Source organism: Kitasatospora sp. NPDC101183 (assembly GCF_044767945.1).
Classification (GTDB): Bacteria; Actinomycetota; Actinomycetes; order Streptomycetales; family Streptomycetaceae; genus Kitasatospora.
Map to the genome: position 1 here is coordinate 1 of NZ_JBIWOW010000043.1, position 43,449 is coordinate 43,449.

The 43,449-nt window shown below is 72.4% G+C and carries 31 protein-coding genes; 13 read left to right on the forward strand and 18 right to left on the reverse strand.

Features of this window, described 5'->3' with window-relative positions; all coding sequences use genetic code 11:
* Nucleotides 1-531: 531 nt before the first annotated feature.
* From ACIRRS_RS36160 to ACIRRS_RS36180, 5 genes are all read right to left on the reverse strand, one after another.
* Nucleotides 532-1,047 carry a MarR family winged helix-turn-helix transcriptional regulator gene (locus ACIRRS_RS36160; protein WP_402980515.1) on the reverse strand — a complete coding sequence of 172 codons (516 nt, stop codon included), beginning with the start codon at nt 1,045-1,047 and terminating at the stop codon, nt 532-534.
* Nucleotides 1,048-1,087: 40 nt separating this feature from the next.
* A complete protein-coding gene (locus tag ACIRRS_RS36165; RefSeq protein ID WP_402980598.1) occupies nt 1,088-1,876 on the reverse strand; it encodes an AIM24 family protein in 789 nt (262 codons plus the stop codon).
* A gap of 62 nt (nt 1,877-1,938) precedes the next feature.
* Nucleotides 1,939-2,589 carry an AIM24 family protein gene (locus ACIRRS_RS36170; protein ID WP_402980518.1) on the reverse strand — a complete coding sequence of 217 codons (651 nt, stop codon included), beginning with the start codon at nt 2,587-2,589 and terminating at the stop codon, nt 1,939-1,941.
* On the reverse strand, nt 2,589-3,227 hold the full coding sequence (locus ACIRRS_RS36175; RefSeq protein ID WP_402980521.1) for an AIM24 family protein: 639 nt from the start codon (nt 3,225-3,227) through the stop codon (nt 2,589-2,591). Before ACIRRS_RS36175 ends, ACIRRS_RS36170 begins: the two co-directional genes overlap by 1 nt.
* A 72-nt stretch (nt 3,228-3,299) precedes the next feature.
* On the reverse strand, nt 3,300-4,097 hold the full coding sequence (locus ACIRRS_RS36180; RefSeq protein WP_402980524.1) for a DUF2127 domain-containing protein: 798 nt from the start codon (nt 4,095-4,097) through the stop codon (nt 3,300-3,302).
* 238 nt (nt 4,098-4,335) lie between these two features.
* Here ACIRRS_RS36180 and ACIRRS_RS36185 point away from each other — a divergent pair, with 238 nt between their 5' ends.
* Nucleotides 4,336-4,647 carry a DUF3817 domain-containing protein gene (locus tag ACIRRS_RS36185; RefSeq protein ID WP_402980527.1) on the forward strand — a complete coding sequence of 104 codons (312 nt, stop codon included), beginning with the start codon at nt 4,336-4,338 and terminating at the stop codon, nt 4,645-4,647.
* 106 nt (nt 4,648-4,753) lie between these two features.
* Here ACIRRS_RS36185 and ACIRRS_RS36190 read toward each other — a convergent pair whose 3' ends face one another.
* Together ACIRRS_RS36190 and ACIRRS_RS36195 are read right to left on the reverse strand one after the other, a co-directional pair.
* Nucleotides 4,754-6,376, reverse strand: a complete 1,623-nt coding sequence (locus tag ACIRRS_RS36190) for a M4 family metallopeptidase (RefSeq protein ID WP_402980530.1) — start codon at nt 6,374-6,376, stop codon at nt 4,754-4,756.
* A 314-nt stretch (nt 6,377-6,690) separates the two neighbouring features.
* Nucleotides 6,691-8,283, reverse strand: coding sequence for a M4 family metallopeptidase (locus tag ACIRRS_RS36195; RefSeq protein WP_402980532.1), 1,593 nt, complete (start codon nt 8,281-8,283; stop codon nt 6,691-6,693).
* 499 nt (nt 8,284-8,782) lie between these two features.
* On the opposite strand from ACIRRS_RS36195, the gene ACIRRS_RS36200 reads away from it, so the two are divergent.
* The 3 genes from ACIRRS_RS36200 (at nt 8,783) to ACIRRS_RS36210 (ending at nt 11,648) form a co-directional block, all read left to right on the forward strand.
* Nucleotides 8,783-9,319 carry a MarR family winged helix-turn-helix transcriptional regulator gene (locus tag ACIRRS_RS36200; protein WP_402980535.1) on the forward strand — a complete coding sequence of 179 codons (537 nt, stop codon included), beginning with the start codon at nt 8,783-8,785 and terminating at the stop codon, nt 9,317-9,319.
* A gap of 76 nt (nt 9,320-9,395) precedes the next feature.
* The gene (locus tag ACIRRS_RS36205; RefSeq protein WP_402980538.1) at nt 9,396-9,731 is read left to right on the forward strand and encodes a DUF3817 domain-containing protein; all 336 of its coding nucleotides are present in this window, start codon (nt 9,396-9,398) and stop codon (nt 9,729-9,731) included.
* A gap of 216 nt (nt 9,732-9,947) precedes the next feature.
* Nucleotides 9,948-11,648: a methylmalonyl-CoA mutase gene (locus ACIRRS_RS36210; protein ID WP_402980541.1), complete on the forward strand. Its 1,701-nt coding sequence runs from the start codon at nt 9,948-9,950 to the stop codon at nt 11,646-11,648.
* An 80-nt stretch (nt 11,649-11,728) separates the two neighbouring features.
* Here the strand turns inward: ACIRRS_RS36210 and ACIRRS_RS36215 are convergent, their stop codons facing one another.
* Entirely contained in the window at nt 11,729-12,379 is a 651-nt protein-coding gene (locus ACIRRS_RS36215; RefSeq protein ID WP_402980543.1) for a TetR/AcrR family transcriptional regulator, read from the reverse strand.
* Nucleotides 12,380-12,746: 367 nt separating this feature from the next.
* Here ACIRRS_RS36215 and ACIRRS_RS36220 point away from each other — a divergent pair, with 367 nt between their 5' ends.
* From ACIRRS_RS36220 to ACIRRS_RS36235, 4 genes are all read left to right on the forward strand, one after another.
* Nucleotides 12,747-13,757: a tetratricopeptide repeat protein gene (locus ACIRRS_RS36220; protein ID WP_402980546.1), complete on the forward strand. Its 1,011-nt coding sequence runs from the start codon at nt 12,747-12,749 to the stop codon at nt 13,755-13,757.
* A 716-nt stretch (nt 13,758-14,473) separates the two neighbouring features.
* The gene (locus ACIRRS_RS36225; protein ID WP_402980549.1) at nt 14,474-15,145 is read left to right on the forward strand and encodes a DUF6230 family protein; all 672 of its coding nucleotides are present in this window, start codon (nt 14,474-14,476) and stop codon (nt 15,143-15,145) included.
* A 135-nt stretch (nt 15,146-15,280) separates the two neighbouring features.
* The gene (locus ACIRRS_RS36230) at nt 15,281-15,976 is read left to right on the forward strand and encodes a DUF6114 domain-containing protein (protein ID WP_402980552.1); all 696 of its coding nucleotides are present in this window, start codon (nt 15,281-15,283) and stop codon (nt 15,974-15,976) included.
* A complete protein-coding gene (locus tag ACIRRS_RS36235; RefSeq protein ID WP_402980555.1) occupies nt 15,973-17,346 on the forward strand; it encodes a hypothetical protein in 1,374 nt (457 codons plus the stop codon). Before ACIRRS_RS36230 ends, ACIRRS_RS36235 begins: the two co-directional genes overlap by 4 nt.
* 85 nt (nt 17,347-17,431) lie before the next feature.
* Here ACIRRS_RS36235 and pyk read toward each other — a convergent pair whose 3' ends face one another.
* The 3 genes from pyk to pta all read right to left on the reverse strand — a co-directional run bounded on the left by pyk (nt 17,432) and on the right by pta (nt 22,303).
* On the reverse strand, nt 17,432-18,859 hold the full coding sequence (gene pyk / locus ACIRRS_RS36240) for a pyruvate kinase (RefSeq protein WP_402980558.1): 1,428 nt from the start codon (nt 18,857-18,859) through the stop codon (nt 17,432-17,434).
* 94 nt (nt 18,860-18,953) lie between these two features.
* Nucleotides 18,954-20,177, reverse strand: coding sequence for an acetate kinase (locus ACIRRS_RS36245; RefSeq protein WP_402980561.1), 1,224 nt, complete (start codon nt 20,175-20,177; stop codon nt 18,954-18,956).
* Nucleotides 20,174-22,303, reverse strand: a complete 2,130-nt coding sequence (gene pta / locus ACIRRS_RS36250; protein WP_402980563.1) for a phosphate acetyltransferase — start codon at nt 22,301-22,303, stop codon at nt 20,174-20,176. Before pta ends, ACIRRS_RS36245 begins: the two co-directional genes overlap by 4 nt.
* 177 nt (nt 22,304-22,480) lie before the next feature.
* Here pta and ACIRRS_RS36255 point away from each other — a divergent pair, with 177 nt between their 5' ends.
* On the forward strand, nt 22,481-22,762 hold the full coding sequence (locus ACIRRS_RS36255; protein WP_402980566.1) for a type II toxin-antitoxin system Phd/YefM family antitoxin: 282 nt from the start codon (nt 22,481-22,483) through the stop codon (nt 22,760-22,762).
* A complete protein-coding gene (locus ACIRRS_RS36260) occupies nt 22,759-23,163 on the forward strand; it encodes a type II toxin-antitoxin system VapC family toxin (protein WP_402980569.1) in 405 nt (134 codons plus the stop codon). The genes ACIRRS_RS36255 and ACIRRS_RS36260 overlap by 4 nt, the downstream gene beginning before the upstream one ends.
* 55 nt (nt 23,164-23,218) lie before the next feature.
* Here the strand turns inward: ACIRRS_RS36260 and glgB are convergent, their stop codons facing one another.
* The 4 genes from glgB to ACIRRS_RS36280 form a co-directional block, all read right to left on the reverse strand.
* On the reverse strand, nt 23,219-25,555 hold the full coding sequence (gene glgB, locus ACIRRS_RS36265) for a 1,4-alpha-glucan branching enzyme (RefSeq protein ID WP_402980572.1): 2,337 nt from the start codon (nt 25,553-25,555) through the stop codon (nt 23,219-23,221).
* Nucleotides 25,556-25,633: 78 nt separating this feature from the next.
* Nucleotides 25,634-27,106 (reverse strand): phosphotransferase, encoded by a 1,473-nt coding sequence (locus ACIRRS_RS36270; protein WP_402980574.1) that lies wholly within the window; start codon nt 27,104-27,106, stop codon nt 25,634-25,636.
* Between the two features lie 243 nt (nt 27,107-27,349).
* Nucleotides 27,350-29,074 carry a maltose alpha-D-glucosyltransferase gene (gene treS / locus ACIRRS_RS36275; protein WP_402980577.1) on the reverse strand — a complete coding sequence of 575 codons (1,725 nt, stop codon included), beginning with the start codon at nt 29,072-29,074 and terminating at the stop codon, nt 27,350-27,352.
* Nucleotides 29,071-31,026, reverse strand: coding sequence for an alpha-1,4-glucan--maltose-1-phosphate maltosyltransferase (locus tag ACIRRS_RS36280; protein ID WP_402980601.1), 1,956 nt, complete (start codon nt 31,024-31,026; stop codon nt 29,071-29,073). Before ACIRRS_RS36280 ends, treS begins: the two co-directional genes overlap by 4 nt.
* Nucleotides 31,027-32,011: 985 nt before the next feature.
* Between ACIRRS_RS36280 and glgP the strand changes: the two genes are divergently transcribed.
* Entirely contained in the window at nt 32,012-34,675 is a 2,664-nt protein-coding gene (gene glgP / locus ACIRRS_RS36285; RefSeq protein WP_402980580.1) for an alpha-glucan family phosphorylase, read from the forward strand.
* 72 nt (nt 34,676-34,747) lie between these two features.
* Nucleotides 34,748-35,650 carry a hypothetical protein gene (locus ACIRRS_RS36290; protein WP_402980583.1) on the forward strand — a complete coding sequence of 301 codons (903 nt, stop codon included), beginning with the start codon at nt 34,748-34,750 and terminating at the stop codon, nt 35,648-35,650.
* An 84-nt stretch (nt 35,651-35,734) separates the two neighbouring features.
* Here ACIRRS_RS36290 and ACIRRS_RS36295 read toward each other — a convergent pair whose 3' ends face one another.
* Entirely contained in the window at nt 35,735-37,606 is a 1,872-nt protein-coding gene (locus ACIRRS_RS36295) for an ABC transporter ATP-binding protein (RefSeq protein WP_402980586.1), read from the reverse strand.
* Entirely contained in the window at nt 37,603-39,399 is a 1,797-nt protein-coding gene (locus ACIRRS_RS36300) for an ABC transporter ATP-binding protein (RefSeq protein WP_402980589.1), read from the reverse strand. Before ACIRRS_RS36300 ends, ACIRRS_RS36295 begins: the two co-directional genes overlap by 4 nt.
* Before the next feature lie 237 nt (nt 39,400-39,636).
* Here ACIRRS_RS36300 and ACIRRS_RS36305 point away from each other — a divergent pair, with 237 nt between their 5' ends.
* Nucleotides 39,637-41,067, forward strand: a complete 1,431-nt coding sequence (locus ACIRRS_RS36305; RefSeq protein WP_402980592.1) for a family 2B encapsulin nanocompartment shell protein — start codon at nt 39,637-39,639, stop codon at nt 41,065-41,067.
* A 30-nt stretch (nt 41,068-41,097) separates the two neighbouring features.
* Here ACIRRS_RS36305 and glgX read toward each other — a convergent pair whose 3' ends face one another.
* Entirely contained in the window at nt 41,098-43,281 is a 2,184-nt protein-coding gene (gene glgX, locus ACIRRS_RS36310) for a glycogen debranching protein GlgX (RefSeq protein ID WP_402980595.1), read from the reverse strand.
* Between the last annotated feature and the right edge of the window lie 168 nt (nt 43,282-43,449).

Here is a 43,449-nt window from a genome sequence, read left to right on the forward strand (position 1 = left end):
GGGGGGGGGGGGGGGGGGGGGCCGCGCGGGGGGGGGGGGGGGGGGGGGGGGGGGGGGGGGGGGGGGGGGGGGGGGGCGGCGCGCCCCCCCCCCCCCCCACCCGTTTGTTCGAGTGGGCCCGGGTGCTCGCGCTCGGGCCCACTCGGATCGGTTTTAGGGGTGTTGGCGTTGTTTCGGGCGGCCCGGCCGGGCACGCCGGGCCGCCCGAAGGCTGTTGTATTTCGGGGAGGGGTGGGTGGGCGGGGAGATCCTGGGTTTGGGGCGGCCCCGCGTTCTGGACGCGGGGCCGCCTATCTCTCGGCTCGCTTGAAGCGGCTCTGAATGTGTCCCGCCCTGCCGCGATCGCATCGCGGCAGGGCGGGATGAAGAGCATGGAAGGGGCATCTCGGGGCCAAGATTGGCCCTAGGTGTCGAGCCGGGAAGATCCTCGTCCCTGTACAGGAAGTCGGTTCGGCCGACTTCCTGTACAGGGACTGAGGGGTGCCGCCGCCGCGACGGGGGCGCGGGGGTGGGGGTGTTCCGGGGGTGCGGTCAGGAGCGGCCGCGGAGGGTGCGGAGGTGGGTGGCGATGGGGGCGAGGGCTTCGTACATGGCTTCGAGTTGGGCGGGGGTGAAGCGGTCGATGAAGTGGGCGCGGACGCTGCGGACGTGGTCGGGGGCGACGCGCTGCATGGTCTCCCAGCCCTGCTCGGTGAGGTGGGCGTAGAGGCCGCGGCGGTCGCCGGGGCACTCCTGGCGCAGGACGAGGCCGGCCGTCTCCATGCGGGTGATCTGGTGGGAGAGGCGGCTCTTGGACTGCAGGGTCGCCGTCGCGAGGTCCGTCATCCGCATGCGGTGGTCGGGGGCCTCGGAGAGGACGACGAGGATCTCGTAGTCGTTGATCGCCAGGCCGTGGGGCTGGAGCTCGCGGCTGAGCTGGTAGTCCAGCAGCTTGGCGACCTCCAGATGGGCGCGCCACATCCGCTGCTCCCCGGCGGTCAGCCAGGGGGTCTCCTCCTGGGGCCGGGCCTCAGGAGTGTCGGCGGCGTCGGTCGTGTGCGTATCCATGGGGTCCACCATACCCGATTTAGTTAAATGTTGTACGAGTTTACAGGCCGAAACGGCGCCCGAGTTCGCCAAGGCTACCGGGCCCCGGCTGGACGGGGACGCCGCCTCCCGGCACGCCGGCCTCCGCTTCGACCACGCCGACGGAGCGCTCGGCCAGCAGCTGCTCGCTGGACTGCACCAGCACCTGGCCCGCGCCGATGAACTCGAACTGGTGCTCCTCGCCGGAGGCCCCGCCGATGCCGGTGAGCCGCCGCAGGCCGCCGACCACCCCGTGGAGGTACCCGTGGTCGTAGTGGTGGCAGGGTGCGGGGCAGTCCGCCCAGCCGACCAGCGCCTGGGGGTCCACCCGGACCGGCGGGTCGACGAAGTGCACCGGCCCGTTGGAGGCGGCGACGAAGCGGCCGGTGCCGAGGAGGGTCAGGAAGCCGGGGATGATCGACTGCTTCAGCCGCAGGGTCGGGTCGAAGGCGAGCAGGTTGCCGGAGCGGACGGTGAGGTTGCCGTCGTCCAGGTCGTAGGAGTTGAGGTCGAAGGCGCGGTCCGCCAGCAACAGCTTGCCCCGGCCCTGGGCGACCACCCAGTCCGCCGCGTGCATCGGGGAGTTGAAGTGCTGCCCGAGCATCCGGTCGACCATCCCGGCGCCGACGCCCCGGAAGGTGATGTCGCCGTAGTAGGCGACCATCTTGCCCTTCTGGAGGAAGTACGAGCCGTCGAGCTCCACCGAGAAGGCGTACGGGTTGACGTTGTCGTTGGCCGGGAGCGAGTACGCGTCGTGGACGAGCGGCACGGCGGGCGACGCGTCGATCGGCACGTCTAGCCGGGTGGCCATGGGCGGGACGGCGAAGCCGGGCTGGGTCGGCTGGTCGTGGTACGGGGAGGGCGGGTGGGTCATCAGAGCTTCTCCTCGCTCGCCTGCACGAACACCGTGCCCTGGCCGGACAGTTCGAGCTGGAACGCCTCGCCCGAGCCCCGGCCGATCATCTCGCGCCAGCCGATCGCGGTGGACAGCTTGTTGCGCAGGTCGCCGCGGTGGCCCACGTACGCCTGGGGGTCGACGTGCACCGACTGCCCCGGGACGACGGGCAGTTCGAAGACGCCGCCGTGGGCGAGCAGCGCCGCCGAGCCGTGGCCCTCCAGCCGGGTGGTGAACAGGCCCTGCCCGCTCACCTGGCCGCGGACCATGCCCATCACCCCGCCCTGGGAGCCCAGGAAGACGGTGGACTGGCGCAGCGTGCCCTCGAAGGCGAGCAGCCGGTCGGACTCGACGAACAGGGTGTCGCCCGCCAGGTCGACCACGTGCACGTGGTGGCCGCCGTGGCCGAACATCACCCGGCCGTGGCCCTCGACGGTCATCAGCGGGGTGTCCTCGTTGGCGACCCGGCGGCCGATCATGGACATCACCCCGCCCTGCCCGCCGGTGATGTTCGGCGTGAAGTGGACCTCGCCGGTGTAGCCGATCATCGCGCCGCGCTGGCTGAACAGCCGCTGCCCGGGCACCACGTCGGCCTCGACCAGCTTGCCGTTGATCCGGGTGAAGGCCATCAGACGTCGCCCCCGATCGTGGTCTTCTCGGAGGGCTGGACGTACACCAGGCCCTCGCCGGTGAACTCGACCTGGACGGCCTCGCCGCCGCCCTCGCCGATCACCGTCGTCCAGCCCGCGCCGGACTTCAGGCTGCGGTGGAGGTTCCCGGTGTGGGCGACGTACGCGCCCGGGTCGACCCGCAGCGGCATGTCCTTGCCGACGCGCAGGATGACCGCGGGGCCGTTGGAGGTGAGGGCGGCCCAGCCGTGGCCCTCGATCTTGGTGGTGAACAGGCCGTTGCCCGAGGACATGCCGTTCAGCCCGGTGAAGGTGGTGCCGGTGTGCAGGGAGGCCTCGGTGCAGAGCAGGTTGTCCGCCTCGACGTACAGCGCCTCGCCGTTGAGCCGCACGAGGTTGATCTCGGTGGCCTTGTCGGCGAAGTAGCAGACGCCCTGTCCCTTCACCTCCATGACCGTCATCCTCTCGCCGGTCAGCCGGCGGGTGACGACCCCGCGCAGCCCGTCCCCGCCGCCGGTCATCTTCTTGAAGGTCATCTGCCCGGTGTACGCGACCATCGAGCCGTGCCGGGCCTTGACCGCGTCGCCCGCCAACTCGACCGCGAGCACCCGCGATCCCTGGAGTCTGAACTGTGCCACGGCCGCAATCTAGTCGCAGCGGCCGTGGCACGGGGAGGGGGCGAACCCCCGGGCGGGCGTACTTCAGTGACTTCAGGTGCGGGCGTGCGCCCCGTGGCCCGGGCGGGGGACGGTGCCGGCGGCCTCCTCGACCTCCAGCAGCGAGGCCGAGTGGCGCTCCGCCTCGAAGGCGACCACGCCGCCGCGCAGGCCGAACAGGCGCTTGGAGAGCATGATCCACAGGACGGCGGCGATGTTCAGCAGCAGCGTGCAGATCTTGAGCGCGCTGACGTGGTGGCTCAGCTCGTAGCCCTCCAGCGGCAGGAAGGCGGCGGTGGCGACGACCGTCAGGTACTCGGCCCAGCGCTTGTTCATCCAGAGGCCGACGGCCTCGACGATCTCGATCAGCGCGTACGCGAGCAGCGCGCCGGCGACGATCAGCAGGGTGCTCTTCTTGTAGTCGAAGGTCTTGCGGACCGTCTCGACGATCGGCGCGTGGTCGAGGTCCCAGTGGAAGTGCTCGGTGACGGGCTTGAAGACCGTCAGGTTCTCGTCGAAGACCCGGTGCACCGCGTCCTGGCTGTTGGAGAACTTCCAGACGCCCCAGGCGATCAGGATGATCACGATGCCGCGCAGCACCCGCTCGACGGCCAGGAAGCGCAGGATGAACAGGTCGCGCAGGGCCTTGCCACGGGGCACCAGCGGGGCGTCCTCGGCCGGGCCGGAGCCGTGCGGGGCACCGAGGGCGAAGTCGCCGCAGCGCAGGCAGCGCCAGGCGTCGCCGAGGGCGGTGGCGGCGTGCAGCCGGGCGGCGAGGTCGGGCTCGGCCGGGCGGTACGTGATGTGGCCGCGCTTGGCGCAGGTCCTGCGGTCCCAGTCCCTCTTGAGCATGTGGTGACTACCCCCGTGTGCGTGCGTCGGACGCCCGGATCGGTGGGCGCGCGGGCAAGAGGATAGGGGCTCCGGGTGTCGGGACGCCGCCCGTCGCGCGGTTCTGGGGCGGGGCTGTGACATCGCGCACGTGGACCCACCCCGCCCGGGGGTTCGGACATGTGCTCGGTGATAATGGCCCGGAGCTTGTGAGTCGGTTCACAAGTGATCACCGACCCCCCGCAGTGAGGTATCCATCGTGAACAGCAGCGCCGTCCACCGCCTGCGCCTGGTCTCCGTCCCCGAGGGGATCTCGTTCATCCTGCTGCTGATCTGCTCGGTGCTGAAGCGGACGACCTCCTTCGACGCCGTCCCGGTGATGGGCATGGTCCACGGAATCCTGTTCATCCTGTACGTGGTGTTCTGGATCCAGGCCTGGCAGACGCAGAAGTGGGAGCCCAAGCGCGGCATCCTGCTGTTCGTCCTCTCGGTGCTGCCCCTCGGCGGCTTCTTCGCCGAGAAGACGCTCGGCCAGGAGGAGCGGGGCGAGCTCAAGCCCGCCACCGCCTGACGGAACTCCCGACGAACGCACGGTCGACAGGCTGTCGCGGCCTCCTCTCCCAAAGGGCCGCGACAGCCTGTCGCCGTTTTTCACCGGAAGTGGCTCACGGGGGCGGTCAGTTGACGTTGACGCCGCTCCAGGCGGCGGCGACCGCCTTGTACTGGGTGCTGGTCGCGCCGTACAGGTCGGAGGCGGCCTTGAGGGTCGCGACGCGGGCGGCCTTGTAGTTGGTGGTCGAGGTGAAGTAGACGGTCAGCGCGCGGTACCAGATCGCGGCGGCCTTGTCCCGGCCGATGCCGGTCACCTTCGAGCCGTTGGAGGTGGGGCTGTCGTAGTTGTACCCGTTGATGCTCTTCGCCCCGCTGCCCTCGGAGAGCAGGTAGAAGAAGTGGTTGGCGACGCCCGAGGAGTAGTGGACGTCGAGGTTGCCGACGCCCGAGTACCAGGAGTCGGCGGACTTGCCGTCCTTGCTGGGCTTGTCCTGGTAGCGCAGCGGCTTGCCGTTGCCGAACAGGTTCAGCTTCTCGCCGATCCAGTAGTTCGGCGGGTTGGCCGGCAGGTTGGCGTACCACTCGACCATGGTGCCGAAGATGTCCGAGGTCGCCTCGTTGAGGCCGCCGGACTCGCCGGAGTAGATCAGGCCGGCGGTGGCGGAGGTGACGCCGTGGGTCATCTCGTGGCCGGAGACGTCGATGGCGGTCAGCGGGTGGGTGTTGCCGGAGCCGTCGCCGTACGTCATGCAGAAGCAGGAGTCGTCCCAGAACGCGTTGACGTAGTTGGAGCCGTAGTGGACGCGGCTCGCGGCGCCGACGCCGTTGTTCTTGATGCCGCTGCGGTTGAACGTCTTCTTGTAGTAGTCCCAGGTCGCGGCCGCGCCGTACTGGGCGTCCACGGCGGCGGACTGGCGGTTGGAGGCCAGGCCGTTGCCCCAGGTGTTGCTGGTCGACGTGAAGAGCGAGCCGCTGCCCGAGGTGGCGCCCTTCAGGTCGGTGGTGGACTGGTTGCCGCGGGTGGAGTCCTTGAGGGAGTACGTCGAGCCGCTCTGCGCGGTGGTGAGCGGGACGGTGCCGACGTTGACGCCCTTGCCGGTGCCGGCGGCCGTCTGGATCTCCTCGTGGGTGGAGAGCACGGCCCCGGTGGCGGCGTCGGTGACGATCTTCTGCCGGCTCGGGGTGCCGTCCGCCCGCTCGCCCGTGACGGTGGTGCGGTGGGCCAGGCGCGGGGCGCCGTCCACGGCCCAGACCACCAGCTCGGAGGCGTCGGCGCCGTCGACCCGGACGAGCGCGGCCGCATCGTCGTCGTCGGCCTGGCCGATGGTGGCCCGGACGGCGGCGAGGGCCTGCTCGGCGGCGTTCGGCGCGGCCAGGCCGGGGGAGAGGGTCGGCAGGGACAGCCGGCCGGAGAAGGCGCGGTCGACGGAGCCGACGGAGCCGTCCGGGCGCTGGTGGACGACGAGGTCGCCGCCGAGCACGGGCAGGCCGGCGTAGGTGCGCTCGTAGCGCAGGTGCCGGGTGCCGTCGCGGTCGGCCACCACGTCCTTGGCCACCAGGCGCTCGCTGCCGTCGAGGCCTATCGCGCCGGCGAGCCGGGCGCTCTGGTCGCCCGCGAACGCGAGCAGTGAGGACTGCTGCTGCTCGGCGGCCGGGGCCTGGTCGATCGGTGCGGCGGCGGCCTGGACGACCCCGGCCAGCAGGGCGGCGACGGTGAGCGCGGCGGTGGCTGTCAACTGACGCTTCACGTAGGGGGATTCCCTTCCACGAGACCCGCGGCGGGCGCGGGTGCGCCGCGTACCGGGGCGCCGGTCGGCGCCGTTGGGGCGGTAGGGCGCGGACGTGCTGCTCCCGTGCGGCTGCTGACGCGGCGCCGGAGGGTGGGGCGGCGGAGGTCGGGACGGGAACGTGGTCATAAGCATGACAATCGAGGGCGGGATTGGACAGGCCGCGAACGGGATTGGCCAGGAATCGCCAGTGCCGGAACGCGTCGTGACAAGGCGGACGCCCGGGGCCTCCCCTCCTGGGGGCCCCGGGCGTCCCTACGGCGTTGCCCCGTACGTCAGTTGACGTTCACGCCGCTCCAGGCGGCGGCCACCGCCGCGTACTCGGCGCTGCTCGCGCCGTACAGGTCGGAGGCGGCCTTGAGGGTGCCGGTGCGGGCCCCGGCGTAGTTGGTGGTGGAGGTGAAGTAGACCGTCAGGGCGCGGTACCAGATCTGCGCGGCCTTGTCCCGGCCGATCCCGGCGATCGAGGAGCCGTTGGAGGTCGGGCTGTTGTAGCTGAACCCGTTGATGCTCTTCGCGCCGCTGCCCTCGGAGAGCAGGTAGAAGAAGTGGTTGGCCACGCCCGAGGAGTAGTGGACGTCCAGGCCGCCGACCGAGGAGGACCAGGAGTCGGCGGACCTGCCGTCCTTGGAGGGCTTGTCCATGTAGCGCAGCGGGGTGCCGTTGCCGTTGAGGTTGATCAGCTCGCCGATCCAGTAGTTCGGCGGGTTGGTGGGCAGGTTGGCGTAGAACTCGACCATGGTGCCGAAGATGTCCGAGGTGGCCTCGTTGAGGCCGCCGGACTCGCCGGAGTAGTTGAGGCCGGCGGTGGCGGAGGTGACGCCGTGGGTCATCTCGTGGCCCGCCACGTCGATCTCGGTGAGCGGGTGGGTGTTGCTCGCGCCGTCCCCGTAGGACATGCAGAAGCAGGTGTCGCTCCAGAACGCGTTGACGTAGTTGGAGCCGTAGTGGACGCGGCTGGTCGCGCCGACGCCGTTGTTCTTGATGCCGTTGCGGCCGAAGGTGTTCTTGTAGAAGTCCCAGGTGGCGGCCGCGCCGAACTGGGCGTCCACGGCCGCGGACTCCTTGTTGGAGGCCAGGCCGTTGCCGAAGCTGTTGGTGGTGTTGGCGACGAGGGTGCCGCTGCCGGAGGTCTTGTTGGCCAGGTTGTAGGTGGCCTGGCCGCCGCGGGAGGCGTCCTTGAGCTGGAAGGAGCTGCCGCTCTGGGTGGTGGTCAGCGGGACGGAGCCGACGAAGACGCCCTTGCCGGAGCCGGAGGCCGTCTGCACCTGCTCGTGGGTGGAGAGCACCTGGCCGGTGGCGGCGTCGGTGACGAGCAGCTGGCTGCTCGGGGTGCCGTCGGCGCGCTCGCCCTCGACCGTGGTGCGGTACGCCAGGCGGGGGTTGCCGTCGCTCGCCCAGATCACCAGCTCGGCCTTGCCGGTCTGGTGCACGGCCTTGATCGGGGACTCGTCCTCGTCGGCGGCGATGCCGACCGTCGACCGGACGGCGCCGGTGGCCTGCTCGGCGGCGCGGTCGGCCGGGATCTTCGGGGTGAGGCTCGGAAGGGCGAGCTGGGCGCCGACCGCCTTGTCGACGGAGGTCACCGAGCCCCCGGCGCTCTGGTGGACGACGAGGTCGCCGCCGAGCACCGGCAGTCCGGCGTAGGTGCGCTCGAAGCGCAGGTGGCGGGTGCCGTCCCGGTCGACCACGGCGTCCTTGGCGACGAGCTTCTCCTGGCCGCCGAGCTTGAGGGCCTTGGCGAGCGGGCCGGACTGGTCCCCGGTGAGGGAGGCCGGGCCGGCCTGGGCGACGGCGCCGGCCTGGACGACACCGGTGAGCAGGGCGGTGGCGGAGAGTACGGCGACTGCTGCGAGCTTTCGCTTCACTGACGAGATCCTTCCGGGAAACCGCGGTTGGGCGCGGTCGCACCGCGTCCCGGGCGCCGGGGACGGCACCTGAGGGGCGGGACGGGCGCTGACGTGCAGTGGCCCCGCACGGCCGGACGGCGGGCCACCGTGGGTGGGGGTGGTGGCCTGCCTGGCGGGGTTGGCGGAAAGCATGACAATCGAGCAAATCAAATGACAGGTCTTGTTCATGGATTGGCCAAGTCCCGCCAGCGCCGCGGATTGTGAACGGGGGACGAAGCGGGGCGGATCACCCCGGCCGATCGGCGGGTTCCGGGCCGAATCGCGGCCTGGTAGAGGGAAGTTCGGGCGACGGGACGTCAACCTCCGTACGCCCTCGCGGTGTTGCTGTGAATTCACACCGGTGCAATGTCCTGGTATGGACCTGGCCGTCCGATTGGCGGGTTCCCGCCACGCGTCGCGCTTGTCCAGCATCAGGACGGCTGGTAGTCCGCGTACTGTCCGCCGGTACGGTAAGGAGGTGGCCAAGCCCCTCGCACTCGACTTCGACCCGATCGCCCGCGCCGACGAACTGTGGACCCGCCGCTGGGGCGGGGTCCCGTCCATGGCGGCGATCACCTCGATCATGCGCGCCCACCAGATCCTGCTGTCCCGGGTCGACGCGGTGCTCAAGCCGTACGGGCTGACCTTCGCCCGGTACGAGGCGCTGGTGCTGCTCACCTTCAGCCGCACCGGCGAGCTGTCGCTCTCCAAGATCGGCGAGCGGCTGATGGTCCACCCGACCAGCGTCACCAACACCGTCGACCGGCTGGAGCGCGCCGGCCTCGTCGCCCGCCGCCCCAACCCGCTGGACGGCCGGGGGGTGCTCGCCTCGATCACCGAGCGCGGCCGCGAGGTCGTCGAGGAGGCGACGCGGGAGCTGATGACGATGGAGTTCGGCCTGGAGGAGTACGGCCCCGACCAGTGCCGCCAGGTGTTCGAGCTGCTCAGGCCGCTGCGGGTGGCCGCCGGCGACTTCACCGATCCGGGTGAGGGGGTCGAGCAGGACCGCGCGTGAAGGCGGCTACCCTCGTGGGAGCGGTGCGCGGATCCAGGCGGACCGGCCGAGAATGCCGAGCGAGGCGAGGAAGAGTATGAAGGCGACCCCCCTGCTGGGCTGGTACCGGGCCCTGGCCGTTGCGACGGGTGTGGCACTGCTGGTGTTCTGCGGCTTCATGGTCGCGAAGTACGCCTTCGACGGCCCCGACACGACGTACGTCGCGATGCTGCACGGCTACCTGTACATCGGGTACTTCATCGTGACGTTCCTGCTCGGGCAGAAGCTGAAGTGGCCGATGGGCCGGCTGGTGCTCACCCTGGCGGCGGGCTGCATCCCCTTCCTCTCCTTCGTCTTCGAGCGCCGGGTGGCCCGAGAGGCCGCCGCGAAGCTCCCGGCGGGCGACGGCGCCCGCGAGACGGCCGGGGTCTGAGGCCTTCCACGGCGTGCGCGAGGGCGCCCCTCCCCGGCAGGGGGAGGGGCGCCCTCGGCGTTTCCCGGCGTTCCGTCCGCCGTTTCGAGGGGTTCTCCGGTGCGCCTCCAAGGAAGCCGTCGACAACTAGTAGGACGTCCGAGTAAATTAGTAGGACGTCCTATCACTGTTTGCCGCCCCGGTGCCGAGGCGGCCGCACGGAGCGGAGTTCGGGGCATGGACGCCGAGGAGATCGAGCGCGGACGCGGGCGCTGGCAGGAGCGGTACGACAGGGCCCGCAAGCGCGACGCGGACTTCACCACGCTCTCCGGCGACGACGTCGAGCCGGTGTACGGCCCGCCGGCCGGTCAGCCGTACGAGGGCTTCGAGCGGATCGGATGGCCGGGCGAGTACCCGTACACCCGCGGCCTGCACCCGACCGGCTACCGCGGCCGGACGTGGACCATCCGCCAGTTCGCCGGGTTCGGCAACGCGCAGCAGACCAACGAGCGCTACCGGATGATCCTGGAGGCGGGCGGCGGCGGCCTCTCCGTCGCCTTCGACATGCCGACCCTCATGGGCTACGACTCGGACGACGCCAAGTCGCTCGGCGAGGTCGGCCACTGCGGCGTCGCCATCGACTCCGCCGCCGACATGGAGGTGCTGTTCGACGGCATCCCGCTCGGCGAGGTCACCACCTCGATGACGATCAGCGGCCCGGCCGTCCCGATCTTCTGCATGTACCTCGTGGCCGCCGAGCGCCAGGGCGTGGACCCGGGCGTGCTCAACGGCACCCTGCAGACGGACATCTTCAAGGAGTACATCGCCCAGAAGGAGTGGCTCTTCGCGCCCGAGCCGCACCTGCGCCTCATCGGCGACCTGATGGAGCACTGCGCGCAGGGCATCCCCGCGTACAAGCCGCTGTCGGTCTCCGGCTACCACATCCGCGAGGCCGGGGCGACGGCCGCGCAGGAGCTGGCGTACACGCTCGCGGACGGTTTTGCGTACGTGGAGCTGGGCCTGTCCCGGGGCCTGGACGTGGACGTCTTCGCGCCCGGCCTGTCCTTCTTCTTCGACGCGCACCTGGACTTCTTCGAGGAGATCGCCAAGTTCCGCGCCGCGCGCCGGATCTGGGCCCGCTGGATGCGCGAGCGCTTCGGGGCCAAGACCGACAAGGCGCAGTGGCTGCGCTTCCACACCCAGACCGCCGGCGTCTCGCTCACCGCACAGCAGCCGTACAACAACGTGGTGCGCACCGCCGTCGAGGCGCTCAGCGCCGTGCTCGGCGGCACCAACTCGCTGCACACCAACGCCCTGGACGAGACCCTGGCGCTGCCCTCCGAGCAGGCCGCGGAGATCGCGCTGCGGACCCAGCAGGTGCTGATGGAGGAGACCGGCGTCACCAACGTGGCCGACCCGCTGGGCGGCTCCTGGTACGTCGAGGCGCTGACCGACCGGATCGAGCAGCAGGCCGAGGTGATCTTCCAGCAGATCTTGGACAAGGGGCGTCTGGACAAGGGCCGCGAGGACCACGAGATCGGCCCGATCACCTCCGGCATCCTGCGCGGGATCGAGGAGGGCTGGTTCACCGGGGAGATCGCGGAGGCGGCCTTCCAGTACCAGACGGCGCTGGAGAAGGGCGAGAAGCGCGTGGTCGGCGTCAACTGCCACCCGCGCAGCGTCACCCCCGAGCTGGAGATCCTGCGGGTCAGCCACGAGGTCGAGCGCGAGCAGGTCCGGGTCCTGGGCGAGCGCAAGGCCGCCCGCGACGACGCGGCGGTCCGCGCCGGCCTGGACGCCATGCTGGCGGCCGCCCGCTCGGGCGAGTCGATGATCCCCCCGATGCTCGACGCCGTCCGCGCCGAGGCCACCCTCGGCGAGATCTGCCACGCCCTGCGCGCGGAGTGGGGCACCTACCAGGAGAACGCGATGTTCTGACGCGCCTGCGAGCCGCCGTACGGGGTTCCCGTACGGCGGCTTCGGCGTGCCCGGGACCAGAAAACCTTCCGCAACAGGCTCTACGCCAGGGCGAGGGGGCCGAGGAGGAGGTCGGTGAAGCGGCGGGTCCATGCGGGGGTGATGGGTTCGCCGCTGACGAGGACGCGGTGTTCGACGGTGCCGGCGATGGTGTCGAAGATGATGTCGACCTCCTCGCAGGCCGTCGCGTGGTCGGCGTCCGAGGCGAGTTCGCCGCGGGCCTGGGCGGCGGCGCGGCCCTGGCGGACGAGGCGCTTCTGGGGGTCGACGATCGACTCGCGGATGCGGCGGCGCAGTTGGGGGTCCCGGGTGCCCTCGGCGAACAGGGCGAGCAGGGCGGCCTGGGTCTCCGGGCGGGCGAGGAGGTCGGCGAACTGGGCCACCACGGCCTCGATGTCGGCGCGCAGGCTGCCGAGGTCGGGCATCTCCAGCTCGTCGAAGAGGCTGGCGACGGCGTCGACCACCAGTTCGTTCTTGGACGGCCAGCGGCGGTAGAGGGTGGTCTTGGCGACCTTGGCGCGGGTCGCGACGTGGCCCATGGTCAGCCCGCCCCAGCCGAGTTCGGCGAGGGTCTCGCGGGTGGCGTCCAGGATCGCGCGGTCGGCGGCGGCGCTGCGCGGCCGGCCCTTGGCGCGGGCGGCGGCCTCGGGGTGGGAGCTGTCCGGGCTCTCGGGGGGCTGGGCGGCCGGCACCGGGGCCTCCTTGCGCTGTACTCATGGGTAACTTGGGTGGGGCTGGTAACGGTAGCGACTGTTCGCCGATTCGGGGAGGCGCGCGGGAGGCGAAAGTGGGGCACGTCACGTCCTCGAACCACCGGCGGGGCTTGCGGTCCCGCCCCCGGCTCCAGTTACGCTACGACTCGTAGCGAAAGCTGACGACAACCAGAGCGCCGCGGCCCGTGGGACGGGAGCGGCGCGGTGCGGGTGGGGACCCGCACCGAACGGTTCAGGCTACCGGGGGGACGGCGCCGCGCTCCGGAATCCGCACCGCACAGCCCGTGCGGGGCGAACTTCCGGAGGTTGGTGCCCGCGAGCAGCGCGGACGGGGGAGGATGGTGCCATGCAGCCACGGAATTCGCGTCTCAACAGCTCCGCCCTGCGCGGCGCCGTCGACCTCGCCGCAGTGAAGGCCGCCGGCGAGGCCGCCCAGAAGGCCGATCAGGCCCGGGCCGAACGGGCCCGTCAGGCAGCCGCGGCGGAGGCGGCGGGGGTCGCCCCCGCGCAGGCCCCGTACGAGCTCGTCATCGACGTCACCGAGGACACCTTCGAGACCGAGGTCGTCCAGCGCTCCACCGAGGTGCCGGTCGTCATCGACTTCTGGGCCGAGTGGTGCGGGCCCTGCAAGCAGCTCAGTCCGGTGCTGGAGGGCCTGGCCGAGGAGTACGCCGGCCGCTTCGTGCTCGCCAAGATCGACGTGGACGCCAACCCGCTGATCTCCCAGCAGTTCGGCATCCAGGGCATCCCGGCCGTGATGGCCGTGGTCGCGGGCCAGCTGGTCCCGCTGTTCCAGGGCGCGGAGAGCGCCGCCAACGTCCGCAAGGTGCTGGACCAGCTGCTGCTGGTCGCCGAGCAGCGCTTCGGGATCGTCGGCGGGGCCGGCGCCCCGGCCGATCCCGGCGTCGAGGGCGAGGGCCCAGCCGGTGTGCCGCAGCGCCCGGAGGACCCGGCGCTGGCCGCCGCGCACGACGCGCTGGACCGGGGTGACCTCGGCGGCGCGATCCAGGCGTACAAGAACGTGCTGGTCGAGCAGCCTGGCAACACCGAGGCGAAGCTGGGCCTGGCCCAGGCCGAACTGCTCAGCCGCGTCGAGGTGTTGGACCCGCAGGCCGTCCGCGCGGACGCCGCGGCCGACCCGAAGGACGTCGCGGCGCAGCTCCGCGCGGCGGACCTGGACCTGGTGGGCGGTCACGTCGAGGACGCCTTCGGGCGCCTGGTGGACACCGTCGGCCGGACGGCCGGGGAGGACCGGGACACCGCGAGGGTCCGGCTGCTGGAGCTGTTCGAGGTGATCGGCGCGGACGATCCGCGGGTGGTCGCGGCCCGGACGGCGCTGGCGCGGGTGCTGTTCTAGGAGACTCGCGGGGGAGTCGCCGGCCGCTCGGGCGGCACGGCGGGTGACCTGCGGTGTCGTCAGGTGATTTGGCGACAATCCGGTCAGCCGTACAGACGTTTACCAAATCTTGATTTCACCCGTGGGTGGTCACGTTCCGTGGCCGCCCACGGGTGTTTCGCTGGTGTTTCCGGCGGATTTCTTCTGCGGCCCGGCCACTGGTCGTCACGCTGGGTGCAGGTGGCGTCAATTCCGCCCCGGGCGTCACCGGATGTTGCATTACCCGTCAGTAAGCAACCCCTTGTGCTTCGCCGGGGATTCAAGCACGATCGGCCACGCCCGGTCCCCAGACTCCCCGGACGCCGACAGCCGGTCGGCCGCCCGGAGCGAGGGGTCCCCACCGGGTGCTCCGTCGGCCCCGGCCGGCGGGAGGGAGGGCAGGGGGGTATCCGCGGTCCCACGGCGGTTCCTGTCCTTCGACCGGCCGCGCACCCCTGCGCGGTCGCTGGTTGTCGCTCGGGGGTGATCGCCGAATTGTCGCCGGTCCAGCCCGCCGTCCCACCCGGACGGTCGGCGGAGGGACGGGAGCAGCGCCGTACACCGGCCGCCCCCGCGACCGACGACGCCCAAGGCGCTCTCCGCTACCGAGGACGTAGCTCTCTCCCATCCCAGGCCCCCACCGGTGCGGGACGCGCCGCCGGGAGGCCGGAGATGTACGTCCTAGAAGGAGGACTCGCATGTCCCAGACCTACGGCAAGACCCGCTGGAAGCGCTTCGCCCTGGTGATGGTGCCCAGCATCGCGGCCACCGCGATGGTCGGCGTCTCGATCGCGAACAGCGCGCTCGCCGCCTCGTTCAGCATCTCCGGCCAGCAGTTCAAGGTGACCACCAGCCACCTGCACGGCACCAACTTCTCGCAGTTCGGCACCGTCGACATCGAGGCCAACGGCAAGCCGCACCCGGTCGCTGTCTCGGCTTTCGACAAGGCCGACCTCAACAACCTGTGCCAGTCGGTGGTGACCGACCTGTCCACGTTCGGCCTGGGCAAGATCACCCTCCGCCTGGAGGCCGGCACCGACGCGGCACGCCCGGTCCACGCCGACAACCTCCTGATCGACCTGGAGGAGCTGAAGGCCGACGCGACCTTCACCGAGATCAACATCGGCCAGGACGCCTCCACCCTCCCCGGCCAGGCCACCCAGGGCTGGAAGCCCCACCCGGGCGTGACCAAGGCCGGTGGCGGCGAGGGCCTCCCGACCGGCCTGACCGGCTTCGCCCAGGCGGCCAAGGAGGCCGACCTGAAGGACGTCAAGCAGACCGCGCGCGCGACCTCCGCCGGAACGTTCACCCTCAACAACCTGAACCTGTCGCTCAAGAACGGCGACGGCGCGGGCAACGAGTGCTACTAGGCCGTTCCTGAGCCCCGCCGACCCGTCGGCGGGGCCGGGTGACGCGTCTTCGCGAGGCCGGGGGCGGCGGGCGACCGCCGTTCCCGGCCACCCCCCTTTCGTTCTTCCCTCGTAGCGACGTCGAGGAGTTGCACCATGTCCAGCGCAACGGTCGAAACGCGGCCCCGCTCCCAGAACCCGATCGGATGGCTCTGGCGGCACTTCCGTGACTTCCGCCGCACCAGGCCCTTCTGGGGCGGCCTGCTGGCCATGATCGCCGGCGTCCCGATCCTCTACTTCCCGTACGCGCACCTCTCGCTCGGCGGCGTGACCATCGCGATGTCCACCACGGCGGGCGCCGGGTCGCTGATCATCGGGGTGCTGATGATCATCCTCGGGCTGACCGCCTGGTTCCAGCCCGCCGTACGGGTGTTCGCGGGCATCGCGACCATCCTGCTGACCCTGGTCTCCATCCCGGTCTCCAACCTGGCCGGCTTCGGGATGGCACTGCTGCCCGGGCTGATCGGCGGCGGGCTGATGGTCTCCTGGGCTCCGCTGCCGGAGCCGAAGGCCGAGGGGGCCGCCAAGGGGCGGCGCGGGCGCCGGGCGCGCAAGGGCGCCGAGGTCGCCGAGAGCGTCGCGGCCGGGACGGTGGCTGCCGGGGAGGCCGGTTCGACGATCGCTCCGGCGGCCACCGAGGCGCCGACGGCGAAGCTGCCGGCCCAGGCCCAGGACACCGCGCCGAAGCAGGCGGAGCAGGCGGACCAGGCGGAGCAGGAGGCGCGCGAGGTCGCGCTGCCCGAGCAGGCCGTGGCGAAGCAGGCAGCGGAGGAGCAGGAGGAGGCGCGGTGAGCGAGCGGGCCGAGCAAGCGGACGGCGGGGCCGTCCCCGAGCGCAGGGCCGGCCGGCACGCCGCGCCGCGCACGCCCGTACGGGCCAGGCTGCGGGGCCGCGCGCTGGCGATGGCGGCGGTGCCGACGGCGCTGCTGATGGCCGCCGCCTACACGCCGAACCCGGCGGTCGCCGAGGCCGCGGCGGCCAAGTGCGGTACCGCTCCGGCCGCCGTGCCGGACGTCGCACCGCTCGAAACGCCCGTCCCCAAGAGCGAGTTGCCCGCGCCGCCGCCCGGGCCGTCCGAGGCCCCCACCGGCACGCCCGCCGGTACACCCACCGGGGCGCCCGCCAACGGGCCGTCCAGCAGCCCGAGTTCGGTGCCGACGCAGCCCGCCCCGGCGACGCCCCCGCAGGCTCCGACCAAGACCCCCGCCGTCCGTTCCTCGACCACCGGCGGTACGGGCGCGGTCAGCGCCGTCTACCAGGGCGACGGCTCGGGCACGGGCACGGCCGCCCAGGCCGGACTGATCGACGACATCTTCGGCAGCGTCAACAAGCTTCTGAACCCCGGGAGTTCGGCGAGCCCCTCGCCCACCGCCACGCCGAGCACGGCGGCTCCGGCCGCCCCCGCCCCGCGTGCGGCCACCCCGGCGCAGCCCGTCCCGCCGCAGGCCCCGCGGGCCCAGGAGGCCCCCGCCGCCGGGCAGCCCGCCGCACCGGTGAAGACGCCGTCCGCGGCGCCGACCCCCGGTACCAAGACCGCGCCCTCCGCGAGCGCGACCCCCTCGGGCTCGCCCACCGCCTTGCCGACGGCCTCGCCCACCGCCTCGCCCACGGCCGACCCCAACTGCGCGGTGGACGCCCGCAGCCTGACGGCCGGCAAGGCCGCCACCGGGCAGGTCGTCCCCGAGCAGAACTGGACGCTGCTCACCAGCAGGCTCGGCCTGCACGGCGCGGCCTTCCACGGCGTCTACGACGTGAGGACCCCGAGCGGCAGCAAGCGGGTGCTCAAGTTCGTGGTGGACACCGTCGACATCGAGAACCTCGACATGTCGACCCTGGAGGGCAACGGCGTCACCTTCCACGTCCAGGGCGCCCCCGGCTCCACCTCGACCATGCGGGGCGGCCAGGTCACCATGTACGTGGAGCGGCTCTCCGGCCACCTCTCCAAGATCCTCGGCCTGCCGATCCCGATCGACCTGGGCGAGATCACCCTCACCCCGGACACCCTGCCGCGCTGGCTGTACGACCTGATCGGCTCCGTCCCGATCCCGCTGGACCTGGAGCTGACCGGCGTCACCGCCAAGCAGGCCGGCCAGTTCGGCGGCACCCTGCACATCCCGGGGATGCACCTGTTCAACGACAACGCGCCCTACAGCGACAAGTAAGCGACACGTAGTTACCCCCGTACGACAGTTGAGGCGGCCCTCCCGCGAAGGGAGGGCCGCCTCAACGGCGTTTCAGCAGGGGCCGTCAGGCGCCGCGGGTGCCCAGGTGGTGGACCTGCACCATGTTGGTGGTGCCGGGGATGCCGACGGGGACACCGGCGGTGACGATCACCGTGGCGCCCTCCTCCAGGCGGCCCATCTTGAGCAGCTCGCGGTCGACCTGCGCGACCATCGCGTCGGTGGTGGCGACCTGCTCGGTCACGTACGCCTCGACGCCCCAGCTCAGCGAGAGCTGGTTGCGGGTCGCGGAGTCCGGGGTGAACGCGATCACCGGGATCGGCGAGCGGTAGCGCGACAGCCGCCGCGCCGTGTCACCGGACTTGGTGAAGGCGACCAGCGCCTCGCCGTTCAGGAAGTCGCCCAGCTCGCAGGCGGCGCGGGCGACGGAGCCGCCCTGGGTGCGCGGCTTGCGGCCCGGGTTGAGCGGCTGCAGGCCCTGGGAGACGAGCTCCCCCTCGGCCGTCTCGCAGATCCGGCTCATGGTGCGCACGGTCTCGACCGGGTACTTGCCGACGCTGGACTCGGCGGAGAGCATCACCGCGTCGGTGCCGTCCAGGATGGCGTTGGCGACGTCGGAGACCTCGGCGCGGGTCGGGCGCGAAGCGTGGATCATCGACTCCATCATCTGGGTGGCGACGATGACGGGCTTCGCGTTGCGGCGGGCCAGGGTGATCAGCTGCTTCTGGACCATCGGCACCCGCTCCAGCGGATACTCGACGGCCAGGTCGCCGCGGGCCACCATGATGGCGTCGAAGGCGAGGACGATCTCCTCCATGGCCTCGACGGCCTGCGGCTTCTCGATCTTGGCGATGACCGGCACGCGGATGCCGACCTCGTCCATGATCTCGTGGACGTCCTTGATGTCGTCCGCGTTGCGGACGAAGGACAGCGCGACCATGTCGACGCCCAGACGCAGCGCGAAGCGCAGGTCGTCCTTGTCCTTCTCGGACAGCGCGGGCACGTTCACGGCCGCGCCGGGCAGGTTGATGCCCTTGTTGTTCGAGAGCACGCCGCCCTCGACCACCACGGTCCTCACCCGCGGGCCGTCGACGCTGACGACCTCCAGGGCGATGACGCCGTCGTTGATCAGGATCGGGTCGCCGGGCTTCACGTCGCCGGGCAGGCCCTTGTAGGTGGTGCCGCAGATGTGCTGGTCACCGGGGACGTCCTCGGTGGTGATGGTGAACTCGTCGCCGTTGTCGACGGTCACCGGGCCGTTGGCGAAGGTCGCCAGACGGATCTTGGGACCCTGGAGGTCGGCCAGGACGCCGATGGCCTTGCCGGTGTCCTCCGAGACCTGGCGGACCTTGCGGTACCGCTCCTCGTGGTCCGCGTGGTTGCCGTGGCTCATGTTCAGTCGGGCGACGTTCATGCCCGCCTCGACGATGGCCTTCAGCTGTTCGTAGGAGTCCGTCGCGGGACCCAGGGTGCAGACAATTTTCGCTCGGCGCATATCCGTCAGTCTATCCGTTCGAGTTATGGGCGCATTCGGCACGAAGGGGCAGGAATCGCCGTCGAAACGTTCCGGAGACCGGGACGATCCCGTCTCACTCCTCGGACACGCCGCTCTCGCGGTGGACCAGGGCGAAGGCCTGCCGGGCGATCTCCAGCTCCTCGTCGGTGGGCACCACGGCCACGGCGACCCGGGAGTACGCGGGCGAGATGATCCGCGCCCCGCCCGAGCGCACCGAGTTCAGCTCGGGGTCCACGGCGATGCCCAGCTCCTCCAGCCCGGCGGTGGCCGCGGCCCGCACCGGCGCCGCGTTCTCCCCGACGCCCGCGGTGAACGCGATCGCGTCCACCCGGCCGAGCACCGCGTAGTAGCCGCCGATGTACTTGCGCAGCCGGTGGACGTACGCGTCGAAGGCGAGCCTCGCGTCCGCGTCCCCCTCCTCGGCGCGGCGCATGATCTCGCGCATGTCGTTGTCCCCGCACAGGCCGCGCAGGCCGCTGCGGCGGTTGAGCAGGTCGTCGATCCCGTCGATCGAGAGCCCGCCGACCCGGTGCAGGTGGAACACCACGCCGGCGTCGATGTCGCCCGAACGGGTGCCCATGACCAGGCCCTCCAGCGGGGTCAGGCCCATGGAGGTGTCCAGGCAGCGGCCGCCGCTCACCGCCGAGGCGGAGGCGCCGTTGCCCAGGTGCAGCACGATGACGTTGACCTCGGCCGGGTCCTTGCCGAGCAGCCGGGCCGTCGCCCGCGAGACGTACTGGTGCGAGGTGCCGTGGAAGCCGTAGCGGCGCACCCGGTGCTCGTCGGCCACGGCCTTGTCGATCGCGTACCGGGCGGCGTACTCGGGCATCGAGGCGTGGAAGGCGGTGTCGAACACGGCCACCTGCGGCAGATCGGGGCGCAGCGCGCGGGCGACCTCGATGCCGACGATGTTCGCCGGGTTGTGCAGCGGCGCGACGGGGATGAGGCGGCGGATCTCCGTGAGGACCTCGTCGGTGACGACGGTCGGCTCGGTGAACCGCTTGCCGCCGTGCACCACCCGGTGGCCGATCGCGGCCAGCTCAGGGGAGTCCAGCCCGAGGCCGTCCGCGGTGAGCTCCTCGGCGACGGCCTTCAGCGCCGCGGTGTGGTCCGGGAAGGGCTGCAGGCCCTCGCGCGGCTCGCCCGAGCGCGGGGTGTGGACGAGGCGGCCGCCGCTCTCGCCGATCCGCTCGACCAGGCCGGAGGCCAGCCGGGCGCCGTCCAGCATGTCGATCAGCTGGTACTTCACCGACGAGGAGCCGGCGTTGAGGACCAGGACGCGCGTACCTTCACTCATGCGACGGGCTCCTTGCGGTCCTGCGACTGGATGGCGGTGATCGCGACGGTGTTGACGATGTCCTGCACCAGCGCCCCGCGCGAGAGGTCGTTGACGGGCTTGCGCAGCCCCTGGAGCACCGGGCCGACGGCGACGGCGCCCGCCGAGCGCTGGACGGCCTTGTAGGTGTTGTTGCCGGTGTTGAGGTCCGGGAAGATCAGCACCGTCGCCCGCCCGGCCACCTCCGAGCCCGGCAGCTTGGTGGCCGCGACGTTCGGGTCCACGGCGGCGTCGTACTGGATCGGGCCCTCGACCAGGATGTCCGGCCGCAGCTCGCGCACCAGCTCGGTGGCCTTGCGGACCTTGTCCACGTCCGCGCCCGAGCCGGAGGTGCCGGTCGAGTACGAGAGCATCGCGACCCTCGGCTCCACGCCGAACTGGGCGGCGGTGGCGGCCGACTGGATGGCGATGTCGGCGAGCTGCTGGGCGTCCGGGTCCGGGTTGACGGCGCAGTCGCCGTACACCAGCACCTTGTCGGCCAGGCACATGAAGAAGACCGAGGAGACGATCGAGGCGCCCGGAGAGGTCTTGATCACCTCGAAGGCGGGCCGGATGGTCGCGGCGGTGGAGTGCACCGCGCCCGAGACCATGCCGTCGGCGATGCCCTCCTGGACCATCAGGGTGCCGAAGTACGAGACGTCGGTGACGAGGTCCAGCGCCAGCTCGACCGTCATGCCCTTGTGGGCGCGCAGCTTCGCGTACAGCTCGGCGAACTGGCGGCGCAGCGGGCTGGTCGTCGGGTCGACGATCCGGGCCTGGGCGCGGTCGGCGCCCGGGGCCTCCTGTGGAAGCGCGATGCCCAGGCCCGCGGCCTTGCGGCGTACGGCGTCGACCTCGCCGAGCAGGGTGAGGTCGCAGATGTTGCGGCGCAGCAGGATCTCGGCGGCGCGCAGCACCCGCTCCTCGGTGCCCTCCGGGAGGACGACGTGGCGGCGCTCGCCGCGGGCGCGCTCCAGCAGCGCGTGCTCGAACATCATCGGGGTGACGCGCTCGGAGCGGCCGACCTCGATCCGGTTGGTCAACTCGGCGGTGTCGACGTGCAGTTCGAACAGGCCGAGGGCGATCTCGGCCTTGCGGGGGCTGGCCGCGGTGAGCTTGCCCTCCAGATGGGTGAGGGTCGCGGCGGTGGGCCAGCTGCCCTGGGGGACGACGGCCACCGGGGTGCCGGGGGCGAGGCGGGCGGCCAGCGCCATCACGTTCGGGCCGGGGTGCTGGCCCAGGGTCAGCAGCACGCCCGCGATCGGCGGGGCGCCGGCGGCGTGGGCGGCCAGCGAGCCGATCACCAGGTCGGCGCGGTCCCCGGGGGTGACGACGAGCGCGCCCTCGGTCAGGGCGTCCAGGAAGGTGGGCAGCATGGCGCCGCCGAACACGTAGCCGCGGACGTCCCGGGCGAGGCCGGCAGCGTCCCCGAGCAGCACCTCGGCGCCGGTCGCCTCGACCAGCTGCGCCACGGTCGGCGCGGCCAGGGCCGGCTCCTCCGGGATGACGTAGGCGGGGATCGGCAGCTTCTCGGTGAGGGCGCGCTGGACGCGCTGCTTGGCACCGGGGGCGACGCGGTTGGCGATCATCGCCAGGGTCTCGCAGCCGAGGTCGGTGTACGCGCGGTGGGCGTTGCGGACCTCGGCGATCACGGCCTCGGCGTCCTCGCGGTGCCCGCCGACCACGGGGAGGACGGCGGCGCCGAACTCGTTGGCGAGGCGGGCGTTGAAGGCCAGCTCGTCGGGGATGTTGGTGTCCGCGAAGTCGGTGCCGAGCACCAGGACGGCCTGGCAGCGGCGCTCCAGGGCGCGGAAGCGGTCGACGAGGACGGAGACCAGCTCGTCCTGGCCCTGCGCGGCCTGGAGGGCGGCGGCCTCCTCGTACGTGAGGCCGTACAGCTCGGTGCCGGGCAGGTCGATCCGGTAGCGGCCGCGCAGCAGCTCGACCACGTGGTCGGCCCCGGGCTCGCCGGGCGCCTCGGCGTGCACCAGCGGCCGGAAGACCCCGACCCGGTCCACCTGCCGGGTGAGCAGTTCCATGACCCCGAGCTCGACGGCCTGCCGGCCGTCCCCCCGGTCGATCCCGGTCACGTACACGCTGCGCGCCACCCGGCTGTCTCCGTCCCGCTGTCTCAGGAAATGGTCATATCGACCATACATTCGCACCACGAACGGGCGCCCGCGAGCAGAGGGGTCGGGGAGGGGCAAGGGGCGAAGGCCCCGGCTTCGGGCTTGCGGGGCCGGCTGCCCTTGATGTATCTACATGAGGTAGTTACATTGGCTGGTATGGAGACCATGGGACTGCGTGAGTTGAACCAGAACCCGTCGAAGGCGGTCGCGCGGGTCCGGGCCGGCGAGACGATCGTCGTCACCGATCGTGGGCGGCCCGTGCTGAGACTCGTGCCGGAGACGCCTCCGGAGACGACCCTCGAACGGATGGTCGTGGCCGGCGAGGTCACGCCGCCCGCCCAGGAGGGCATGCCCGAGCTGGCCCTGGACCTGCTGCCGGACCTCGGCAGCCTGTCGGACCTCCTGGTGGAGGAGCGCGAACGGGAGCGGAACCGTTGATCTACCTCGACTCCTGCGCACTGCTGAAGTTCATCAAGCCGGAGCCGGAGACCGCCGCGCTCCGGGCCTGGCGGCAGGCGCTGCCCGCCGGAACGGAGCTGATCACCAGCGAGCTGGCCCGGCTGGAGATCACCCGTACGCTGCTGCGCGCGAGCCTGGCGCATCAGCAGGTCCCGTACTACGTCGACCAGGCGCTGATGGGCGTCCACCGGGTCGACCTCAGCAGTGCGGTGCTCGCCCGGGCGCTCTCGTACCGGACTCCGCGCCTCGGGTCGCTCGACGCGCTGCACCTGGCCAGCGCGGAGCCGTTCCGCGCCGAGCTCACCGACTTCGTGACCTACGACCGCGAGCTGGGCAAGGCCGCCGAGGACCTCGGGTTTCCGGTGTCGGCGCCGGGCTGAGTGGACACTCGGCCCGGCGCCCGAGGCTCGGCGCAGTCCGTTCGGTGCAGTCGGTTCAGCGCGCCGGGCGGAGCCAGAGGGTGGCGAGCGGGGGGAGGACGAGGTCGGCGGAGCGGGGCTGGTCGTTCCAGGGGGTGGGGTCGGCTTTGACCGGGTGGGAGTTGCCGATCCCGCTGCCGCCGTACTCCTCGGCGTCGGTGTTGAGGGCCTCCTCCCACAGCTGCTCGCGTCCGTCGAGGAGCGGCAGCCCGACGCGGTGGCCGTGGCGGACGACGGGGGAGAAGTTGCAGACGGCGACGAGCGGCGTGCCGTCGGAGGCGTAGCGGACGAAGGAGAGCAGGTTGTCCTCGGCGGCGCCGCCGTCGAGCCAGCGGAAGCCGTCCGGGACGGTGTCGAGCTCCCAGAGGGCGGGGGTGTCGAGGTACGTCCGGTTGAGGTCGCGGACGAGGTTGCGCACGCCGAGGTGGTCGCGGTGGGCCGGCCACTGCTCGTCGAGGACCCACCACTGCGGGCCCTGCTCGTGGTCCCACTCCGATCCCTGGGCGAACTCCTGCCCCATGAAGAGGAGTTGCTTGCCGGGGTGGGACCACATGAACCCGAGGTAGGCGCGGTGGTTGGCGCGCTGCTGCCACCAGTCGCCGGGCATCTTGGAGACGAGGGCCTGCTTGCCGTGCACGACCTCGTCGTGGGAGATCGGCAGGACGTAGTTCTCCGAGTAGGCGTACACCATCGAGAAGGTGATCTCGTTGTGGTGGTACCTGCGGTGGACGGGCTCCTTGGCCATGTAGACCAGCGAGTCGTGCATCCAGCCCATGTTCCACTTCAGCCCGAAGCCCAGGCCCCCCGCGTCGGTGGGCCTGGTGACCCCGTCCCAGGCGGTGGACTCCTCGGCGATGGTGACGGCGCCCGGGCAGCGGCGGTAGACGGTGGCGTTCATCTCCTGGAGAAAGGAGGCCGCGTCGAGGTTCTCCCGCCCGCCGAACTGGTTGGGCGTCCAGGCGCCGCTGTCGCGGGAGTAGTCGAGGTAGAGCATCGAGGCGACGGCGTCGACCCGAAGGCCGTCGACGTGGAACTCCTCGCACCAGTACACCGCGTTGGCGACGAGGAAGTTGCGCACCTCCTTGCGGCCGTAGTCGAACTCCAGCGTCCCCCAGTCGGGGTGCTCGGCGCGCAGCGGGTCGGCGGGCTCGTACAGCGGCTCGCCGTCGAAGCGGGCGAGGGCGAAGTCGTCCTTGGGGAAGTGCGCGGGCACCCAGTCGACGATCACGCCGATGCCGTGCCGGTGCAGGGTGTCGACCAGGAAGCGGAAGTCGTCGGGGGTGCCGAGCCGGGCGGTGGGGGCGTAGTAGCCGGAGACCTGGTACCCCCAGGAGCCGCCGAAGGGGTGCTCCATCACCGGCATGAACTCCACGTGGGTGAAGTTCAACTCCTTCAGGTAGCGCGGCAGTTCCTCGGCGATGGCGCGGTAGGAGGTGAGGTCGGGCCGCCAGGAGGCGAGGTGCAGCTCGTACACCGACATCGGGGCCCGGTGGTGCGCGGCGCGGGAACGGCGCTCCATCCACTCGCCGTCCTGCCAGGCGTACGCCGAGGAGGTGACCACCGAGGCCGTGCCGGGCGGGCACTGGGCGGCGCGGGCCAGCGGGTCGGCCTTGTCGAGCACCCGGCCCTGGCGGGTGTGGATCTCGTACTTGTAGGTGGCGCCCTCGGCCAGGCCGGGGACGAACAGCTCCCAGACGCCGGAGGAGCCGAGCGAGCGCATCGGGTGCCCGGTGCCGTCCCAGTGGTTGAAGTCGCCGATCAGCCGCACACCGGCGGCGTTGGGCGCCCAGACGGCGAAGGCGGTGCCGGCCATGCCGTCGACGGTGCGCACGTGCGAGCCGAGGGCCCGCCACAGCTGCTCGTGCCGGCCCTCGGAGATCAGGTGCAGGTCGAGCTCGCCGAGGGTGGGCGGGGTGCGGTAGCCGTCCTGCTGGCGCAGCGGCTCGCCGCCGGGGTACGTCACCAGCAGCCCGTAGTGCGGGAGTTCGCCGCCCGCCAGCAGGCCGGTGAACAACCCGCCCTGCTGGTGGGTGAGTTCGGCGGGGCCCTGTCCGGTCTCCACCACCACCCGCTCGGCGAAGGGGCGCAGCACCCGGATCGCGGTGCCGCCGTGCACGGGGTGCGCGCCGAGCAGGGCGTGCGGGTCGTGGTGCTGCCCACCGACCAGCCGGTCCACCTCGGACGGCGGCAGCGGCGCCTCGGGCAGCCGCAGCGGGGCCGGGCGGACGGGCTCCCGCGGCTCCCGCGCCTCCTGCGGCTCCTCGGTCGGTGCGGGGGCGGCCGCGGGCGGCCCGGCCAGGAAGGTGGCCGGTACGGGGCGGGTGGTGCGGCCGGTCGGGGCGAGCGGCTTCACGACGGGTCCTCCTGCGGCGGGGCTGGACGGGGCGGGGCGGGGCGACTGGGCTGGGCGACGGAGCGGGGGGAGGGGTGGTCAGAGGGTCAGGGCGAGCCGGTTGATCGCGGCCAGCGGGATCGGCAGCCAGCCGGGCCGGTGCCGGGCCTCGTACACGACCTCGTACACGGCCTTGTCGATCTCCAGCGCCCGCATCAGCTCCGGCGAGGCGGCCGGGTCCGCGCCGCCGCCCGCGGTGTAGCCGGCGCAGAAGGCGGTGCGGTTGCGCTGCGCCCAGGCGGCGGCGAGGTGGGCCAGCTCGGGGTCGGGCGGGCCGCCGGCGAGCAGGTGGGCGGCGGCGTAGTCGAAGGAGCGGAGCATCGCGGCGACGTCGCGCAGCGCGGGCTGCGGCTCCCGGCGCTCGTTGACGGACTTGGCGGGCTCGCCCTCGAAGTCGAGCAGCACCCAGCCGTGCGGGGTGCGCATGGCCTGCCCGAGGTGCAGGTCGCCGTGGATGCGCTGGACGGGCAGGCCGTCCGGGTGGGCGTCGGCGAGCTGCTGGAAGGCGGTGCGCAGCGCGGCCCGGTAGCGCAGCAGCCCGGGGACGGCGGCCACGGCGCTGTCGAGGCGGTCGGCCATGGCGGTGGCCAGGCGCCCGGTCTGGGTGCGGTCGAGCCGGGCGACGGGCATGGAGCGGGCGAGCACCCGGTGGACCTCGGCGGTGGCCCGGCCGAGCCGGTGCGCCTCGATGGCGAAGTTGCCGGGGGCGCGGTCGCCCTTGAGCCGGCCGACCTGGTCGAGGGCCAGCTCCCAGCCGTCCTCGGCGTCGGGCAGGTAGCGCTGGAGGAGGCCGAGGGTGGCGGGCTCGGCGCGCTCGATCCGGCTCTCGAACCAGGCGGCGACGCGGGGGATGCGGGTGGAGCCGGCCCGGGAGAGGGCGAGGGAGAGTTCGAGGTCCGGGTTGGTGCCGGGGTGGATGCGGCGGAACAGCTTGAGGATGTACGAGGTGCCGTAGATGACGGAGCTGTTGGACTGCTCGGCGGTGGAGGCCCGGCCGGGCAGGTTGGTGGGCAGGCCGGAGCCGGGGGTGCGGCGGAAGGAGAGGGCGCCGAAGCGGTCGCCGGTGGCGAGGTGTTCGAGCAGCCGCCCGGTGAGCTCGGGGTCGTGGACGGCGTCGTAGAGCGCGGCCCCGTCGTACGGGCCCTGGCTGAGGCGTCCGAGCACGGCGGCCGGCTCGATGCCGGCCGGGCCCTGGGAGCGGATGCCGAGCAGGAGTTGGTAGACGTCGCCGTGCGGCAGGCCGGCGGTGGTGGCGTGCTCGACGCGCAGCAGCAGGTGGAGCAGGGCAGGGTCCCCGACCTGGAGCGGGGTGCCGACGACGGGGGTGAGGCCGGTGATCGGCCGGCCCTTGCCGGCGTACCAGCGCTGGGTGGGGAGCCACTCGGCGATCAGCGGCAGGGCCGCCTGCACGAGTTCACTGACCCCCAGGGCGGTTCTCCGGGCCCCGGCGCCCCGGGCGCCCGTCGGCGCGTCGTGCTGCACGTGGGCTTGAGAGCGGGAGGTTTCGGACATGACTCCCTTTCCCCGGAAGCGCGCGGATGGCCCGACGGGTCGTGGCCGGGTCTGGCAGTCTTCCGGATATCGGCGGCGCGGCGGTCGCGGCACGCGAGCTCTGCTCGGGTGTCACGCCTTCGTGTGGGTGGCCGTTGGGCTGTTCTCCGTACGCGGCGGTGCGGAGGGCTCCGGGGGCGCGGGGGTCAACTCGCGCCCCCGGAGGGCCTGGTGGTGCTGATCGGCCCGCGGCGCGGTGGATCGTTACTTCGGGCGCCCGGCGCCGCCGGTACGCGGGGGCTGCCGGAGCTGGAACCAGTAGAAGCCGTGCCCTGCGAGGGTGAGCAGGTAGGGCCACTCGCCGATCGACGGGAAGCGCACTCCGCCGATCAGCTCGACCGGGTACCGGCCGCCGTACCGCCGGAGGTCCAGCTCGGTCGGCTGCGCGAACCGCGAGAAGTTGTTCACGCACATGACCAGGTCCCCCTCGTGCTCGCGCACGAAGGCCAGGACGGCGGGGTTGCTGGACGGCAGCTCGGTGTAGGTGCCCAGGCCGAACGCCGGGTTGAGCTTGCGGATCTCGATCATGCGACGCGTCCAGTGCAGCAGAGAACTCGAACTGCTCTGCTGCGCCTCGACGTTGGTCACCTGGTAGCCGTACACCGGGTCCATGATGGGCGGCAGACTGAGCCTGCCCGGGTCGGCGGAGGAGAAACCCGCGTTGCGGTCCGGGGTCCACTGCATCGGCGTGCGCACGCCGTCCCGGTCGCCGAGCCAGATGTTGTCGCCCATGCCGATCTCGTCCCCGTAGTAGAGCACCGGGGAGCCGGGCAGGGAGAGCAGCAGGGCGGTGAAGAGCTCGATCTGGTTGCGGTCGTTCTCCAGCAGCGGGGCGAGCCTTCGGCGGATGCCCACGTTGGCGCGCATCCGCGGGTCCTTGGCGTACTCCGCGTACATGTAGTCGCGCTCCTCGTCGGTGACCATCTCCAGGGTCAGCTCGTCGTGGTTGCGCAGGAAGATCCCCCACTGGCAGCCGCCCGGGATCGCCGGGGTCTTGGCGAGGATCTCCGAGACGGGGTAGCGGGACTCGCGCCGCACGGCCATGAAGATCCGCGGCATCACCGGGAAGTGGAAGGCCATGTGGCACTCGTCGCCGCCGGCGGTGAAGTCGCCGAAGTAGTCGACGACGTCCTCCGGCCACTGGTTGGCCTCGGCGAGGAGGACGGTGTCCGGGTAGTCGGCGTCGATCTCCTTGCGGACCCGCTTGAGGAACTCGTGGGTCTCCGGCAGGTTCTCGCAGTTGGTGCCCTCGCGGGCGAAGAGGTACGGCACCGCGTCCAGCCGGAAGCCGTCGATGCCGAGGTCCAGCCAGAACCGCAGCCCGGCGATCATCTCGTCCTGGACCCGGGGGTTGTCGTAGTTGAGGTCCGGCTGGTGCGAGAAGAAGCGGTGCCAGAAGTACTGCTTGCGGACGGGGTCGTACGTCCAGTTGGAGGTCTCGGTGTCGACGAAGATGATCCGGGCGTCGGGGTACTGCTTGTCGTCGTCGGCCCACATGTAGAAGTCGCCGTAGGGCCCGTCCGGGTCGGTGCGGGAGGCCTGGAACCACGGGTGCTGGTCGCTGGTGTGGTTCATGACGAAGTCGATCACGACGCGCATGCCGCGGGCGTGGGCGGCGTCGACGAACTCCATGAAGTCGGCGAGGTCGCCGAACTCGGGCAGGACCGACTTGTAGTCGGCCACGTCGTACCCGCCGTCGCGCAGGGGTGAGGCGAAGAAGGGCGGGAGCCAGAGGCAGTCGACACCGAGCCACTGCAGGTAGTCGAGCTTGGTCGTGAGCCCCTTCAGGTCCCCGACCCCGTCGCCGTTGCTGTCCTGGAAGGACCGCACCAGCACCTCGTAGAAGACCGCACGCTTGAACCACTCCGGGTCCAGGTTCTTCTTCGAGGTCTCGGGGAAGGTGTCGGGGACGGGCTCGTTCACTGTCACGCTGGGTTCCTCCGAACCGTGAGGAGGTGAGCCGGCTCGGCTGAGGGGTCGAGCCGGACGTAGTTGTGCCGGCCCCAGGTGTAGGCGGCGCCGGTCAGCTCGTCCTGCACCAGGTGGGGGCCGTCGCCGTCGAGCGTGACGGTGGCCTCCTGCGCGTGGTGCGGATCGAGGTTGACCACGGTGATGACCTGGTCGGTGAGGCCGTCCTCGGTGGTCGCGGTCTTGGCGTAGGCGAGCACCCGGTCGTTGTCGGTCGGGAGGAACCGCAGGTCGCGCAGCTGCTGGAGGGCGGGGTGGCGCCGGCGCAGCCGGTTGAGCACCGTCAGCAGCGGGGCCAGGGTGTCGGTGCGGTTCCAGTCGCGCGGGCGCAGCTCGTACTTCTCCGAGTGCAGGTACTCCTCGGAGCCCGGGTGGGCCGGCTCGTTCTCGTACAGCTCGAAGCCGGCGTAGACGCCGTAGCTGGGGGAGAGGGTGGCGGCGAGCACGGCGCGGACGGCGAAGGCGGCGCGGCCGCCGTGCTGGAGGTAGGCGTGCAGGATGTCGGGGGTGTTGGCGAAGAAGTTGGGCCGCATGTAGGCGGCGGCGTCACCGGTGAGTTCGGTGAGGTACTCGGTGAGTTCGGTCTTGTCGGTGCGCCAGGTGAAGTACGTGTACGACTGGTGGAATCCGATCTTCCCGAGGGTGTGCATCATCGCGGGGCGGGTGAAGGCCTCCGCGAGGAACACCACGTCCGGGTCGGTGCGGGCGATGTCGCCGAGGACCTTCTCCCAGAACAGCACCGGCTTGGTGTGGGGGTTGTCGACACGGAAGATCCGTACGCCGTGGGACATCCAGAAGCGCAGGATCCGGAGCGTTTCCTTGACGATTCCGTCCATGTCCTGGTCGAAGTTGACCGGATAGATGTCCTGGTACTTCTTCGGCGGGTTCTCGGCGTACGCGATGGTGCCGTCCGCGCGATGGCTGAACCATTCCGGGTGCTTGTTGACCCACGGGTGGTCGGGGGAGCACTGGAGGGCGAAGTCCAGGGCCACCTCCAGGTGCAGGCCCTGGGCCTCGGAGACGAAGTGGTCGAAGTCCTCGATCGTGCCCAGGTCCGGGTGGACGGCGTCGTGGCCGCCCTCGGGGGAGCCGATCGCCCAGGGCGAGCCGACGTCGTGCGGACCGGCCGTCAGGGTGTTGTCCGGGCCCTTGCGGAAGGCTCGGCCGATCGGGTGCACGGGCGGCAGGTAGACCACGTCGAAGCCCATCGCGGCGACGGCCGGCAGCCGCTCGGCGGCGGTGCGCAGGGTGCCCGGGCGCGGGGGCTCCACGCCCGTCGGGTCCACCACGGCGCCCTCGGAGCGCGGGAAGAACTCGTACCAGGAGCCGAACAGCGCCCGCTCGCGGTCGACCTGGAGCGGCAGCGGGCGGGAGGAGCTGAGCAGCTCGCGCAGGGGGTGGCGGGCCAGCAGCTCCAGCACCTCGGGGGCGAGGGCGGAGGCGAGGCGGGACAGCGGCGGCAGGCCCGGGTCGCGCAGGGAGTCGGCGGCGGCCAGCACGTGCGCGCGGCCCTCCTTCTTGGGCACGCCCGCGGCGGCGCGCTCCAGCAGCCGCGCGCCCTCCTCCAGCACCAGCGCGGTGTCGATCCCGGCGGGCAGCTTGATCGCGGCGGCCTTGCGCCAGGTGGCAACCGGGTCGCTCCACGCCTCGACCAGGTACGACCAGCGGCCGGGGGCGGTCGGGGTGACGTACGCGCCCCAGCGGTCGGTGCCCTCGGCCAGCTCGCGCATCGGCGTCCAGGGGCCGCTGCGGCCGCGCGGGTCGCGCAGCACCACGTTGGCGTTGACGGCGTCGTGGCCCTCGCGGAAGACGGTCGCGGTGACCAGGAAGGTCTCGCCGGTGACGGCCTTGGCGGGGCGGCGGCCGGAGTCGACGAGGGGGCTGACGTCCAGGACGGGGATGCGGCCGATCACGGTGTCGCTCTCTGTCGTCTTGCGGGCGGCGGTCTTGCGAGCGGGGGTCTTGGGAGTAGGGCTCTTGCGAGCGGGCTCTTCGGCAGGCTTCGCGGTGGTCCTCGCGGGGGCGGTGGTGCGGCGCGTGGTGGTGGTGCGCCGGCGGGGTGCCGCCGTCCGGCCCTCCTCGGCCCCGGGTTGTCGGGCCTCGGCCGGTTCCTCGCGGACGGCCCCGGCGGTTCGGGGGGCCGGCATCGCCGGATCCGTCCGAGGGTCAGAATCCGTCCGTGCGGGGGAATCCGCGACCGCTGCGTCGAGGTCGTCGGCCACCGGTGTGGACTGGTCCCGCGTGTCGCCGTGCATGCCAAGCTCCTGCCCGAGATCGGCGGCAGCTCCCGCCGCCGCGCGGGCAGGGGGAGTACCGGGAGGACTTGCTGGGTGGGGGTGGACGCGCGACCGGAAGCCTGCCCGTGCCGCTCGCCCCGGCAACCCGCCCGGCGCCCGTCGAGCCGGTGGCGGGGAGCCCCGGAGCCGCGCGCGTCCCGGCGCGCGCCGGCCGGGACGCGCCCCCGGGCGGTCCGGTCCACCCGTGAACGAGCGGCCCGGACGCGAGGACACGCGTCGGTGCGCGGCGCACGCCGAATGGGCTAAGGAGGAAGGGGAAAGGCCGACACGAAAAAGGGTTCGGTCGTGCTGCCGAAGGGGGCTCCACCCGTCGCCGTAGTCCCCACGACATCAACGACTCCGGCCCATCCTCGCATCGGGGACAGGATTTTTGCAGCGGTACGACAGTAGTTTCGGGCACGGCCCGGATCGCGGGAGACGGCGGAAATCGATCTGTTCCACGGAGTTCACACATCGGTGGTGCGGAGCCGGGAAATGTGCGCCCCGCGCGCCCCCCGTGCGGACGGATGCGCCGAATGCGATCTCATCAATAGGCCGAACGGATGCCCAATAGCCCACTTGACGCACTGTCATGAGGGCCGTCGGGGCTACGCTTCACGCCGTGAAGGCAATCCGCAGATTCACCGTCCGCACCGTCCTGCCCGAACAACTCCAGCCGTTGCACGAGCTGGCCCTCAATCTGCGCTGGTCCTGGCACCCCGAGACCAGGGACCTCTTCCGGTCCGTGGACCCGGAGGTCTGGGCCGCGACCGGAGAGGACCCGGTGCGGCTGCTCGGGGAGGTCCCGGCCGCGCGGCTCGCCGCCCTCGCCGCCGACCGGCGCTTCCTGCGCAGGCTCGGCGACCTCGCCGACGATCTGCACGAGTACCTGACCGGCCCGCGCTGGTACCAGGCGCAGCAGGGCGGCCCCACCCCGCCGCCCGCCGCGATCGCCTACTTCTCCCCCGAGTACGGCATCGCCGCCGCGCTGCCCCAGTACTCCGGCGGGCTGGGCATCCTGGCCGGCGACCACCTCAAGGCCGCCAGCGACCTCGGCGTCCCGATCATCGGCGTCGGGCTCTTCTACCGGCACGGCTACTTCCGGCAGTCCCTCGACCGGGACGGCTGGCAGCAGGAGCGCTACCCGCTGCTCGACCCCGACGAGCTGGCCGTCAGCCTGCTGCGCGAGGCGGACGGCGCCCCCGCCCGGGTGGACCTCGCCCTGCCCGGCGGCCGCACCCTCGCCGCCCGGATCTGGAAGGCCCAGGTCGGGCGCGTCCCGCTGCTGCTCCTCGACTCCGACACCGAGGAGAACTCGCCCGCCGAACGCGACGTCACCGACCGGCTCTACGGCGGCGGCAGCGAGCACCGCCTCCTCCAGGAGATGCTGCTCGGCATCGGCGGCGTCCGGGCCGTACGCGCCTACTGCCGCCTCACCGGGCACCCCGCGCCCGAGGTGTTCCACACCAACGAGGGCCACGCCGGCTTCCTCGGCGTCGAGCGCATCCGCGAGCTGGTCGCCGACCCGGCCGAGGGCCTGGACTTCGCCGCCGCCCTGGAGTCCGTCCGGGCCGGGACGCTGTTCACCACCCACACGCCCGTCCCCGCCGGGATCGACCGCTTCGACCGCGAGCTGGTCGCCCGCCACTTCGGCGGCGAGGGCGCCCTGCCCGGCGTCCCCGTCGAGCAGGTGCTCGCCCTCGGCGCCGAGAGCTGGCCCGGCGGCGACCCCGAGCTGTTCAACATGGCCGCCATGGGCCTGCGCCTGGCCCAGCGCGCCAACGGGGTCTCCACCCTGCACGGCGAGGTCAGCCGGGCCATGTTCAACGGCCTCTGGCCCGGATTCGACCCCGCCGAGGTGCCGATCACCTCCGTCACCAACGGGGTGCACGCGGCCACCTGGATCGACCCGGCCGTGGTGCGCCTGGGCGCCGCCGAGATCGGCGCCGACCGCGCCGAGGAGGCGATGACCACCGGCGAGACCCAGCGCTGGACGGGCCTGGAGCGGATCGGCAACACCGAGGTCTGGGAGCTGCGCCGCAGCCTGCGCGCCCAGCTGGTCGACGAGGCCCGCCGCCGGCTGCGCGCCTCCTGGCGCCAGCGCGGCGCCGGCGAGGCCGAGCTCGGCTGGGTCTCCTCGGCGCTCGACCCCGACGTGCTCACCATCGGCTTCGCCCGCCGCGTCCCCTCGTACAAGCGGCTCACCCTGATGCTGCGCGACGCCGACCGGCTGCGGGCCCTGCTGCTGCACCCGACCAGGCCCGTGCAGATCGTCGTCGCCGGCAAGGCCCACCCGGCCGACGACGGCGGCAAGCGGCTGATCCAGCGGATGGTCGCCTTCGCCGACGACCCGGCGGTGCGCCACCGGATCGTCTTCCTGCCCGACTACGACATGGCGATGGCCCGGCACCTCTACCCGGGCTGCGACGTGTGGCTCAACAACCCGCTGCGCCCGCTGGAGGCCTGCGGCACCTCGGGGATGAAGGCGGCGCTCAACGGCTGCCTCAACCTGTCCGTCCTGGACGGCTGGTGGGACGAGTGGTTCGACGGCCAGAACGGCTGGGCGATCCCCACCGCCGACGAGGGCGACGGCGTCCTCGACCCGGACAGCGGGGAGGCCGAGCGGCGCGACGACATCGAGGCCGCCGCGCTCTACGACCTGATCGAGCACCAGGTCGCCGCCCGCTTCTACGACCGCGACGGCGACGGGCTGCCGCACCGCTGGATCGCCATGGTCCGGCACACCCTCGTCACCCTCGGGCCCAAGGTGCTGGCCGGCCGGATGGTCCGCGAGTACGTCGAACGGCTGTACGCCCCGGGCGCGTTGGCGCAGCGGGAGCTGGCGGCGGGGCGGCACACCGGGGCGCGCGAGCTGGCGCGGTGGAAGGCCAAGGTCCGGGAGGCCTGGCCGGCCGTGCGGGTCGAGCACGTCGAGGCGGAGGGGACGGGCGAGGCGCAGGAGCTCGGCGGGGCACTCGCGCTGCGGGTGCAGGTCGCGCTCGGGGCGCTGGAGCCCGGGGACGTCGAGGTGCAGGTGGTCTCCGGCCGGGTGGACGAGGCGGACGGCATCTCGGACGCGGCCGTGCTCGCCCTCAAGCCGGTCGGCGGGCCCGACCTGGACGGGCGCACGCGGTACGAGGGTTCGCTGGAGCTGGACCGGACGGGGCCGTTCGGCTACACCGTCCGGGTGCTGCCCTCGCACCCCCGGCTGGCCTCCCCGGCCGAGCCGGGGCTCGTCGCCCTGCCGGCCGAATCGGCCGGGATGGACGCGGGGCTGCTGCGCTAGGGAAGAGTGCGATTACCACGGACGGCAGTCGTCCGGTTGCCCGGCGTGTCGGGCGGCGGGAGCGTGAGGGGCATGATGCGAACCCTGCGCGCGGTCGCCCTCGCCGCGCTGTCCGTCCTGCTCGTGGCGGGCCCGGCCCAGGCCGGTGCCCGCCCCCTGGCAGCCCCGCCGGCCGAGGCGATGGTCTCCGTGGAGATCTGCCCGCCCGGCGACACCGTCCCCGGTGAGACCGGCACCCTGGAGGTGCGGATCACCAACAACGGGCCGTCCGCCACCAGCGACGCGACCCTGGTGGTCGTGCACTTCCCGCCGCCCGGCGTCGTCCAGTCCGCCGATCCGGCGGTGCCCCTGGACTACTTCGGCACCGGCAGTTCCTACTCGATCCCGGCGGGCCTCGCCCCCGGCGCCACCTCGGTGGAGAAGCTGGCGCTGTACGTCGCGCCGATCACCCTGCCGGGCACCGTCATCAACGGCGACGTCCAGGCCTTCTACCCGGGGGACCCGGACCAGTCCGGCCACACCACTCCGTACAGCTTCACCACCGCCGACACCAAGGCCCACATGATGGTCGGCGCCTCCTCCGCCTGGTCCGCCGGGCACCCCGTGCCGCAGCCGGGCGACCTCACCGGCCACCCCGGGGCGACCATCAACCTGCCGCTGTGGGTGTACAACGCCGGGCCGTCCTACTCGCGGCACCCGATCGACGTGAACATCACCGTGCCCGAGATGACGACGCTGACCGGCACCGCGCCGTACAACTGCACGGCCACCGGGCCGCGCACGCTGACCTGCCACTTCGGGAGCGGGCCGCGCTACCACGACGCGATCTTCATCGACCCGGCCGTGGTGATCGACGCCTCGACCACCGCCGGGCAGGTGCTCACCGGCGGGACGCTGGACGTGATCCCCTCGCCGGAGGAGGACAGCGGCCCGATGTCCGACTGGCACACCGACTTCGTGGTGACCGTGGACTGAGCCCGGCTCCCGGGGCCTTCGGGCAAAAGGAATGCCCGGCCGGGTGCGTGACGGCGCACCCGGTCGGGCACATCTGTGACCACGCTAGACGAGGGAGTCCCTCCAGGCGCGGTGAAGGGCGGCGAACCGCCCGGATCCGTCGATCAGTTCCTGCGGGGAGCCGTCCTCGACGATCCGGCCCTGGTCCATCACCAGGACGCGGTCGGCGATCTCCACGGTGGAGAGCCGGTGCGCGATGATCACCGCCGTACGGCCGGCCAGCACCGTGCGCATCGCCCGCTGGACGGCCCGCTCGCCGGGGACGTCCAGCGAGCTGGTCGCCTCGTCGAGGATCAGCACGGCCGGGTCGGCCAGCAGGGCGCGGGCGAAGGCCACCAACTGGCGCTGACCTGCGGAGATCCGGCCGCCGCGCTTGCGCACGTCGGTGTCGAAGCCGTCGGGCAGGGCGGCGATGAACCCGTACGCGCCGATGTCCCGGGCGGCCTGCTCGACCTCGGCGCGGGTGGCTCCGGGGCGGCCGATGGCGATGTTCTCGGCGACGGTGCCCGAGAACAGGAAGGACTCCTGGGTCACCATCACCACGCCGCGGCGCAGCTCCGGGGTGGCCAGCTCGCGCAGGTCCACCCCGTCGAGGAGGACGCGGCCGGCCGTCGGGTCGTAGAAGCGGGCCAGCAGCTTGGCGACCGTCGACTTGCCCGCGCCGGTGGCGCCGACCACGGCGACGGTCCGGCCGGCCGGGACGGTCAGGTCGAAGGGGGGCAGGACCTGCTTGCCGGTGCGGTAGCCGAAGGCCGTCCGCTCGAAGCGGACCTCGCGGCCCTTGCCCTCGGCGCCCTCGCCCCGGCGCGTCGGCAGCGGGGTGGGCTCGGCGGGCTCCGCGACGGTGGGCTCGTGGGCGAGCAGGCCGGCGATCTTCTCCAGGGCGGCGGCGGCCGACTGGTAGGAGTTCAGGAACATCGCCAGGTGGTCGATCGGGTCGAACAGCCGGCGCAGGTACAGCGTCAGGGCCGTGAGCGCGCCCAGGGCCAGGGTGTCGTCGGCGACCCGGTAGGCGCCGAGCAGCACCACGCCGGTGACCCACAGGTTGGCGACGGTGCGGGAGAGGCCCACGTACCGGGCGATCTCCATCAGGCCGTCGCCCGTGGCCCGGACCGAGTCCTCGTTGACCACGGCGAAGGCCGCGTCGCCGGCCCGCTCGCGGCGGAAGGCCTGGACGGGGCGGATGCCGTTCATGGTCTCCGTGAACCGGACGATCATGGAGGCGGCCTTGGTGCGGGAGCGGCGGTAGACCCGCAGCGAGCGGCGGCGGAAGGAGCGGGCGATCAGCCACAGCGGCAGGAAGGAGGCCAGCGAGACCAGGCCGAGGCGCCAGTCCATCACCAGCAGCAGCACCGAGATGTAGCAGACCGACAGGAAGACGGTCAGCAGCTCCTGGAGGCCCTCGGAGAGCAGCTCGCGCAGCGCGTCGAGGTCGCTGGTGGCGCGGGAGATGATCCGGCCCGAGGTGTAGCGCTCGTGGAAGTCCAGGCTCAGGCGCTGGGCGTGGCGGAAGATCCGGCCGCGCAGCTCCAGCAGGACGTCCTGGTTGATCCGGGCGCCGATCTTGACGAACGCCCACTGGAGCAGCGGGCTGAGCAGGGCGCAGCCCAGGTAGGCCGCGATCACGGCGATCAGCGGGCCGGCGTCGTGCTCGCGCAGGGCCGGGATGCCGCGGTCCATCGCGACGGCGACCAGCAGCGGGCCGGACTGCAGGGCGGCCTGCTGGACGAGGATCGCTGTCATCGCCACCGCGATCCGGCCCCGGTGCGGGCCGAGCAGCGAGCGCAGCAGCTCCCCGGCGGCGCCGGGCGGGACGGGGATGTCCTCCTCGTCCTCCGGCGGCGGAGGAGCCTCCTCCTCGACGGGGTCGACGGGGTCGACGGCCTCGGTGCCGGCGGGCTCGACGGTCGTGGTCACGCGCTGCTCCCCTCGGGGACGAGGGCGGCCTCGCCCGACATCAGTTCGCGGTAGCGCGGACAGTCGCGCAGCAGCTCCTGGTGGGTGCCGACGGCCTCGATCCGGCCGTCCGTCAGCACGGCGACCCGGTCGGCGAGCAGCACGGTGCTCGGGCGGTGGGCGACCACCAGGGCGGTGGTGGAGCCGAGCACCCGGCGCAGGGCCTCCTCGACCAGGGCCTCGGTGTGCACGTCCAGCGCGGAGAGCGGGTCGTCCAGGACGAGGAAGGCCGGGCCGCCGACCACCGCCCGGGCCAGGGCCAGGCGCTGGCGCTGGCCGCCGGACAGGCTCAGGCCCTGCTCGCCGACCTCCGTGTCCACGCCCTCGGGCAGCTTCTCGACGAAGCCGGCCTGGGCGGTGGCGAGGGCGGAGGCCAGTTCCTCGCCGCTCGCGGCGGGGGCGCCCATCAGGACGTTCTCCCGGACGGTGGCGGAGAAGAGCGTCGGCTCCTCGAAGGCGACGGAGACCAGCTCGCGCAGCCGCTCCCGGGGCAGTTCGCGGATGTCCAGGCCGTCCAGGGTGATGGTGCCGGCGGTGGCCTCGTACAGCCGGGGGAGCAGGGAAGTGAGGGTGGTCTTTCCGCTGCCGGTGGCGCCGACCAGGGCCATCGTCTCGCCGCTGCGGACGTGCAGGTCGATGCCGGTCAGCAGGTCGGGGCTGCCCTCGGGGGCGTCGGGGTAGCGGAAGCGGACGCCGGTGAGGCGGATGCCGTCCTTGCCGCCGTCGAGGCCCGTGGCGGTGCCCGGGTCCGCGACGTCGGGTTCGTCCATCACCTCGAAGAAGCGGTCCGTGGCGGTGGCGGCCTCGTTGGTGTAGGCGAGCAGCCAGCCGAGCGACTCGATGGGCCAGCGCAGGGCGAGGGCGGTGGAGAGGAAGGCGACCAGGCTGCCGGCGCTCAGCTCGTCCTGGGCGACGAGGTACGCGCCGACGGCGAGGGCGCAGCCGAGGGCGATCTCGGGCAGGCCGACGACCATGGCCGACAGGCGGGCCAGCAGGTGCGCCTTGTGCAGCTCCGTGCCGCGCAGGCCCCGGGACTGGGCGCGGAAGCGCTCGGCCATCGTGCGGTGGCGGCCGAAGGCCTTGAGGATGCGGATGCCGAGCACCGACTCCTCGACCACCGTGGCGAGGTCGCCGTTCTTGTCCTGGGCGAGGCGGGAGGCGGCGGAGTAGTCCGTCTCGAAGCGCCGGGTGAGCAGCAGGATCGGGAGGGCGGGCGCGAGGAAGAGCAGCGCGAGCCGCCAGTCCTGGGAGAACATCACCGCGGCGCCGGCCACGAACGTCGTCGTGTTGACGAAGAGGAAGACCAGGGCGAAGGCGAGGAACAGCCGGATGACGAACAGGTCCGCCGTCGCCCGGGAGAGCAACTGGCCGGAGCCCCAGCGGTCGTGGAAGGCGACGGGCAGCCGCTGGAGCTTGGCGAAGAGGTCGGCGCGCATCCGCCCCTCCACCGCGGCGAGCGGGCGGGCCAGCACCACCCGGCGGCAGTAGAAGAGCCCGGCCTCGACCAGGCCGAGGACCAGCAGCAGGCCGACCAGCGGCCAGAGGCCGTCGAGGTCGTGGCGGGTCAGCGGGCCGTCGACGATCCGGCCGAGCACCACGGGGACGGCGAGGGAGCTGAGCATGGCGAGGGTGGCCGTCGCCATCGACACGGCGATCCGGCCGCGCACGGCCCGCGCGTAGGGCCACAGGCGCAGCAGGGATCGGACCGTGGAGCGGCGCCCGGTCGGGAGGTCGGCTTGTCTGTTCTCGGCCATCGCGGTGAGGGTAGGCCGGGAGCACGACATTTATCATCCGGTTTTTCGCCCCTGTCGCCCCGGCCCGTACGGAACCGGCCACCCGGACGGGCGGGGTGCGCGCGATCCGTGGGGCGCGCGCGGCCGTTCGTGCAGGGAGCAGTGCGCCGCGCGCCTCTTGCGGGCGCCCCCACAACGGCCGATTACATCTCCTGACGAGTGTTCATCCTGGGAAACGAGTGACAGGAGATTCAGGACATGACGGTCGAAACGGAACCCGCGGCCCCCGGCGGCGGCGCCGCCCTCCTCCAGGTACGGGCGCAACTGAGCCTCAGCACGGCGGCCGCGCGGAACCTGGCGACGACGACCAAGTCCGCGCCGCAGATGCAGGAGATCACCTCCCGCTGGCTGCTCAAGATGCTGCCCTGGGTGCAGGTCAGCGCCGGTACGTACCGGGTCAACCGGCGGCTCAGCTACGCCACCGGGCGCGGCCGGGTCGGCTTCGCCAAGACCGGCGCGACGGTCACGGTGATCGCCCCCTCGCTGACCGAGGTGCCGGCACTGCGCGGATTCGGCGACGAGGCGGTGCTGGAGGAGCTGGCCCGCCGGTTCACGCAGCGGGACTTCGCGCCCGGCGACATGCTGGTGCGCGAGGGCGACCCGATCCGCGAGGTCTTCCTGATCGCGCACGGCAAGGTCGAGCGCCTCGGCACCGGCAAGTACGGCGAGGAGACGGTGGTCGGCACCCTCGCCGACGGCGACCACATCGGCGACGAGGGGCTCACCGAGGCCTCCGGCAACTGGCCGTACACCGTGCGCGCGGCGACCTCGGGCGTGGCCATGGCCCTGCAGTGGTCCCAGTTCCAGGAGTTGACCGACCGCTCGCCCGAACTGCGCGAGCACCTGCTCGGGTTCGCGGCCGACGCCGCCCAGGCGCAGAACGCGCACGGCGAGGCGGAGATCGACCTCTCCGCCGGCCACGAGGGCGAGTACGAGCTGCCCGGCGCCTTCGTGGACTACGAGTTGAGGCCGCGCGAGTACGAGCTGAGCGTCGCGCAGACCGTGCTCAAGGTGCACACCCGCGTCGCGGACCTCTACAACAAGCCGATGAACCAGACCGAGCAGCAGCTGCGGCTCACCATCGAGGCGCTGCGCGAGCGCCAGGAGCACGAGCTGATCAACAACCCGGACTTCGGGCTGCTCAGCAACACCGACTTCGACCAGCGCGTGCAGACCCACTCCGGGGCGCCCACCCCGGACGACCTGGACGACCTGCTCGCGATGCGCCGCGACACCGACTACCTGTTCGCCCACCCGCGGGCCATCGCGGCCTTCGAACGGGAGTGCAACCGGCTCGGCGTCTACCCGGGCACGGCGGAGGTGCTCGGCAAGCAGCGGCCCGCCTGGCGCGGGGTGCCGATCTTCCCGTGCAACAAGATCCCGGTGGCGGCGGACCAGACCACCTCGATCATCGCGATGCGGGTGGGCGAGCAGAACCAGGGGGTCGTCGGGCTCAACCAGATCGGGATTCCGGACGAGGTCGAGCCCTCGCTGAACGTGCGGTTCATGGGGATCGACGAGAAGGCGATCGCCTCGTACCTGGTCAGCGCGTACTACTCGGCGGCGGTGCTGGTGCCGGACGCGATCGGCGTGCTGGAGAACGTGGAGGTGGGGCACGCGCGGGGGTGAGCCGCTGTTGGAGGGAGTGGGTGCGGGGCTCTAGGCGGGGGTGGGCACGGGGTTCTGGGCGGGGTGGGCGGGCGCGCGCAGCAGGAGCAGTGAGCGCCCGCCCAGGGGCGCCTTGCCGCAGGGGTGCTCGTCGGCGGTCCCCGCCGTGTCGACGACGGTGGTGTACGGGGAGTCCGGCGCGGCCCAGGGCTCGGCGGGGAGGGTGAAGTCGACGGCCTCCGGGCCCGCGTTGAGCAGCAGCAGGAAGCTGTCGTCCACCGGGGGCCGGCCGGTCTCGTCCCGCTCCGACATGGCCGTGCCGGAGAGCAGCATGCCCAGGCAGGCGGTGGGGGCGAACCAGTCGGCCTCCGTCATCTCCTCGCCCCGGGGCGTGAACCAGGCGAGGTCCGGCTGGCCGCCGGGGGTGGCGGCGCGGCCCGAGAAGAAGGCGCGCTGGCGCAGCACGGGGTGGGCGCGGCGCAGGCGGACCAGGCGGGCCGTGAGGTCCGCGAGTTCCCGCCACTCGGGGTGGTCGAGGAGGGACCAGTCGAGCCAACTCGTCCGATTGTCCTGGCAGTAGGCGTTGTTGTTGCCGCCCTGGGTGCGGCCCAGCTCGTCCCCGGCGGTGATCATCGGGACGCCGGTGGAGAGCAGCAGCGTCGCCATCAGGTTGCGCAACTGGCGCAGGCGCAGGGCGGTGATGTCGGGGTCGGAGGTCTCGCCCTCGGCTCCGTGGTTCCAGGAACGGTTGTCGTCCGTGCCGTCGCGGTTGTCCTCGGCGTTGGCGAGGTTGTGCTTGTGGTTGTACGAGACCAGGTCGCGCAGGGTGAAACCGTCGTGCGCCGTCACGTAGTTGACGGAGGCGTAGGGGCGTCTCCCGCCGCGCTGGTACAGGTCCGAGGAGCCGGACAGGCGGTAGCCGAGCTCCCGGACGTCCGGGCTGGAACCGCGCCAGAAATCGCGGACGGAGTCGCGGTAGCGGTCGTTCCACTCCGCCCAGAGCGGAGGGAAGGTGCCGACCTGGTAGCCGCCCGGGCCGACGTCCCAGGGCTCGGCGATGAGCTTCGTCCGGCTGAGCAGCGGGTCCTGGGAGACGGCGGCCAGGAGGGGGTGGCGCTCGGTGTCGACGGCGTCCGAGCCCCGGGCCAGGGCGGCGGCCAGATCGAAGCGGAAGCCGTCCACGCCCATCTCGGTGACCCAGTAGCGCAGCGAATCCGTGACCAGGCGGATCACCTGGGGGTGACGGGTGTCCAAGGTGTTGCCGCAGCCCGTGAAATCGGCGTAGCCGCGCGGGCGGTGAGGGGCGAGGCGGTAGTAGGCGGCGTTGTCGACACCCCGGAAGGACAGGCTCGGGCCCAGCTCGGCGCCCTCGGCGGTGTGGTTGAACACCACGTCGAGGATCACCTCGATGCCCGCCCGGTGGAGGGCGCGGACCATGCGCTTGAACTCGCCGACCTGGCCTCCGCGGGAGCCGGAGGCGGAGTAGGCGGCGTGCGGGGCGAAGTAGCCGATCGTGTTGTAGCCCCAGTAGTTGACCAGGCCGCGGGCCTGAAGATGGTCCTCGCCGGCGAACTGGTGGACGGGGAGGAGCTCGACGGCCGTCACACCGAGGCGGGTCAGATGGGCGACGGCGGCGGGGTGGGCGAGGCCGGCGTAGGTGCCGCGGAGGGGCGGGGGGACGTCGGGGTGGCGCATGGTGAAGCCGCGGACGTGGAGCTCGTAGATGACCGTCTCGGCCCAGGGGGTCTTGGGGCGGTGGTCGTCGAACCAGTCGTCGTCGTCGTGGACGACCACCGAACGGGGGACGTGGGGGGCGGAGTCGCGGTTGTCGCGGACGGTGTCGGCGACATCGGCCTCCGGCCAGGCGCGGGCCGCTGCGCAGGCGGCGTCGTGGGACACGTACGTGCCGTCGACGGCGCGGGCGTACGGGTCGAGAAGCAGCTTGGCGGGGTTCCAGCGGGCGCCCGTCCACGGGTCCCAGCGGCCGTGGACACGGAAGCCGTAGCGGGTGCCGGGGGTGACGCCGGGGAGGAAACCGTGCCAGATCTGGAAGTCCTGCTCGGTGAGGCGGTGGCGGGTCTCGCGGCCGTCCTCGTCGAACAGGCACAGGTCGACGGCCTCGGCGGCGGGGGCCCAGAGGGCGAAGTTCGTGCCGGGGCCGCGGCGTTGGTCGGTGTGGAAGCGGGCGCCGAGGGGTTGGCGGCTGCCGGGCCAGGGGGGTGCGGGGGTGTCCATGGTGGGGGCTCCCTGGGCGGGGTGGGGCTTTGGGGCGGTCGGTTTCTCTTTCCCGGAATGGGGGGTGGGGAAGCGGGGTGAACGGGGGGTGGCGGGGGGTGGTCGTTGGGGGGTGGGCTCTCGGGAGGGTGGGGGCCGGGGGCGGCTCCGGGGGTGGCCGCTCCGTGG

Coding starts and splice junctions, on each gene's coding strand:
- ACIRRS_RS36255 (WP_402980566.1), top strand. CDS start 22,481: ATGGAGACCATGGGACTGCGTGAGTTGAACCAGAACCCGTCGAAGGCG.
- ACIRRS_RS36220 (WP_402980546.1), top strand. CDS start 12,747: ATGCAGCCACGGAATTCGCGTCTCAACAGCTCCGCCCTGCGCGGCGCC.
- ACIRRS_RS36205 (WP_402980538.1), top strand. CDS start 9,396: ATGAAGGCGACCCCCCTGCTGGGCTGGTACCGGGCCCTGGCCGTTGCG.
- pyk (WP_402980558.1), bottom strand. CDS start 18,859: ATGCGCCGAGCGAAAATTGTCTGCACCCTGGGTCCCGCGACGGACTCC.
- ACIRRS_RS36210 (WP_402980541.1), top strand. CDS start 9,948: ATGGACGCCGAGGAGATCGAGCGCGGACGCGGGCGCTGGCAGGAGCGG.
- ACIRRS_RS36165 (WP_402980598.1), bottom strand. CDS start 1,876: ATGGCCACCCGGCTAGACGTGCCGATCGACGCGTCGCCCGCCGTGCCG.
- ACIRRS_RS36300 (WP_402980589.1), bottom strand. CDS start 39,399: ATGGCCGAGAACAGACAAGCCGACCTCCCGACCGGGCGCCGCTCCACG.
- ACIRRS_RS36230 (WP_402980552.1), top strand. CDS start 15,281: ATGTCCAGCGCAACGGTCGAAACGCGGCCCCGCTCCCAGAACCCGATC.
- ACIRRS_RS36160 (WP_402980515.1), bottom strand. CDS start 1,047: ATGGATACGCACACGACCGACGCCGCCGACACTCCTGAGGCCCGGCCC.
- ACIRRS_RS36170 (WP_402980518.1), bottom strand. CDS start 2,589: ATGGCCTTCACCCGGATCAACGGCAAGCTGGTCGAGGCCGACGTGGTG.
- ACIRRS_RS36225 (WP_402980549.1), top strand. CDS start 14,474: ATGTCCCAGACCTACGGCAAGACCCGCTGGAAGCGCTTCGCCCTGGTG.
- ACIRRS_RS36290 (WP_402980583.1), top strand. CDS start 34,748: ATGATGCGAACCCTGCGCGCGGTCGCCCTCGCCGCGCTGTCCGTCCTG.
- glgX (WP_402980595.1), bottom strand. CDS start 43,281: ATGGACACCCCCGCACCCCCCTGGCCCGGCAGCCGCCAACCCCTCGGC.
- ACIRRS_RS36245 (WP_402980561.1), bottom strand. CDS start 20,177: ATGAGTGAAGGTACGCGCGTCCTGGTCCTCAACGCCGGCTCCTCGTCG.
- ACIRRS_RS36270 (WP_402980574.1), bottom strand. CDS start 27,106: ATGTCCGAAACCTCCCGCTCTCAAGCCCACGTGCAGCACGACGCGCCG.
- ACIRRS_RS36305 (WP_402980592.1), top strand. CDS start 39,637: ATGACGGTCGAAACGGAACCCGCGGCCCCCGGCGGCGGCGCCGCCCTC.
- ACIRRS_RS36180 (WP_402980524.1), bottom strand. CDS start 4,097: ATGCTCAAGAGGGACTGGGACCGCAGGACCTGCGCCAAGCGCGGCCAC.